This is a genomic window from Mucilaginibacter sp. GW821-FHT07G05 (genome assembly GCF_059418565.1).
In genome coordinates, this window is sequence record NZ_JBWKQC010000013.1 from 1 (window position 1) to 57,671 (window position 57,671).

Below are 57,671 nucleotides of genomic sequence, written 5' to 3' on the forward strand. Positions count from 1 at the left end.
TTCTACCCTCTTTTAACCTTTTAATGAACGTCCCGCTTTCCTTATTTGCGGGCTGCAAAGGTACGTTTCTTTTTCTCTCATACAAATCATTCATTCCTTTTTCTTCATCTTTTATCGCAACTGCCTTTGTTTCAAGATGAAAAAATTACACGGGAACTCAAACTTTTAGCGACTTAAGTTGATTAGGTACTTCTGTGACTATAAATAGCCCTTTAATGAAAAGCGTTGTATTGATCTGCAAACTAAGTAACGCTCCATCGCAAGCAGGTATAGCTATATTATATATAGTATATCTCCCATAATGCTGCTTACAATTATTAAAGCGCAGCACACTTTATTATATTATAGTATATACCACTGTTTTACTACCTATATATACTATATACTTACACTTAGCAGTTATTTGCCTATATATAATATATAAAGAGGTGTTTTAAGGTATATAGTTAAAAGATGTTAAAAGCATACTATATATGTAAGGCAAGCCGATTAAGCGTTATATATTTAACCACTAAATAAATAATTGACTGATTTATAATATTCAACTATCTTTGCAAAATGTTTAAAAAACAACTATCGTTATTCTCGGGCTTGCTTATTGTTTTAATTGTTGCTTTTACGGGTTGTAAAAGCAAATTTGAAAAGCTTAAAGCAAGTAATGATAACGCAAGGAAATATAAGGAAGCCATAAGGTACTATAACAAAAAGGATTATGGTAAGGCGCTTGAATTGTTCGAAATTCTGGTACCGCGCTACCGTGGCCAGGAACAGGCTGAGGATCTTTACTACTATTACGCTTATACCAACTATAAGATGAGGGATTATACATCTGCAAGGTATCACTTTAAAACCTTCGCGGATACTTACCCGTCAAGTACACGATCTGAAGAATGCCGTTTTATGGCTGCTTACTGTTATTACCTTGATTCGCCGATATTCTCGCTCGATCAGGAAAACACCAGCAAGGCTATTGAGGCGCTGCAATTGTTCATCAACCTTTACCCTAAGAGCGATCGTGTGGCAGAGGCCAGTAAGCTGATCCAAAACCTGCGCGATAAGCTGGAAGATAAATCATACGCTAACTCGAAGCTGTATTTAACTATAGGCGATTACCAGGCGGCCGTTATTTCTTTCAATAACACCCTGCGCGATTACCCGGATACTAAATATGCCGAAGAGATTGAATACCTTATTGTAAAGGCGCAGTACCTGTTTGCTAACAACAGTTACGAAACCAAACAAGAAGAGCGTTATACATCGGCCATTGAATATGCCGATGAGTTTATTGAAAAATTTGCGCAAAGCAAGTACATTAAAACTGTACAAGATTATAAGAAAGATAGCGAAGCCGGTATTGTACATGCTAAAAACTGGATGACACAGGCTACCTTAAACATGAAAGCAGCTAAAAAAGCGGCAGAAAAAGATTCGGTAAATAGCCAGTCTACACCGCCGTCAGTAAAAGATAAAAATCCCGAATTAGTAAATTAACATAAGATATGAGTACTAACACAAATAACAAACCCGCTGTTGCAAGCAGTACAGTAACCCGCGATTTACGTGAGCTGGATAAAGGGACTGACAATATTTACGAGTCGCTTGTAATTATGTCAAAAAGGGCAAATCAATTGTCGAACAACATAAAGGAAGAGTTACACCAAAAACTTTCTGAGTTTGCTTCATCAAACGATAACCTGGAAGAGGTATTTGAAAACCGCGAGCAAATAGAAATATCTAAATACTACGAGCGCCTGCCAAAACCATCGTTGGTTGCAGTACAGGAGTTTTTAGATGATAAGATCTATTATCGTAACCCAAGCAAAGAGCAACAATAATTTTAATTCAAAAGTTAAAATTCAAAATTCAAAAAAGGGCGTAAGCCTGCGGAGGTGCATATAATTATATGCACTTTTGTTTTTTGAATTTTTAATTTATCACCCATGCTTGAGGGCAAAAAAGTTGTTTTAGGTGTATGCGGAAGTATTGCGGCTTATAAAGCGGCAATGCTGGTTAGGTTGCTGGTTAAAGCCGGGGCCAAGGTGCAGGTAGTAATGACTGCCGATGCCGCTAATTTCATTACACCGCTTACCTTATCCACACTATCTAAAAACCCGGTTCACATTAATTACTTTAATGCGGAAAACGGTGAGTGGGACAACCATGTGGAACTTGGCCTTTGGGCCGATATTATGCTGATAGCCCCGGCATCTGCCAATACGCTGGCAAAAATGGCGAATGGCTTATGTGATAATTTGCTTTGTGCTGTTTACCTTTCGGCCAAATGCCCGGTGTATTTTGCTCCGGCTATGGATTTAGATATGTACCGCCATCCTGCCACCGTTAATAATATTAACAGGCTGCAAGGTTATGGCAATATACTGATACCTGCCCGCAAGGGCGAACTGGCCAGCGGTTTACATGGCGAAGGCCGTATGGCCGAACCCGAAGAGATCATTTCCCTGTTAGCTTCGGATATTAAAAAAAAACTTCTTTTAGCGGGTCATAAAATACTGGTTACCGCCGGGCCTACTTATGAGGCTATTGATCCGGTTCGCTTTATCGGGAATCATTCGTCAGGTAAAATGGGCTTTGCCATTGCCGATGAACTGGCAAGCATGGGCGCCATTGTTACCCTCATCAGCGGACCATCGGCACAGCAAAGTAAACAGCCATCGGTTAAACGTATCAATGTAACTTCGGCAGCAGAAATGCTGGAGGCTTGTTTGGATAACTATCCCGATTCAAAACTCTGTATCATGAGCGCAGCCGTGGCCGATTATACTCCGGTTACCATTGCTCCGCAGAAAATAAAAAAACAGGATACCCATTTAAATATCGACCTGAAAAAGACCACCGATATATTAAAAACCCTCGGCGAACACAAACAGCCACATCAGCTGCTGATAGGTTTCGCGCTTGAAACTGAGAACGAGGAGCAATACGCTACCGAAAAACTGAAGAAGAAAAATCTCGATCTTATTATCCTAAACTCGCTTAACGATACCGGTGCCGGTTTTAAAAGCGATACCAATAAGATAACCATGATAGATAAATATTTGCAAAAGACTATATTTACGTTAAAATCAAAAACGGAAGTAGCCCGCGATATTTGTGCAAAGGTTGCCGAGTTAATAAACCAATGAAAAAACTGACACTGTATTTCGCGTTCCTGCTCATGAGCTTTACTGCTGCCGCGCAGGACCTGAATGCCCGTGTACAGGTAGTTTCCCCAAAAATACAAAGTACCAACAAGCGCATTTTAGAAGTATTAGAAACCGCCATGCGCGATTTTTTGAACGGCCGTAAATGGGCTGCCGATGTAATACTGCCGCAGGAAAAGATAGATTGCACCTTTGTACTCAACGTAACCAGTTGGGATGGGGCAAGCAATTTTAGCGGCGAGCTTCAGGTACAGGCGTCGCGCCCGGTTTACAATTCTGCTTATACTACTACCCTGCTCAACATTAACGACCGCGAATTTGATTTTACTTATACCGAAGGGCAAACCATTGACTATACCGACCAAAACTTTCAAAGCAACTTAAGCGCGGTAATGGCATTTTACGCCTACATTATTGTGGGGATGGATTACGATAGCTTCTCGCGTTTCGGCGGATCGCCTTATTTCGCGGCAGCACAAAACATTGTGATCAACGCGCAAACGGCATCTTTTAAAGGCTGGAAGGCTTTCGACAGTAACCTTAACCGGTACTGGCTGGCCGAAAATTTGAATAATAAGATCTATAATCCGCTGCGTAGTTTTGTGTATGATTATCACCGCAACGGCTTGGATGTAATGGCCGATAACGTGGCCAAAGGCCGTAAAGCCATATCATCCCTATTACCCTCTCTATCCGAGGTCGACCGCAAACGCCTCGGCTCTATGTTCCCGCTGGTGTTTTACACTGCCAAAAGCAACGAACTGGTATCCATCTACAGCAAAGCAGAACCGCAAGAACGCATGTCGGCTTATAATATTCTATTGCAAGCTGATCCGGGGAATGGTAATAAGTACCAAGTGTTGCAGAAGAATTAGTAGGGAATACTATAACTAATTTGTCATCTCGAAACGCAGTGAGAGATCTTCTTCGCCCTGTATATCTGCGATTTGCCTAAGCAGAAGATTTCTCCTCGTACCTCGTTCGAAATGACAAAAATTTAAATCTCAAAAAATATTTTCCAAAACATTTGCATATACGAATTTCATCGTAGATATTTGTACGAAGAGATTCGTAATATATATGACAACCGAGATAAAAGCAACCGAGAGCGAACTGGAAATATTGCAGGTGATGTGGAAAATGGGGCAGTGTACCGTGCGCGATGTGCATGAGGAATTGGCCAAAGGCAAAGATGCCGGTTATACCACCACGCTGAAATTGATGCAGATCATGAATGATAAAGGCATGGTTGAGCGTGACACTACCGCCAAAACTCATTTATACAAAGCGCTGGTAACCCGCGAACAAGCACAAAAAACCGCTTTGGATAAAATTATCTCTACCGTGTTTAAAGGTTCGGCATCTGAACTGGTGATACAGGCCCTTGGTCAGCACAAAACATCAAAAGAAGAGATTGACGCTATTAAAAAGTATCTGGAACAATTCGATCAAGCTACAAAATAACCTATCATGGAAAACTTAATGCAAAACATCAGCCAGGTTTTAGGTATCACCATCATCCACTCGCTATGGCAGGGATTATTGATCTTCCTGGTGTTAAAGTTTGTACTGATGTGCGCGCCTTCGCTGTCATCAGCCAAAAAACACAATATCAGTTTTGCCGCCTTGTTTGCATTAACCGCATGGTTTATAGCTACCTTATTTACCGAGATAGGCAACGTAAATTGGTTTCCGGTTGAAAGTACAGCCGCTACCGGCACTGCCCTGCCCGATCTGTTGCCACACGCGGGCAATGTAGTGGAAAGCATTGATCACACTTATTATTACATGATAGAAAGCTACCTGCCATACATAGCGGTGGTTTATATTATAGGCTTTCTGTTCAATATGGTTAAGCTTACCATGGCCTGGCAAAACATCAGCCGCATTAAGCAATCGCTGATACCTGCCGATGATATAATGGAAGCGGTTAACTATTTTTCGGACAAACTGAATATTAAAAGATATGTAGCTGTTAATTACAGCCATTTGATAGATGTGCCCAGTGTTATCGGTCATTTAAAACCGATATTGTTGCTGCCGTTCTCTATCACCAACCACCTTTCAACCGATGAGGTTGAAGCCATTTTACTACACGAACTATCGCACATTAAGCGAAACGATTACCTGTTAAACTTGCTGCAGCAGTTTATTTCGGTATTGCTTTTCTTTAACCCCTTTTCGCTGCTTATTAACCGGCTTATACACCGCGAGCGCGAAAACTGCTGTGATGATTGCGTGGTGAACACCACGGGTACTCCTTTAATATATGCCCGTGCCCTTTTAAAGCTGGAAGAAACCGGCGAGAGAAACTTACAGCTGGCACTGGCTGCCACCGGTAAAAAGTATCATTTACTTAACCGAATTGAACGTATCATGAAAACGAAGAAATTAACCGTAAACGTACGCCACATAATGGCCGTAATGCTGCTTTTCGCAGCGAGCCTTGGCAGCATAGCCTGGCTAAATCCCGAAGTAAAAAGCGACAGGATAACTTTGAAAGTGGTAAATCCGCTGGCGACACATTACCTGTTTACCGACACCGTGCCTAAAAAACAAGCGAAAACCGCCAGGAAAACTGCGGTTAAAGCAACTCCTGCAAAACGCCGTACCACTACCACTACAACAACAACCATTAAAAAAGGGAACAGCTGGATAACCTACAGCGATAATGTAGAGGACCCGGAAATGGAAAAGCTATCGGCGCAGATGGAAAAATATGGTGAGGCTATTGAAAAATATTACAACAACCCCCAGTTTAAAAAGCTAACCGACGAGATGGAGAAAAAAGGTGCCGATATTGAAGCCTTTTACAATCGCCCGGAAATGAAGAAACTGCAAGCCGATATGGATAAATGCAGCGAAGAATTTGATAAAAAATGGAGCAACAGCCCCGAGATGGACAAGCTGAACAAGCAAATAGAAGCATTGAGCGGCAAGATAGATAAGTATTACAACAGCCCCGAATACAAAAAGCTGGAGGCTAATTTAGATAAAGAAAGCAAACTGCTTGATAAGGCTAAATACGGCACCGACGATTATAACAAGCATTTGGAAGCTGTACGCACGCTAAGCAAAAGCGTACGTGAATATGTTAATGCTCCCGACATTAAACAGCAAAGCGACCAGATCCGCGAACTGGGCGATCAGATGCGTGCTTATTATCAAAGCGAGGAGTATAAGAAACAACACAGCCGGTTAATAAGCCTGGGCGATAGCTTACGCAAAGCATTCAACAATCAAACTATTAAAAAGCAACAGGAAGAGATGCGTTTGCTGGGCAATAAAATGCGTGAATTTCATAACAACCCCGAAATTAAAAAGCAACAAGCTTTATTAAGGCAGGCAGGCGAAAAAATGCGCGCTTATACTAACAGCCCGGCATATAAAAAGAGGATACAGCAATGGCGCACCAATGCTAATTTTAACGTGGACGAAAGGCCCGAGCAACCTGAACGCCGGGAACAACCCGAGAAAGCAGAACAACCCGAACAGCCTGAACCGGCCGCCTCGCCTGATAGCGCTAACTAAGCCCTTAATGTTAATAACATAAGCCTAAGTTTATTAGCATTTAATATTAACCTTCGGCATTGAATTTGTAATTTAGTATCCTCAATAAAAGAGGATACTTTTTTTATGCTTCAAAAGCTCACTATAAATAATTACGCGCTGATAGATAACCTCGAAATAGGTTTCGACGCGGGGTTAAACATACTTACAGGTGAAACCGGCGCAGGTAAATCTATCATATTGGGTGCGCTGTCGCTGATATTAGGTCAGCGTGCCGAGAGCCGCTACTTTTTTAACCAGCAAAAAAAGTGTGTTATCGAAGGATCGTTCCGTATTGGCGACTTCCATTTGCGTTCGTTATTTGACGAACACGACCTGGATTATGAGGCCGAAACCGTATTGAGGCGGGAGATCGCGGCCGATGGTAAATCGCGCGCTTTTATTAACGACACGCCGGTTAACCTTACGATATTAAAACAGATAGGCGAAAAGCTGATAGATATACACTCGCAGCATGCCACACTGGAGATCAACGATCCGGAATTTCAGTTATTGGTGGTTGATTCCGTAGCCGGGCATACGGCGTTATTGGGCAGCTATCAAACCAAATACAAATTATACAAAAAAGAAATAACCCGCCTTAAACAGCTTACCGACGAAAGCGAAAAGGCCAAGGCCGACCTGGATTACTTTCAGTTTCAATACGACGAGCTGGAAAAAGCCGGGCTTGCCGCCGATGAGCAGGAACTATTGGAGCAGGAATTATACGCGCTCAACAATGCCGAAGAAATAAAAAGGAATCTGCTTGGTGCCAACTATCTTTTACAGGATGGCGAGGCCGCTGTATTGAACCAGTTGAAAGATGCAGGTCAGCAATTGGCCGCATTGGAAAAATTCAACCCGCAAATTGAGGAATTGCACCAACGCTTGAACAGTACCATTATCGAGCTGAAAGACATTGCGGCCGAGGTAGAGAATATTGAACAACGCACCCACACCAACGAGCAGCGTGCCGACGAGGTGAACACCCGTTTAAGCATCATCTACAACCTGCAAAAAAAGCACCGTGTAAATACCAATGCTGAATTATTGCAGATTCAGGATGACCTGTCGGAAAAGATACAGCAAGCCCTGTTTAGTGACGATGCCATTGAAAAACTGCAAAAAGAAATGGACGCGATTAAAACAGACCTGGAGCAGTTATCTGCCGAACTTTCGGCCAATCGCACCAAAGCAATACCGTCCATACAAGAGCAGGTGGTAAGTTCACTTGCCGAAATGGGTATGAATAATTCGGTATTAAAGGTAGAACTCACCCCTACAACAGAATTCACCAAAAACGGGACCGATGCGGTTCGCTTTTTATTCTCCGCCAATAAGGGACATTCACTGGGCGAAATGAGCAAAGTGGCTTCGGGTGGTGAGCTTTCGAGGGTGATGCTGAGCATCAAATCGCTCATTGCGGCATATACCGCGCTGCCAACCATCATTTTTGATGAAATAGATACCGGTGTATCGGGCGAGGTAGCGAATAAGGTTGGCCAGATTATGGAACGCCTCGCAAAAAACCTGCAGGTGATCACCATAACCCACCTGCCGCAAATTGCCAGCAAAGGCCAAAGCCATTACTTTGTTTATAAGGATAACCAGGCCGATGTTACCTATACCCGCATCAAACAGCTCGACCAGCAGGAACGCATCCTCGAAATTGCAAAAATGCTCAGCGGCGACAAACCCGGCGAAAGCGCGTTGCAAAACGCGAGGGAATTGTTGACACTCTGAAGTAGGATGCTTTTACCTTCATAATAACAAGATCTTTAAATCCTTAAATTATCCCCCTGCTAATCAATTCATTCTTCAATTCCTCAGCTGATGTAAAGCGAATACTACTGATCCCGAGGTTTTCGGCACCTTCAACGTTGCGGGCGCTGTCGTCAATAAACAAGGATTCTTCGGGGTTTACATGGTACCTGTCCAGCAATATCTTGTAAAATTCGGGGTAAGGCTTGCGGATCTTTTCGGTGCCCGACACTACGATGCCATCAAACCAGTTCAAAAATTCATAACGGGCTTTGGTGAGTACAAATGTTTCTTCCGACCAATTGGTGAGCGCGTATATTTTATACCTGCCGCTATCTTTCAATTGCTTAAATATCGTTACCGTTTCATCTATCGCGCCGCCAAGCATTTCTTCCCAGCGGTTGTAAAACAGGCGGATGTTATCTTCATGGTCCGGGTGCTTGGCTACCAGCACTTCGGTTCCGTCTTTTAAGGAACGGCCGGCATCCTGCTCTTCGTTCCAGTCGGGCGTGCATACGGAGGCTAAAAAATCGCGGATCTCGTCGTCGTAATTAAATACCTTGCGATACAGGTGATATGGGTTCCAGTCGATAAGTACACCGCCGAGGTCGAAGATGATGGTATTGATCATACAGCTTAAATTTATGCTAAAATAGGTTAAACCACCATGTATTTATGGTTAAATTATGACCGAGTGCTCTAATCTATGCAGATATATTTTTCTAATTTGCGATATTGTTAACGTTTTAGGCAATTTTATATAACAGACCGCCATAATTCATCGAATTAGTAATCTAAAACACAATCAAATCCATAAACAATCAACCATGAGTTTTCAAGACCAGATCAGATCACTATTTATTGAAGAGGACCGGATTCCGGAAGAATTCAGGATAGAGGAGGTACACCAGCGCGAATACCTGAGCAACGGCGAAATGAAACAATGGGATGGGCCGGTGAGCGAAGTGTATTCGCCGGTTTGCATCCCCACAAGCGAGGGGCTTAAGCGTAAGCTGATAGGCACCTACCCTATCTGCACCGAAAAGGAAGCGATGGAATCGTTAGATGCAGCTTTGGCCGCTTACGATAATGGCCGCGGCGAATGGCCAACCATGAGTGTTGACAACCGCATTAAAAGCCTCGAAAAGTTCGTATATAAAATGAGCGAGCAACGTTCGCTCATCGTTAAGCTTATAATGTGGGAGATCGGTAAGTCTTATGCCGACTCTGCAAAGGAGTTCGACCGTACCATCGAGTACATCAACGCCACCATTGATGGCTTGAAAGATATCGACCGCCAGTCGTCCCGCTTTGAAATGGCCGAAGGTATTGTGGCGCAGGTACGTCGCTCACCATTGGGTGTAGTGCTTTGTATGGGGCCGTTCAATTATCCGCTTAACGAAACCTTTACTACGCTTATCCCTGCCCTTATTATGGGCAACACCATACTTTTCAAGCCGCCGAAACACGGTACGCTTTTGCACTACCCATTGTTGAAAGCCTTCCAGGAATCGTTCCCGAAAGGGGTGGTGAATACCATTTACGGTCGTGGATCCGATGTTACACCGGGGCTGATGCAAACCGGCAATATCAACGTGTTGGCCTTTATCGGTTCAAGCAAGGTAGCTAACGGATTGAAAAAGAGTCACCCTAAAGTTAATCGCTTAAGAGCTGTTTTAAGTTTGGATGCCAAGAACGCCGCCATCATTACCAAACATGCCGACCTGAAACTGGCCGTAAGTGAGTGTATATTGGGCGCGTTATCCTTCAACGGCCAACGTTGTACCGCTATCAAGATCATTTTTGTACATAAAGAAGTAGCCGATGAGTTTTTGGGCCTACTGAGCCAGGCTGTTGAAAACCTGAAGATAGGCCTGCCATGGGAAAAGGATGTGAAAATAACGCCGCTGCCCGAGCCGCACAAACCCGACTACCTGAAAGAGTGTATTGATGATGCCAAAGCCAACGGAGCAAGCGTGATCAACGAAAATGGCGGCGTTACTTCCGAGTCGTTCGTGTTCCCGGCGGTAGTATACCCGGTTAACGAAAAAATGAAGTTGTACCGCGAAGAACAGTTTGGTCCGATCATCCCGGTAATTCCGTTCGAGTCGATAGAAGAACCAATCGCTTACCAGATAGATTCGCCGCATGGTATGCAGGTGAGTATTTTCAGTAACGATGCCAAAGAAATTTCCTCGTTGATTGATCCGTTTGTGAATTTGGTGAGCCGTGTAAACATCAACGCGCAATGCCAGCGCGGGCCCGATGTATTCCCGTTTACCGGCCGTAAAGACAGTGCCGAGGGAACCCTGTCAGTACATGATGCTTTGCGCTCGTTCTCGATACGCTCATTGGTAGCTACCAAGCTCAACGAAACCAACAAGCAGCTCATCAACGAAATTGTGAACGATAACGATTCCAATTTCCTGAGCACTAAATACATTTTGTAATGCTAAACTTTTAGCAGCATATTAACGGCATCCGGATCTCCCGGATGCCGTTTTTGTTAAAAAAATATTATTAAACCATTGCCAAACCACCCGGGTGTTTGATTGCCGTACAAAAATTATATATTGCAACAAATATCTTAGGTATTGATAAACCAATTAAAATAAACTATAATTGTCTCTTTGACAGATTAAACCTAACTTAAAAAAATGAAGACACTTTCCACAAGTGATTATGCCGTATTTATTGTATACTTTTTAATAGTAGCGATATATGGTTATTGGGTATACAGGCGCAAGCATAACGCCGATGCTACCTCAAAAGACTACTTTTTAGCTGAAGGCTCCCTTACCTGGTGGGCTATTGGCGCGTCACTCATCGCTTCTAACATCTCGGCCGAGCAATTTGTTGCCATGAGTGGTAACGGTTTCACCATGGGATTAGCCATTTCGGCTTACGAGTGGATGGCAGCCGCGACACTGATTATTGTAGCTATCTTCTTTATCCCGGTTTACCTCAAAAACAAGATATTTACCATGCCGCAGTTCCTGCACCAGCGCTATAACAGTACTGTAGCAATGATTATGGCTATATTTTGGTTGCTTTTATATGTAATAGTTAACCTTACCTCTATCTTATACTTAGGCGCTATCGCCATTAACGGTATATCGGGCATCAACTTCCAGTTGTGTTTAGTCCTATTAGCCGTGTTTGCCGTTATTATTACTTTAGGTGGGATGAAAGTAATTGGCTATACCGATGTTATACAGGTGTTCTTCCTGATATTGGGTGGTTTGGTTACTACCTACATCGCGGTAACACAGGTATCTGAACATTTTGGTACTACCGGTGTTGGCAATGGGCTTTCATTAATGTACACCAAGTTTAACGATCACTTCCACATGATCCTGAAAAAGGATAACCCAAGCTATATCGACCTACCGGGTTTAACCGTATTATTGGGTGGTTTATGGATCACAAACTTAAATTATTGGGGTTGTAACCAATATATTACACAAAGGGCATTAGGCGCTAATTTGAAGACCGCACGCGGTGGTATCCTGTTTGCGGCGTTCCTGAAATTACTGATGCCTGTTATTGTGGTACTGCCTGGTATTGCGGCGTATGTATTGTATAAAGAAAACGTATTAGGCCCTAACATGACAAACAGCCTGGCCGAAAATCATGATAACGCTTACCCTGTATTGTTAAACTTACTCCCTTCGGGCTTTAAGGGTTTATCATTCGCGGCACTTACCGCGGCTGTAGTTGCATCATTGGCCGGTAAAGCGAATAGTATCGCTACTATCTTCACGCTTGATATCTACAAGAAAATTAAACCGGACGCGCCTGATTATAAATTGGTGAACGTTGGTAAAATAACTGTAGTAGTAGCCATGGTGTTGGGTATCATTATCTCTCCGTTTTTAGGGATTGATAAAAAAGGCGGCTTCACGTTTATACAAGAATATACCGGTTTCGTATCTCCGGGTATCTTCGCCATGTTTATCCTGGGCTTCTTTTGGAAAAAAGCATCTTCATCTGCAGCATTGTTTTCAACTATCGGCGGTTTTATATTCTCAGTAATATTTAAACTGATGCCTAAGTTTGTCGACCTGGCATTTTTAGCGCCATTTGGTTTCTCAAAACAAGTATTGCAGGAAGATAAGGTGACTTACTTATACGAGATTCCTTTCCTTGACCGTATGGGCTTCGTATTCATCATTTGCGTAATAGGTATGTGGATCATCAGTACACTTGACTACAAAAAAGGCAAAGTTACCAACGGCCTGGAAATCGATGTATCTATGTTCAAAACCAACAAAGCATTCACCGCAGGCGCGCTTATTGTGTGCGGTATATTAGTTGCACTTTATACCTTACTTTGGTAAGCGTTAATAAATGATACAAAACGGGCTTATGATGTTACATCGTAAGCCCGTTTTGTTTTAAAGGAGCTTATAAATTTATTGAAGTACATCGACTCACCCCGACATCGCTGCGCTTGTCGCCCCTCTCTCCGCAAGCGGAAAGAGGGATCTTGTATTTTGGGATTTCTTCTAAGCCCTCTTTACGGCAAAGCCGAAGAGAGGGAGGTCCAGCGAAGCGTAGACCGGGTGAGTTAATTATTCGCTGTGCTTTAACTATTAAGTTGACGGCCATGCTCCCAAGGAAGGAGTTAAGCATATCTTCTTCAATACCCTTTTTACACATCAGAAGATATCTTGCCATGCTCGATATAACAAAAAGCACACCTGCAACTCACAACTTTCAACCCACAACCCGCACATCCAACTTATTGTACACCATACACTTGCAATACTTTTAACAAAATACCCCATCCAATACAAACACCCGTTTGAAAAATCGTTTTATCCTATAAAACTTTCATCAAACTATAGATAAAATTTATAAGCTATAAATTATTAGTATAAATAGAAGTGTTGCAAAAGCTTATCTTTGCATCATAAATAAAAACCAAGACTACGATATGATAACCATAGGACAAAAATTCCCATCATTTTCAAAAACAGCTGTTACCAGCTTGGAAAAAGGCAAAGAGTTTGAAACTTTAACTTCAGATTATTTAACCAACGAGGATAACGTTTGGACAACTATCTTCTGGTGGCCTAAAGATTTTACTTTTGTTTGCCCTACTGAAATTGCTGAGTTCAACAAAAACTTCAGCGAGTTCCGCGACCGCGACACTCGTTTAATTGGTGCTTCTACCGATTCTGAATTTGTTCACCTGGCATGGAGAAATAACCACGATGATCTTCGTGACCTTAAATTCCCGATGCTGGCTGATACTTCAAAATCATTAGCTGAAGACCTGGGTATTTTAGAGCCTACTGAAAAAATCGCTTACCGTGCTACTTTCATTATCGACCCACAAGGTATTGTACGTTGGGTATGTGTTAACGACCTGAGTGTTGGCCGTAACGTTAAAGAAGTTTTACGTGTATTAGACGGTTTACAAACTGACGAACTTTGCCCTTGCAACTGGGAAAAAGGTCAGGAAACTCTTACAGTATAATTAACGACCTCTATAATTATCCCCGTATTGTTGAATAATGCGGGGATTTTTTGTACACTTTTATTTGAATATAACATGAGCGAAAGCAAAGAAATAATAGGCGAAATAGTACAGGCTTTAGGCCTGGGAGCTGATTACACTACAGATAGCCTTACCCTGTTAGAGAACGGCGAATCACGCTACCTGCGCGATTTGAAGCTGAACTTTACCAGTACACTTACATCAGAGCACTTAAGCACTAAAGAATGTGCCTTAACCGGCCTCAGCATAGCGGTGAACAATAACAACAAACCGCTAACCAACTATTACACCAAATATGCTGAAGAGCAGGGTGCTACTGCGGCAGAAATTGCCGAAGCGGTTGGTTGCGCATCGTTACTGGCATCAAACAATGTTTTTTACCGTTTCAGGCACTTCACCCAAAAAGAGAAGTACACCCAAATACCTGCCCGTATCCGCATGCAGCTGATGATGAAGCCGGTAACAGGTAAAGAGTTTTTTGAGCTGTTGAGCCTTGCCGTATCGGCAGTAAACGGCTGCGAAATGTGTGTGAACGCGCACGAGGATTCGCTGATTAAACTGGGTACTACCGAAGAACGCATTTTTGATGCGGTTCGCATAGCATCACTGGTTACCGCTACAGGTAAAGTGATCTATTAATTAATTTTTAAATACCCCTAATTAATACCCAAAAGGCCCTTATCGCGAGATTCGGGCCTTTTTTATTAATAATGTGTTATGTTACTAACAAAAGTTGTGTTTGTAACATAAAATATTTTAATTTTATAGCAAGATTAAACCAAACCCTTATTCATTTTTGTAAACGGACTATGCTTAAGGGCTGGTGAACTAAATTTTAATTGTTAATTTTTTTGGGGAAGCCGTTCCGTAAGTAGTTACAGGAACGGCTTTTATTATTTAGTGAGAGTCGGTAACAGCCTTCAATTTCTTAAATGGCTGTAAGTATAACAGGGGTATTGAGAATAACATTACCAAGCCTGATATCCAGTAAGCATCATCATAAGTAAGCAATAACGTTTGCTTGATGATAGTACCTTCAATAGCCTTATAAGCCATCTGCGTAGCATCAAGTACCGATGATCCTTTAGCCACAAAACCGGCTGTAAGCTCTTTTAAGCGCGTTACAAATGCTGGATCGTACTGGTTAATGTTAGTTAACAAGTTACTGCGATGTTGTCCCTGTCTGATGTGGATAATGGTAGTAAGTGCTGCAATACCGAATGAACCGCCTAACTGGCGCATCATGTTGTTTAAGCCCGAACCTTGTCCAATCTCCGGACCTTTCAAATCGGCCATTGCAAGGGTGGTAAGCGGCACGAATAACAAGGCCATACCCACACCACGAATCAGTAATGGTACCAATACATCCTTTTCGCCGGTAGCCAGTGTTGAGTTGCTCAACATCCAGGTAAATACGAAAAACAGGAACATACCAATAGTTGCCATAAACTGCGCCGGGATACCTTTATTAAGCATTCGGCCAATGAAAGGCATCATCACAATAGTACATAAACCACCGGGGAACAATAGCTCACCTGTTTGCTGCGCGTTAAAGCCTAGCAGGTTTTGGCAAAATACCGGGAACACGAATACCGAACCATATAAACCAAATCCCAATATAAACGAGGTGAACATACCCACCGCGAAACTGCGGTGCCGCATAATGCTGAAGTTCACAATAGGGTGGTCGGTACTCATTTCGCGCCAGATGAACAGGATAGTACCCAATACCGCGGATATAGTTAATACGATGATATAAGTTTTGGCAAACCAGTCTTCACTTTCACCTTTCTCCAATATGGTTTGTAAACTACCTACCGCTACCGCGAGCAAAACAATGCCCCACCAGTCGACGGGGCGACCTACCACCTTCGGCGTTTCCCGAATAAATGTATAAGCCAGGAATGCTGCAAGCGCCCCCACCGGGATGTTCACATAAAATATCCACGACCATGAGGTGTGCTCAGTAATATAACCACCAATAGTTGGACCTACTGTTGGCCCTACTACCGCGCCTAAACCGAACAGCGCTGTCGCTGTACCAATTTGCTCGCGCGGCCAGGTTTCTATCAATATAGCCTGTGATGTTGATATCAAACCACCACCTGCAATACCCTGTAGTATCCGGAAGGCGACCAGCTCATTGAGTGTGGTAGCATTACCGCACAAAAACGAGGCGATAGTAAACACGATGATGGACGTGATGAAGTAATTCTTACGGCCGAAGGTATCGCCCAACCAGCCCGACATGGGCAGGATGATTACGTTAGCCACTGCATAACCGGTTACCACCCAGGCAATATCCTCAAGCGTTGCGCCAAGGTTACCTTGTATGTGTGGTATGGCCACGTTTACAATGGTGGTATCAATAAGCTCAAGCAACGAGGCCGTGATCACCGTAAAGGTGATAATCCATTTTTTAAAGCCTGTTTCAGCCATGATTAATCTTTTATATTAACAGATACGTTAACGCTCATGCCCGGGCGTAACTTCTCTAATTGTTCTTTAGTACCGTTTATTTTAATTTTAACAGGGATACGTTGTACTACTTTAACAAAGTTACCGGTAGCATTATCCGGTGGCAGTAAAGAGAATTTAGCACCTGTAGCAGGCGAAAAATTGTATACTGTACCTTCCAGTTTCATATCAGGGTAGGCATCTACCTCAATATCTACCTTTTGGTTATTGCGGATCTTATCCAGCTGGGTTTCTTTAAAGTTAGCGGTTACGTATAAGCTGTTATCATTTACTATTGCGAACAGCGTTTGGCCCGGTTGTACCAGCTGACCTACCTGTACGTTCTTTTTAGCGGCTAAACCACTTGCAGGCGATTTAACATCGGTATAAGTTAATTGCAGTTTAGCGTAATCAACATCAGCCTGGCGTTGGGTAACACCTGTATTGGTTACCTTTAACTGGCTGCGGGTAGTACCTACCTGCTCAACAGCAGCTTTATACTGATCTTGCGCGGCACGGTAAGTAGCAACGGCTACATCCAAATCAGATTTTGCCTGGTCGAATTGTTGCTGGGTTACTGATCCGTCTTTTACCAGGTCGGCATAACGTGCGTAATCTTTCTTCACTTTCTCTAACCTTGCAGCGGCCGAGGCAACCTGTGCCCTCGCGCTTGATGAGGTAGCGGCAGTAGCGTAAATTTGCGATTGACCAACGTTGATACCCGCGTTAGCGCCTTGTTGCGCGGCTTGTGCCTGCTCCACCTTCACTTTAAAATCGCGGTCGTCAATTTTTACCAATAGCTGGTTTTTGCTAACGTGGGTGTTTTCTTCAAACAAAATGCTATCCACATAACCACCTACACGGGCAACTACCGGGCTTATGTCGGCATCAATTTGCGCGTCATCGGTATCCTCGTGTTTGCTAAAGTATATGTATTCTTTTATACCAAAAATCAATCCTCCTATAAGCACTACTCCTAATATAATAGGAATAACTTTTGATTTCTTTTTGGTTGTTTCCTGAGTTTCTGTTTCTTGTGCCATTATCGTGGTGTTGTTATTTTTTATTGTTTATTAATTTTTCCGGTTGATTTCAATAGAGTGTAGTAAGCTAAGCCTGCATCTGCCTTGGCCAGCTCCAAATTAATTTCGGCCTGGTAAAGCAAGGTTTGCGCATCGGCACGGTCAACGGCTGATGATATATTACTCTTATACTTTGATTCTAAAATTTTGTTGTTTTCAGTAGCCTGCGCTATTGATGTTTGCAATAGTTTTATCTTATCTATAGCAGCCTGGTAGTTCTGATAGTTTTGGTTCACTTCGTTCTTTATACGATCTGCCGTAATACCTCTGCTTATATCTACCTGCTCGCGTTCAATTTTAGCTTCGGTTTCCTTGTTCTTGTTGGTCCAAAGGGCACCGAAATTCCATGACGCGGTTAAGCCTACTGATATAGGGGTAATGAAGTTGCCCGATTTTGGCAGCGGATTAGCGTTCGCGTCAATATAATAAGCGCTTGCAGCAGCCGCTAATGTTGGCGACAGGTTAGCCTTTACATTTTTGATGTTGATATCGGCTACCTTAGCACGTAAGTCTGTTTGCCTTAATTCGGGGCGGTTAACCAACGCGGTATCAATATAGCCGGCCAGTATGCCTACCGGTTTATCGTCATCGTTTAACTGATCAATTTTTAACTGGGTAGTTTCAGGCAAACCTAATAGGATGTTAAGGTTGTAGTTAACAATCTTACGGTTGCTTTCCAAGTCGATACCGTTCAGTTCCACATTGGCGCGTTGCAATTGAAATTGTAATACATCATTCTTGGTAACTAAACCCTGATCGAAAAAGCGTTTGGCCTGTTTAATCTGCTGATCAATGGTCGCTAAGTTTTGCTCAACTACTTTTTTGCTCTGTAATACCTTGTACAAGTTGTAGTATGAGTTAATTACGTCGTAAACTATCTGATCCTGATCGTTCACCGCGTCAAGGCGCGATACCTGGGCCAGTAACTCGGTAGACTGACGCGCGTACTTGAACTTACCGCCCGAAAATATGGTTTGGCTTAATGATACCGTACCAAGGTAAGCATCGGCATGTGCCGGTAACCTTAAGGTTTCTTCGCCTAAAACCAATTTGTTGGCAGGTATTTGCGCGCGGTTGTAACCAAAGTTCACTTTACCGGTTGGCAGTGATTCATCTTTGGCTTGCTCGTACTGTGAAATAGCCTGGTCAATTTTTGATTGTGAAAGTTTTAAAACTTTACTGTTTTTAATACCCAGGTCAACAGCTTCGTTGAGGGTGAGCACCTTATCCTGCGCGTTTGCCGTGGTGGTAAGAAACAGCGCGATAAGCGATGCTATAATGGCATAGATGAATAGTTCTCTATGCAAAAAGTGGGGATTGGTTGTGTTATTTTGAGTTGTCATTATCGTTTAGTAAATACACTTTTAAGAGGGTTTTGAGGTAGTTTTTTATGCGTGGTTTTAATTCTTCGTCCATATATTTAATATCGCTTACATCATTACCCAATAGTTTTGATGCTAATTGCGATGAATTGCTGATATAGTTTTTGGTGCCAAATATGGTAGCTATGGCCATTTCAATATCTATATCCTTACGGAAAACACCGGTTGCTACACCTTCAACAAATATCTTCTTGAACTCCAATACATTAACCATTAATATATCGGTTAGTTTTTCGCTAAGCGGGCCTGTTTTATTGATAGATACCTCGCGGGTGATCAGTCGTTGAAAACAGTTGTTTACCACTACTTTATTAATAAAGGTATCAATACACATTTGCAGCTTATCCCATGCCGACATGTTTTCGTCGTTGCCAATGTTTTGCAGCATGTTTTGGAACGATGCTATCTTGCGTTCGAATACCGCGAGGAACAGACCTTCTTTTGAACCGAAATAATAATTAAGCATGGCCATGTTCACACCCGCCTCACCGGAGATCAGCCTGGTTGATGCTCCGTCAAAGCCCACATCCGAGAATATCCTTTCGGCTACGTCGAGTATGTGGTCTTTTTTATCTGATTTTTCCTTGTCCATTTTGTAATTGCTGAACAAAATTAATCAATCGATTAATTAAATATACGTAATTCAAATGTCATGAAACATAAGTAATTGATTATCAATATTAAAAAGTTAATCAATCGATTAATTAATAGCTTGTTGATGTCAATTTTACATAGTTTCTTCATTTTATTGTTACATATTAACAAGGACGGCATACTTTATATATTTTTGCCGCATGAAACGGGCTAAACTAATTGCTGCATTGCTACTTACATGCGGCCGTATATTCGCGCAGTCGGCACCGCCGGCAGATGAGGCAACCATTAAACAGGATTTGAAAAAGCTGAACGTATTAGGAAGTGTACTATATGTAGCCGCCCACCCTGATGACGAGAACACCCGTTTACTGGCTTACCTGGCCAACGAAAAACATTACCGTACCGGCTATCTCTCGCTCACCCGTGGCGATGGCGGCCAAAACCTGATAGGTAACGAGCAAAGCGAATTGTTAGGATTGATACGCACGCAGGAACTTTTAGCCGCCCGCCGTGTGGATGGCGCCGAACAATTTTTTACCCGTGCTAATGATTTCGGTTTTTCAAAGAACCCCGAGGAAACGCTGAAGATATGGGACAAAGAAAAGGTGCTGGGCGATGTAGTGTGGGTGATACGCAAGTTCAGGCCCGATGTAATGATATGCCGTTTTCCTACCACCGGCGAAGGTGGCCACGGTCACCATACCACTTCGGCCATTTTAGCCCAGGAAGCCTTTAGCGCTGCTGCCGACCCAAAACGTTTCCCCGAACAACTAAAATATGTACAGGTATGGCAGGCCAAACGCCTGCTGTGGAATACCTTCAACTTTGGCAGTACCAATACGACGGCACCCGATCAGTTCAGGATAGACGTAGGTGTGTATAATCCACTTTTAGGCAAAGGCTATGGCGAAATAGCGGCCGAAAGTCGCTCGAACCATAAATCGCAGGGCTTTGGCGCTGCTAAGCAACGCGGGCAATCGTTCGAGTATTTTAAAACCATATTGGGCGATGCCCCCAAAGCCGACCTGATGGACGGTGTAGATACCGGCTGGGGCAGGGTAAAGGCTCCGGCATTAAGTACAGAAGTAACCACTATACAAAAAGCCCTGGATGGCGAGCATCCCGAAAGATCAGTACCGGCACTGATAAAACTATATGACAAGGTTGAAAATATTAAAGATGCCTACTGGCAGCAACAAAAAACCAACGAATTAAAAGAAGTAATTGCCGCATGCGCAGGATTATGGTTTGAAAGCTACGCGCTCGACCCCACTTATGCCGTTGGCGATGTAATGCGGGTTAACTCACAAATTATTAACCGGGTTGATAGTAACATTAAACTGGCTAACATTGGTATACAACAAAGCATTGTTGGTTTCAGAGGCGGCGTGGCTTTGCCTAAAAACCAAATGAAAAGCTTTGAAAGTTCGCCGGTTGCCGCGCAGCTTACACAGCCTTACTGGCTTGCCGCTCCGCATGGTATTGGCATGTATACTTTACCGGCAGATACCCTGGCAGGCAACCCCGAAAACCCTGAACCGCCAAAAGTAACTTTCGACTTTTTAATAAACGGCCGCGATCTGCAATATGAACGCACTGTGCTTTATAAATATACCGATCCGGTGCGTGGCGAGGTTTATCAGCCTATTGAGATAGCGCCTATTGTTACCGCCAATATAGCCGATAAGGTATACGTGTTTAATACCCAGCAACCACAAACCCTGCAAATAAAACTGAAAAGCTTTACCAATTCCACCGGCAGCATCAGCCTGAAACCTGTAGCAGGATGGAAGATCAGCCCGGAAAAGGTTGACTTTGCAGGCAAACACAAGGGCGATGAATGGACAGCTTTGTTTACCGTTACACCATTAAGTAATAAATCGAGCGTGAGCGCTTTGGATGCCGCTGTTGAAGCCAATGGCAAAGCCTTTTCGCAAAGTATCCTTCGCATAAAATATGAGCATATCCCCAATATTACTTTGTTCCCCCCGGCGCAAACCCGTTTGGTGAACATCGACCTAAAAACCTCAGGTAAAAATATAGGTTACATCGTAGGCGCGGGCGACCAGATGCCCGATGCTTTGCGCCAGGTTGGTTACAATGTGCACCTGCTTACCGAAAGCGAGATCATGAATACCGATCTATCTGCCTATGATGCCATTGTTACCGGTGTACGTGCCTACAACGTGAACGAAAGGTTAGTTTACGAACAGCCCGCCCTGCTTAACTATGTTAAAAACGGTGGTAACCTGGTGGTGCAGTACAATAATAATAATGGTTTGGTCACCAGTCAGATTGGGCCATACCCATTTCGCCCGGTTAACCAGCGTGTTACCGAGGAGGATGCCAAAGTAACCATTACCGATGCGCAAAACCCGGTGTTGAACTATCCTAACAAAATTACCGATGCCGATTTCAGCAACTGGATACAGGAACGCGGCCTGTACTTTGTAAGTGACATCGACCCGCAATACAAAACCCCGCTGCAAATGCACGACACCAACGAAGGACCCAATAATGGCTCGCTGATAGTGGCTGATTATGGCAAAGGGCGTTTTGTGTATACCTCGCTGGCATTCTTCAGGGAGCTGCCCGCCGGTGTACCGGGCGCGTACAGGTTGTTCATCAACTTATTGAGCAAACCGAAAAGTTAGATAGTATATATTTTAATAAAGGGCGGTGATGGGTGCGGAAAAAGCATCTGTCACCGCTTTTTTGTTTATTATTATTTGTATTAAAAAAGTGTTACTTTCAGGGCTAAATAAACATAGCTCAACAAATATTAACCTTATCGCCACGCATACATGATTGTGTATAATCTGATGAAAAAGGCCTGCCTCATTGCCGGCCTGTCGCTGCCCTTATTTACCTACGCGCAAAAAGCCGATAAACCCAAAGAGAACTGGCAAAACCTCGATTTAAAAGCCGATGGTGTATTTGGTATAAGTACCGAAAAGGCCTACAATGAGCTGCTCAAAAATAAAAAGCATGTGCCCGTATTGGTAGGTGTAATTGATGGCGGTGTGGATATTAACCATGAAGATTTAAAACAAGTACTGTGGACAAACCCCGGCGAAGTAGCAGGTAATAAAACTGATGATGATAAAAATGGCTTTGCCGATGATGTGCATGGCTGGTGCTTTATCGGTTCGCCGGCGAAGGGCAATATCCAATACGATAATATGGAACTGGTGCGGCTGTTAAGGCAGCAAAAAGACAAGTACGAAAACATTGATTCTACAGCGGTAAAACCTGAAGACGCGGACGGATATAAGAACTACCGCGCCATGAAAAAGGAAGTGGAAGTACAAACCACCAAATACCAAAAGCGGTTAGCCTTTATCAATCGTTTCAGCGAATTACTATACGGTATAATGGCTCAAATGAAAAAGGATAACCCTACCGCGCAGGATTTTAAAGACTTTACAGCCAACAGCGACGCGGAAGCCTACATACGCAAAACGATGATAGACGCGTTGGGCGAAATGGACTACGCTGCCTTTAAAAAGGATGAAATTACGGGCCCGGCACAACGTGCTGCAGAGCAATTGAATTATCACTTGAATTTTAATTTTGACCCGCGCGATACCGTGGGCGACAATTATGCCAACAGCAGTGAACATTTTTATGGCAATTCGGACGTAACCGGTCCGCATAATGAGCACGGTACACATGTGGCGGGTATTATAGCCGCGGCACGTGATAATAATATAGGTATAAAGGGCGTAGCTAACGACGCGCGAATAATAGTAGTACAAGTGGTGCCAACCGGCGACGAACGTGATAAAGACGTAGCCAACGGTATACGCTATGCTGTTGAGAATGGCGCGAAGGTAATTAACATGAGCTTCGGCAAAACCTACCCGGCCGATAAAAAAGCGGTTGACGATGCCGTTAAATTTGCCATGAGCAAAGATGTATTGATTGTACACGCCGCAGGCAATGAAAATACCAACCGCGACAAAGCCATTCGTTACCCTAACCGCAACTATGCCGATAACAGCAGTAGCGCTGCCAACTGGATAGAGGTAGGCGCGTCATCTTACATTGACGATGAAACTTTGAAAGCGCCGTTTTCATGCTACGGTAAAGAAACCGTTGATGTTTTTGCGCCGGGAGTAAAGATCAACTCATGCGCGCCGGGTTCGGGCTATATCGCGTACGATGGTACCAGTATGGCATCACCTGTAGTAACTGGTTTGGCGGTGCTTATCCGCTCGTATTATCCTAAATTGAGCGCGGCACAGGTTAAAGAGATCATCATGAAATCGGTTACACCGGTTAAGCACCAGGTAAAGATGAGGGATGGCAGCAAGGAAGTTAAAGTGCCTTTTAGCGATCTGTGCAAAAGCGGCGGTATTGTTAACGCTTACAACGCCCTAAAACTTGCTGAAACCTATTAAGCATACTTTAGGCAAGGCAGGGTAGCTAAAAAATTACCATTTAACATTAGGCATCTATAGCTTAATCAATTAAATTTGCAGCAACACATAAAAAGAACATGACACAACATCATAACGAACCAAAAGAGGATAACAACTTTTACTCACTTTACTATATTGCAGGTCTTTTAGCCGGCTTATTTGTAGGTGCAATTGTTGACAGAGGCTTAATTTACATCCCAATTGGTGGTGTTTTAGGTTTATTAACCGCTGCATTGTTTATCAGCAAGCTGGTGAAAGGCCGTGAAAACGCCAAATAATAACGAATTACCTTCTTTTATAAATAACTGGAACCAGTTTTACATCCTTGTGGTTGTTTGGCTGGTTTTTCTTATTTCTGTATTTTGGCTCATTACTAAAATGTTTGAATGAGCCTTACCGATTGGATAGTTCTTGCCCTCACCATTTGTTCTATAGTTGGCTATGGCCTGTGGAAAAGCGGCAGCAATAAAAATATCGATCAGTTTTTGGTGGGCAACCGCTCGTTGCCGTGGTATAACGTAGGCCTTTCGGTAATGGCTACGCAAGCCAGTGCCATCACCTTTCTATCGGCCCCCGGCCAGGCTTATACCAGCGGGATGAGCTTCGTGCAGTTCTACTTCGGGTTGCCGCTGGCCATGATCGTGCTGTGCATTACCTTTGTACCCATATTTCACCGCCTCAAAGTTTACACCGCTTACGAGTTTTTAGAGCAGCGTTTCGATCTGAAAACCCGTGCGCTTACTTCCTTTCTGTTTTTGGTGCAACGCGGCCTTTCTACCGGTATTACCATTTACGCGCCGTCTATCATCCTGTCAACCATCCTGAAGATCGATACCGTTTACACCACCCTGTTCATCGGCAGCATTGTTATATTTTATACGGTGTATGGTGGCAGCAGGGCGGTATCGTATACGCAGATGCTGCAAATGAGTATCATTTTCGCGGGCATGTTTGTGGCAGGGGTAATTGTAGTGCACCTGTTGCCCGGCAATGTTGGCTTTACCGACGCGCTCAAATTGGGCGGCAAGCTGGGGCGCATGAATGTGATAGACTGGAAGTTTGACCCGGATAACCGCTATACTATATGGAGCGGTATCATCGGCGGTTTCTTTTTGCAACTCTCTTATTTCGGTACAGATCAAAGCCAGGTTGGGCGCTACTTAACAGGCAGCTCGGTGGGGCAAAGTCGCATGGGGCTCATCATGAACGGGCTGATCAAAATACCGATGCAGTTTTTAATATTACTGCTTGGTGTGCTGGTATTCGCGTTTTACCAGTTTAACAGGCCGCCGGTGTTTTTTAACCGGTACGAGGTTGATGTAATTAAGAAAAGCAAACTGGCACCGCAATACAACGCCCTCGAAACCCAATATGCCGATGCCTTTGCGCAACGGAAATCGCGTGCCGAACTGCTGCTTACAGCCATCGATGGTAAAGATGAGCAACAGATCAACACGGCAAAGCAAGCCCTGAAACAAGCCGACGAAAAAGCCCTCGCTATCCGCAAGGATGCCATCGGTTTAATGAAACAAAATAACGAGCGTGCCGATACCGATGATACCAATTACATCTTCCTCACCTTTGTTACCCAATACTTACCACAGGGCTTGATAGGCCTGCTGATCGCTATTGTTTTCCTGGCATCGATGGGTTCAACGGCCAGCGCCCTAAATTCACTGGCATCAACCAGCGTGGTTGATATTTACAAGCGCATCATTAACCCCAACGCGTCCGACAAAAACTACCTGAATGCTTCGCGACTGGCCATTATTATTTGGGGCGTGGCAAGCATTGGCATGGCGCTTTATGCAAGTAAGCTTGGTAACCTGCTTGAAGCCGTTAACCAGTTAGGCTCATACCTGTACGGTACCATTTTAGGTGTGTTTGTAGTGGCTTTTTATTTTAAGCGGATAAAGGGCACGCCGGTTTTTATAGCGGCTATTATTACCGAAAGCATTGTATGTGTGCTGGGCTATTACCAGGTGGTGGCCTACCTTTGGCTTAATGCCATTGGCTGTATTGTTTTAATACCGATAGCCATGCTGCTCAATCAACTCAATCCACAAAAAAGCCCGGCAGAACCGGGCCTTAATTGAGTTTTGTTCAAATACCTGTCATGCTGAGGAACGAAGCATCTGTTCGTCAATTAGCATGGCGAAGAAGATTCTTCGCTATGCTCAGAATGACAGGGTGGAGGGAAATCATCAACTGTCATGCTGAGGCACGAAGCATCTGTTTGTCAATTAGCATGGCGAAGAAGATTCTTCGCTATGCTACCCATGACATGTTTGTAAGTGATTGATTATCAAATATATTTTTTACATGTCATTTTACCCTTAGAGGCCCCGGATTTTACAACTCAGAATGACAGGATGGAGGGGAATTCACTAACTGTCATGCTGAGGAACGAAGCATCTATTCGTTAATTAGTATGTTGAAGAAGATTCTTCGCTCCGCTCAGAATGACAGGGTGGAGGGAAGTAAGTCTCTATGTCGGGAGAATCTCCTTACTTCTCTTCAGTAGCCTGATCGACCACATTCTGATTCAAACGAACATATTCGTCGTCATTACTCGCTTTCGCCAGTTTTATACCTTCGTTAGCGGCAGCTATGGCGCCTTTTTTATTGCCTTGTTTTAACAGGATGCGGGCTTTCCATAGTTTAAACCATGGGCCTTTAGGTTCGGCTTTTTCGGCTTCGGCTACCCAAACAAGCGCTTTGTTGAGGTCTTTGTCGTTTTCATAATAATACTGAATAGCGTTAAAGTATGGCTTTTTAGGGCCTTTCATCAGCTCATCAATATTAGCGGTGATCTGTGCATCATCATTGGTGGCCAGCTTAATGGCTACGGCAGTATAATCCCACAGTAAATAAAGTTCGGCAGTTTTGGTGGTTACGTTAGCGAAAGCGATGGTAAAGGTTTCGCGTTTTTCCTGCAATTTAATGGGCGCTACTTTAAACCTCACTACATCATCTTCCTGTTTGTAGGTATAAGCGCCCCATTGTTTAGCCGTTTTGTTGAGGATCACGGTCCACTCGGTAGCTCCGGGGATAGTGAACAATGAGTAAGTACCCGCCGCTACTTTATTGCCGGCTACTAAGACTTCTTCGCTAAAGGTGATGGTGGTAGCCGCGTTAGCGCCTGTGCGCCACACTTCGCCGTAAGGCTGTATACCGCCAAATATTTTACGCCCTTTAACATTTGGGCGCGAGTACGTGAGACTTATTTTACCTAAGCCAAAATCTTGTATAATGGTTTGTGTAGAACTTGCTTCGGGGATGCGCGGTTGCTGCTGCGCATAAGAGTTTAACGCGCATACACAAAGTATGGCGACCATAACATTAATTATCCTTTTTTTCATGTGGTTCAGCTGTACGAATTTATACGAAGTTATCAATTGCAATAGATTTTTAAAAGCAAGCGCCAAATTAATGTTGCGACATGAAAAGTAAATGAAGAGATGAAATAATTATTGAAGATGTAACAGGCCTAAAAATAAAAAGCCCCCCAGACTTGCTCCGGGGGACTTTCAACCTAAACCTTATCACAATTAAACCGGTAAGTTTACCAGTTCGTATTATGTATTACAATTACTGTACCAAACTAAATGTTATGGTAAATATGTCTTTAATCATAAATTACAGCGCTTTTTAGCTTAACGGTGTTTATAATATTAAACAATTTATATGTACAAATTTGCTCACTGTTGGTATTTCTATACACAAATATGAACACATTAAGCAGTTTTTGGCATGTTGCGCCTGCATAACCAACCATCAAACAGGAAAAGCCCCAGCACGGTATCAATAAATAAAATGCTTTGTACTATAGTGCCTGAGAAAACATTTTTCAGGTCGGGCGCTTTTAATTCCGGCGCTTTTATTTCAGGCATACGCCAACCGGTACTGTCACTTGTCCAGTTGATCTGCGTTAGCATATAGATTACCAATACGCTTATGCTTATTAAAAAGAAAGCCGCAATGCCCGTAATAATACGTTTATCGATGGCGGCCTTTAATGGCTTATGCGCCTGCTCGGCACGTATTTGCTCCAGTACATTATAGGTGAAGGCCATAGGCGGTTCATCCAGTTCTATAGTGGCCATTTCTACATTTAAAGCCAGCAATTCGTTATATGTATTGCGGTAAGCCTCATTCTGCTCAATCAGCAAACTAATGGCTTGCTGCTCTTCGGGAGTGCAGTTGCCATCAATGTAGTTCCAAAGTTTTTCTTCTATGCTATTCATATCAGTTCTTTAGCTTCATGTTTTAAATTACGCTCCAGCCGTTCTTTCAAACGCTGGCGCGCCCTGAATAGTTTTACCTTCACCGTATTGGCTTCCATACCTAAAGTTTGGGCTATTTCCTCTAATGATTGTTCGCCTTTGTAAAACAAGGTTATAATGGCGGCATCATCCGGTAAAAGCTGCTCAATGGCCATATTCAGGTAATATGACCGCGATTTGTTCTCAATATTATGCGCATCGTAGGCCGATGGTTTATTTTCTATTTGCACGCATGTCATTTCGTCATCTATCGATGTGGTGCCTATACGCCTTTTGCGCAAAAATGTCATGGCTGTAGTATAAACTATGCTATACAACCATGTGCTGAATTTTGCCTGTCCCTGAAAAGCTTGCAAGGAGCGATAAGCTTTTACGAAGCAGTCCTGCGCAATCTCCTCGGCATCTTCACGGTTTTTAGCAAAACGCATAGCCAGCGTAAACACAAACCGCTGATGACGTTTTACCAGGTCGGCATAAGCCGATTGGTCGCCGCCAAGGGTGTGCTCAATTAATTCGATATCTGAAAGCTTGCTCTGCATATATAATACAACCTCTCTGACGCCGCTTTTACAATACAGGTTACAGCCTTTTTAATTTTTAAGGCACATTTATTTTTATGCCTTGTTAGTTCGGCCCGCGAACTTTGTAATGAGTACGAAAAAGCTGCCTATCACCAAAAACAATATTAAAACGATTACCGAATTTATTGCTACCTGCTGATAGCCTAACTTAGCGGCATCAATAAAGCCGTACGGATAACCACCCGTTATTGCCCCCCTGATGAGGCTGTATATAAAATACACAAAAGGAAATATAAGCCATGGTAACATTTGCCGCCACGATATATGCTGCTTGGGTACAAAAACAAGCCAATACAATAGCAGCAATATCGGGCTAATGGTATGCAGCAGATCGTCGGTAAGTTTAAACAGGCCTTTTGGCTGCCACAAGTCCTTTAATATGGTGTTGTAAATTAGTCCTACAATAACTATGTATAAGGTAACAGCGGTTATTACCGAAATGCGGGAGAAATACCGTCCCCATGTTTTTTGAGGAGATGTTAATACCGATGTTAAAGCTACTGCGACCAGTATATTAGTTTCGATAGTAAAAAAGCTGATGATTTGCACCAAGGCACCGGCAAACGAATACCCCTCTACCATATATTGCCTGGTGGAGATATAAAGCTGCAAGCCAAGCCCGAACCATATAACGGCTGCTGTTAAAGCTGTATAGAGCTGTTTAAGGTTGTATTTCATTACGATGGATGCGCGGCTTTATGTTCAATGCTAAACACTTACTTAAAGGTAATATTTATTATCAGATACATTTCTGAAAAAAAATGTAAAACAGGGTGTAACCTGTTTTAAAAACGTGTGGTCATAGTTTACAAATACACCACAATGGTGCTTTAGTAAACAAAATATCAAATTATAAAAATTATATTATTATGGAACCCTCAATAGCTTTAACGCTTGTAGCATTAGGATTGTTAGCAACAGTTTTCGGGATAGTATACCTGAGTAATAAAGAAAGAATGGCCATGATTGAGCGTGGTATGGATCCGCGCGGCTTTAAGGCACATCCGGCACCTTACAAATATTTAAAATGGGGCTTATTATTAATTGGCTCGGGTTTGGGTTTATTCCTCGCCAATATTTTAGACCGTACCATATTTGATGGCGACGGCGAAAAGAATGTAGCCATTTACTTCGGCCTGATAGCCATATTTGGCGGCCTCGGTTTGGTGGTATCTTACCGTATTGAAAAGAAAGAAGTGCTTGATAAAGAAGATTATTACAAACAATAATTGTAACAATTTTGTCAAAAAGGGTTTTCGTGCAAGCGAAAGCCCTTTTTCATATAAATATATTTTACATTTCATATGTACAATTCACTAACTTTAGTGTTATCTAATAAAAAACGCAATATGAAAAACCTAATAACCGCAATTGCAGTGCTTACGTCGCTATCGGCCACTGCACAAAATGAAAAAACTGCAAAGCTTAATGATTCTACCGAAATAACATACACTGTTGCTAATGACGGTAAAACCAAAGACGGCTTGTTTGCTATTAAAAACATAAAAAATGATGCTGTACTTGTACAGGGTAATTATAAAGCAAACGAACGCGCAGGTACCTGGTACTATTTTAATGATAGCCAGCAACTTTCTATGCGTTATAACTTCGATCAAAAGAAACTTATATATATAAATAATGATGATCTGAAAAACGTGTCGGTAAATATTATTACCAACAATGAGGATATAAAACAGAATGCGTCAGCGCCGCTGCCACTATGCCCCGTTGAATATTTAGCTTCAATGGCCGCGAGTAAACTATACTTAACCAGCAACTCAAGTGCTGCTTTAAACGCCGAAATTGTGGCACACATTGATGCCCGTGGCAACGCAAAATATTCTATTACTTATAAAGACGATAACGGCGTTGTAAAAACACAGAAGGTTACGCTTAATAACGATAAATTTCCGATAACATGGTTACCAAGCGTTTATAAAGACAAAGCGGTAGAATCGGAATTTATTATAACTACAACTATAAATGCTAATACTACTAATACAAAACGTAACAGGTGGGATAGTAACTATTATGGCTCTGTAGATAATTTCAGAATTTACAACAATGGCGCTAAGTTTAGTTTACTTCAGAGATAAGTAAAATGTTAACGAAGTTCGATGAATTATAATTAAGAAAACCTAAACATGCTGTTTATGAACGTTCTAAATTAAATTCACATCAATAACCCTTGTTTAAAAACAATTGTGCTCTTGCAGAAAAAAGGTTTTCGCTTAAACGAAAACCTTTTTTGTATAAATATATTTTGATTTTTATATGCACAATTCACTAACTTTATAGTTATATAAAAATCATCATGAAAAACCTAATTGCTGCTGTTGCAGTGCTTGCATCCTTATCGGCCACTGCACAGGAAGAAAAAAATCTAAAAATTAACGATTCCACCCAATTAACTTATGCTGTTGCCAGCGATGGTAAAACTAAGGATGGTGTGTTTGCCATAAAAAATATAAAAAGCGATGGTGTTATTGTGCAGGGGAATTACAAAGCGGGAGAGCGCATTGGTACGTGGTATTATTTTAACGAAAAAAAGGAGCTATCTATCAGGTACAATTTTGATCAAAAAAAATTATTGTACATGAATAATGAAGATTTGAAAGATGTATCAATAAATATTATCAGCAAAAACGAAGAAGTAAAACAAAATGCATCAGCACCATTGCCGCTATGCCCTATTGAGTTTTTAACATCAATGGCCACAAGCAAAATATATGTATCTACCGCTTTAACCGATACTTTAGCGGCAGAGCTTGTAGCGCATATTGACACTAAAGGAAATGCTAAATATGTGATAACCTATAAAGATGAGAAAGGTAACGTTCAGAGACAGAACATATCGCTCAGCACTGATAAATTCCCGATAACATGGTTGCCAAGCTATTACAAAAACCAACCGGTAGAATCGGAGTTTATTGTATCAACATCTGTTGTTGGTTCTGTTAACGGCACTAAACGTACCAGGTGGAATAACTAATTTACAGGTACCGCTCCTTTAAAATATTAAGATGGTGCCGCTCATGTCCGGCTATCATATATACTAAAGCTTTTACCGAAACGGGGTAGCCACTGGCTATTCCGTTTTTTGTTAATTGGGTATCGGTTAATGCCTTTATCATGTACAGATTGGCGGTGCGCAATAGCTTAAATTCTTCAGCCAGGTCTTGTATCGATTGATTGTTGAAAGTGCTGTTATCCACATATACATCCTGGTCAAACCCCGGCAGCTCCTGATATTCGCGGGAGAAACAAAGCAGTCGATAAGAAAACACCCGCTCGGTATCGATCATGTGCCCGGCCACTTGTTTAAAGTTCCATTTACCTTCGGCATAGGCGTAATTTGCTTGCTCTTCGCTTAAGCCGGTAAACAGATCGTAGCTTTTTTGCTGCTGTGCATTTAATACTGCAAATACATCCTCATCGCCAATTAATTGCACATAGCCTGCATGCGGCGCGGCATATTCTGATGGTTGTGGTTTAGTCATCATTTTTCATTGCTTTCAATACAATCCTGAAGGTGGTACCCTTGCCAACTTCGGAGTCGCGTACAAATATTTGTCCGTTATGGTAGTTCTCTACCATACGCTTTGTAAGCGACAGCCCCAGGCCCCAGCCCCGTTTACGGGTGGTATAGCCGGGCTGAAACACGGTATCGAATTTTGAACGCGGGATACCCTTGCCGGTATCTGTCACGTCAATATATACTTGCTTTTTAACTTTGTTTTCTGATATTTCAACCTTGATGCTGCCTTTGTCCTGTATGGCATTAACGGCATTCTTCATCAGGTTTTCGAGCACCCAGTCAAACAGTGGAATGTTTAACCCAGCCCGGGCCTGCATATCGCCCGACATTTCAAACGAGATACGGTCGCTCACCCGCACCCGAAAATAGTCCATAAAATCTTTCACCACATCAAAAACCATATGGTCTTCCAGTATCGGGCGCGAGCCAATTTTCGAGAACCTGTCGGCCACTATTTCCAGCCGTTTTACATCGTTCTCCATTTCAGCTATCAACGGGTCGTTTTCGGCGTTGAACTTGTCTTTCATCAACTCAATCCATGCCATCAGCGATGAGATTGGTGTACCCAACTGGTGCGCGGTTTCTTTAGCCAAACCTACCCAAACCTGGTTCTGTTCTGATTTGCGCGACGAACTGAATGCCGTATAAGCCGTCAGTAAAAATATGGCGATAACGGAGAGCTGTATGTAAGGGAAAAATTTCAGCTGGGTAAGCAAAGCCGAATCTTTATAATAAACCAGCCATTGCGAATCGAATATGGTAAGCTTTATTGGTTCGTGCTGCTCTTTCATGTACGATAGCTCCGTTTTAAAGTAAGTGGTATCGTAAGTGAGCGCTTTATTACCTTCGGCGGCAAGGGCTTCAAAGGTTTTGGTAGTATCGAGGCCCTTGGTGTAACGGAACTCGCCCTTGTCGTCAACCACTATGGCAGGTACCGTAAGGCTGTCGCGCACGGCAAAAACGTAGTTCAGAAAATCGTTATCGTCCGATGAGAGTACTTGCCTCATGCTCAGCGCCCATACTTGCGCACGGGTTCGCTCAGATTTGGCGATGTTTTTTACCAGGTACTTGGTGTATAGCAATGAGCCGCTGGCAATAACTACCGCAAAGGCAAGCAGCAAATATTTCCAGCGCCGTTTCTGTTGATATGGATTCATATAATAACCTGCCCAAAGTACTAATAAAGTAGGAAAGTGCGAATTTTTTACATTTAACGTTGGGAGAGGGTATTGATTGTATGGGTTTTTATTTAACCACAAAGTACACAGAGGGAAAAACACGGAGTTACACAGAGATTGTTGTATTTAGGTGATTGGGAAGAAACTCAAAAAGCTCTGCGCAAAAACTCAGCTAACTCCGCGGTAAAACAAACCTCAAAGTAAATCTCTGTGTAACTCCGTGTTTTTCCCTCTGTGTACTTTGTGGTTAAAAACTGTCCAACTTCTTTTTAACCGCAGAGAGCCCAGACGTTTTCTATAGCCGGCTTTCTCCTTTTAGCTTTTACCTTTCAGCCTTCTCCTCATATCTGTATCATCTTTTACATCTCCCCGGGATGTATTTTTTAACTTACTTACTAAAAACTATCTTTGCGGCACAATGGCAGACAAAAAAGTTAGAGTAAGATTTGCACCCAGTCCAACGGGTGGCTTGCATTTGGGAGGTGTACGTACCGTATTGTTCAATTATCTTTTCGCTAAAAAACATAATGGCGAATTTATATTGCGTATTGAGGATACCGACCAAACCCGCTACGTAGAAGGTGCCGAGCAATATATATTGGATTGTTTGGCATGGTGCGGTTTAACACCCGATGAAAGTCCGGTTGTTGGCGGCCCTTATGCCCCATACCGCCAAAGCGAGCGCAAGCCCCTTTACCGCGAGTATGCCGAAAAACTGGTAGCGCAAGGCCATGCCTATTACGCTTTTGACACTACTGAAGAGCTGGATCAGAAACGTAAGGATGTACCCAACTTTCAGTATGGCCATGGCCACCGTTATGATATGCGGAACTCACTGAACCTGCCATTGCACGAGGTAGAACAATTACTACATGACGGCACCCCGCATGTTATCCGCATAAAAATGCCCGAGGACGATACCATTAACTTTAATGATATGGTGCGTGGCTATGTAAGCTTTGAAACCAACCAGGTTGACGATAAAGTATTACTTAAGGCCGACGGCATGCCTACTTACCATTTGGCCGTAGTGGTTGATGATTATTTGATGAAGATAACCCATGCTTTCCGTGGCGAGGAGTGGTTGCCATCGGCACCGGTACACTTGCTGCTGTGGGAGTATTTGGGTTGGAAGGATGAAATGCCTAAATGGGCGCATTTGCCTTTAATATTAAAACCCGATGGCCACGGCAAGCTAAGCAAACGCGATGGCGCACGCCTGGGTTTCCCGGTATATGCCATGAACTGGCTGGATAATAAAACCGGCGAACTTACACCGGGTTTCCGTGAGCTGGGCTTTTTGCCTGAGGCTTTCCTGAACCTGTTGGCCACTTTAGGCTGGAACGATGGTACTGATCAGGAGATTTTTACGCTGGATGAGCTGATAGCGAAGTTTTCGATAGAACGCGTAAGCAAAGCCGGGGCGAAATTCGATTTTGAAAAAGCCAAGTGGTTCAACGCCGAGTGGATAAAGCGCGAAGGAATTGAAAGCCTGAAAGATAAAGTAAAGCAGGTGTTTGAAGATAAGGGCATCGCTGTTACTAACGAAGATTACCTGCTATCGGTAATTAAACTGGTGAAAGACCGTGCTGTGTTATTAACCGACTTTTATGCCCAGGGCGCTTACTTTTTTGAGCAACCTAATGAGTACGATCTTAACGCGGTAAAACCCAAATGGACCGACGGTAAAACCGAATTCTTTAAAGCACTGGCAGATAAGTATGCCGGTTCAGCAACTTGGGAAGCTGCCGATTTAGAAACCACCTTTAAAGCGCTTACCGAAGAAAAAGGCTTTAAAATTGGCGATGTAATGCTGCCTTTCCGTATTATGCTGGTAGGGGGCAAATTTGGTCCGCATGTGTTTGATATTGCCGCGCTATTGGGCAAGGATGAAACATTGGCAAGAATTGAAAAGGCTTTGGAAGCGTTTACCGCTTAAAAAGACCCATACTATATTTAACGGCCGGACAGATCTTCTGTTCGGCCGTTTTTTGTTTATTGATATGGGTAAAACAAAAACAGCCCCGGTCTGATTCAGACCGGGGCTGTTAAAAATAGTATTATACCAGTTTTTTGTACCTGATGCGTTTTGGTGCTACATCACCTAAACGTTTTTTACGGTTTTCTTCGTAATCAGAGTAGTTACCCTCAAAGAAGTAAACTTGTGAGTTGCCTTCAAAAGCCAGTATGTGTGTACAGATACGGTCGAGGAACCAACGGTCGTGACTGATCACCACTGCGCAGCCGCCGAAGTTTTCCAGGGCCTCTTCTAATGAACGCAGCGTGTTTACGTCGATATCGTTGGTAGGCTCATCCAGCAATAATACGTTCGAGCCTTTTTTCAGCGTGATGGATAAGTGGACACGGTTACGCTCACCACCCGATAGCACACCTACCTTTTTTTGCTGATCGGCGCCGTTAAAGTTAAAGCGCGATACATAGGCACGTGAGTTAATGGGGCGGTTGCCCACCATAATGGTTTCGAGGCCGCCGGTTACGTTTTCCCAAACAGATTTGTTAGGGTCAAGGTCGTCGTGCATTTGGTCAACATAACCTAAGGCTACCGTTTCACCCACACGAAAAGTACCTGCATCAGGTTGTTCCTGCCCTGTAATGAGGCGGAAAAGTGTGGTTTTACCTGCACCATTGGGGCCAATAATACCCACAATGCCCGCGGGTGGCAGGCTAAAGCTCAGGTTATCAAATAATAATTTATCGCCATAGCTTTTTGTTACGTTGGTAGCCTCAATTACCACATTACCTAAACGCGGACCCGGCGGAATGAACAGCTCCAGTTTTTCTTCCCTGTCTTTAGTTTCTTCAGATGCCAGTTTTTCATAGTTCGATAAACGGGCCTTGCCTTTAGCCTGGCGTGCTTTCGGGGCCATGCGCACCCATTCCAGCTCGCGCTCCAAAGTTTTTTGGCGTTTGCTTTCGGTTTTTTCTTCCTGGGCAAGGCGTTTGGCTTTCTGATCCAGCCATGATGAATAGTTGCCTTTCCACGGAATACCCTCGCCGCGGTCAAGCTCCAGGATCCAGCCGGCTACGTTGTCAAGGAAGTAGCGGTCGTGCGTTACGGCAATTACGGTACCTTTATATTGTTGTAAATGCTGCTCCAGCCAGTCGATAGACTCGGCATCCAGGTGGTTGGTAGGCTCATCAAGCAGTAAAACATCGGGCTCCTGCAACAATAAGCGGCATAATGCCACACGGCGGCGCTCACCACCTGACAGTACCGCAATTTTGGTGTCAGGTTCCGGGCAACGCAGCGCGTCCATGGCACGTTCCAGCTTGGTATCAAGCTCCCATGCGTTCACGGCATCTATCTTGTCCTGTAACTCGCCCTGGCGGTTCATCAGCTTATCCATGGCATCGGCATCGCTGTAGTACTCTTCCAGTCCGAATTTCTCGTTAATGTCTTCGTACTCTTTTAATATAGCGGTTATTTCGGCCACGCCTTCTTCCACCACTTCGCGCACGGTTTTTTCAGGGTCCAGCTCGGGCTCCTGGCTTAGGTAGCCTACCGAGTAACCCGGCGAAAATATAACCTCGCCAATGTTAGTTTTATCAATACCGGCTATAATTTTTAACAGGGATGATTTACCCGAACCGTTCAAACCGATAACGCCGATTTTAGCGCCGTAGAAGAAAGACAGGTAAATATTCTTTAAAACAGTTTTTTGCGGAGGGTAGATCTTACTAACCCCAGCCATTGAAAATATGATTTTTTCGTCTGCCATAAGTATCAAAATAAAAAGATGTCAAATATGAGTGGAAATTATGCCTTTAGCAAATCAGTTTGGTATGATTTTGCGTATATCTTAATAACAGTTGTTAATGTGTCGTGTGCCGTTCTGTCATAAATAGTGACGAAATTGCCTTTGTTGCCATTTAAACAAAAAATATAGTGCGCTGTGTTAAACTTTTTAACAATTGCCGCATCAAATTATTGTATTTCAATGCTTTTGTAAAAAAGAATAAAAAAAACGGTGTTTTATTGTTATATAATTGTTCTGTTTGCTTAAAATTAATAGATTGCAATATCATAACAGTGTCTGTTTTTATATAGCGAAAATTATTGGCAATGTTGTTGATAAATGTTGCACAGTACGTTTTTAACTATTAAAAATTGAATTAATAAATTAGGGACGTTCTTAATCAGAAAGGTATTATATGGAAGCTAAATTTTCGCCACGCGTTAAAGATGTTATATCGTATAGCAGGGAAGAGGCATTGCGCCTTGGGCATGATTATATTGGTACCGAACATCTTTTATTAGGATTGATACGCGACGGTGACGGTGTTGCAATTAAGTTGCTGAAGGGATTTAGCGTTGATACCGCTAAATTGCGCCGTGCCGTTGAAGATGCTGTTAAAGGAACAACAGGAACTAACGTAAATATTGGCAGCATCCCGCTGACCAAACAAGCTGAAAAAGTATTAAAGATCACTTATCTTGAAGCTAAGATATTTAAAAGCGATGTTATAGGAACCGAGCACCTGCTGCTTTCTATACTTCGTGATGAAGATAATATTGCCTCGCAGATACTATCGCAGTTCAACGTGAACTACGAGGTGTTTAAAGCAGAGGTGGAAGCCCACAAAAATGATGTAACCGACGAGATGCCTGGTTCATCAACAGGAGGTGAGGATGATTTTAAAGAAGAAGAATCATTCAGCCAGCCTAAAAAAGTATCAGACATTAAATCAAAAACCCCGGTACTTGACAATTTTGGCCGCGATTTAACCAAAGCCGCCGAAGATGGCCGCTTGGACCCGATCGTTGGTCGTGAAAAAGAGATTGAAAGGGTATCGCAGATATTATCGCGCCGTAAAAAGAACAACCCTATTTTGATAGGTGAGCCGGGCGTAGGTAAATCTGCCATTGCCGAGGGTTTGGCATTACGCATAGTGCAGCGTAAGGTATCGCGCGTATTGTTCAACAAACGTGTAGTTACTTTAGATCTGGCCTCATTGGTTGCAGGTACTAAATACCGCGGTCAGTTTGAGGAGCGCATGAAAGCGGTAATGAACGAACTGGAAAAATCGCCCGATGTAATTTTATTTATCGACGAGATCCACACTATTGTTGGTGCAGGCGGCGCTTCAGGCTCGCTCGATGCATCAAACATGTTTAAACCGGCCTTAGCCCGCGGAGAGATCCAGTGCATTGGCGCCACTACATTAGATGAGTACCGCCAGTACATTGAAAAAGACGGCGCTTTAGACCGTCGTTTCCAAAAGGTAATGGTTGAACCGGCTACACCGGATGAAACTGTTGAAATTTTAAACAGGATTAAAGAGAAATACGAAGAACACCACGGTGTTACGTATACTCCGGAAGCAATTTTGGCCTGTGTTAACTTAACAACACGTTACATTACTGATCGCTTTTTACCGGATAAAGCTATCGACGCTTTAGACGAATCGGGCTCACGTGTTCACCTGACCAATATTCACGTGCCTCAAAACATATTGGATATTGAGCAAAAGATTGAGCAGATAAAAATTGAAAAGAACAAGGTAGTACGCAGCCAGAAGTATGAAGAAGCCGCTAAGCTTCGCGATACCGAAAAGCACCTGCTGGAAGAGCTTGAACAGGCAAAATCAGCATGGGAAGCCGAAACCAAATCAAAACGTTATACTGTAACGGAAGATAATGTTGCCGAAGTAGTATCAATGATGACCGGTATCCCGGTACAAAGAGTTGGCCAGGCCGATAGCGTTAAGCTGTTGCAAATGGGCGATACCATATCAAGCAAGATCATTGGGCAGGAAGATGCTATTAAAAAGCTGACACGTGCTATACAACGTACCCGTGCCGGTTTGAAAGATCCTAAAAAACCAATAGGTTCGTTCATATTCCTGGGCCCTACAGGTGTTGGTAAAACCGAGCTGGCCAAAGAGCTTGCCCGTTTTATGTTCGACACTGAAGACGCGCTGATACAAATTGATATGAGCGAGTACATGGAGAAATTCGCGGTATCACGTTTAGTGGGAGCGCCTCCGGGCTACGTAGGTTACGAAGAAGGCGGACAACTGACCGAGAAAGTACGTCGTAAACCTTACGCGGTAGTATTGCTTGATGAAATTGAAAAAGCTCACCCCGATGTATTCAACATACTGTTACAGGTATTGGATGAAGGCCAGCTGACCGATTCGTTAGGCCGCAAGGTTGACTTTAGGAACACCATCATCATCATGACCTCGAACATTGGCGCACGCCAGTTGAAAGACTTCGGACAAGGTGTTGGTTTCACTACAGCAGCCAAAACTACACAGGCCGACGCACACTCAAGAGGTGTGATAGAGAACGCGCTTAAACGTGCCTTCGCTCCTGAGTTTTTGAACCGTATTGATGATGTGATCGTGTTTAACTCATTGGGTAAAGACGAGATCTTCAAGATCATAGATATCGAGCTGGCTTACCTGTTCAGCAGGGTTAACGGTTTAGGTTACAAAATTGAACTTACCGAAAACGCTAAAGAGTTCATAGCCGAAAAAGGTTACGACTCTCAGTTCGGTGCCCGTCCGCTTAAACGTGCCATTCAGAAATATCTGGAAGATCCGATTGCTGAAGAGATACTGAAAGGCGAGCTTCATGAAGGTGATACCATGCAGGTAGACTACAACAAAGAGCTCGACCAGATCGTTATCCTCGACAGAAAAGGTGAAGACAAAACACCTGAAGAAGAAGAACAAAAATAAGTTAACACACTTATAAACATAAATGCCCTGCGTAATGCGGGGCATTTTTTGTTTAGGGCAATAATTAACTGTCATCCTGAGCGAAGGATCTTCTTTACCTTGCGGGTGAGCGATTAGATGCTTCGTGCCTCAGCATGACAGTGTTTAAAGGAGGTTCCCCCGTCAGCAAACAGCTTCGGGTGAAAACGGGCAGAACTGTGGAGGCCTCGAGCGCAAAGGCGGGCATAGGAACTTGTTGCATGCGGGCAGGAAATGAGCGGCGGGGCAAAAGTTCCAGCCCAAGTTCTGCACGGTTTGCAGGGAAATGGTTTGTGCGGTAAAGAAGCCTTTTGCTGGACGAGCCTTTTGTTACTTTTGGGCTCAAAAGTAATGGGGCACTGCGCCCAAGAGCAGGCTAACGTTAATAACACCACAGACCTAACCTAAGTAGAGATTGCTTCGTGCCTCGCAATGACGATAGTTGAGAATAAGACGAAGACAATGCGATGTACTTCGCAATGACGCGAGTTGGATAATTAATCCCTTACTTCCCCGGCTGATAATCTACCGGCAACAAATCTGCAACCCGCAACCTTGTCCAGTATCCCGAAAAAGTAAGGCTTTTAGAGCTGTTTAGCATCCCATTGGTATCAAATGTAGCGTAAGATTTATCGAAGCTGATAATGGTGGCTTGTTTATTAGTACTAAAACTGCCGTTAAAGAAATCGTAAATAGCACGTTCATCTTTCCGGTTATTATATATCACGAACAGCAGATCCTTGGGTTGTATATTCAGGCGGATAGCATACAAGCCTTTTCTATCGGTATTGGTAATATAATCAAGCGGCGATAGTTCTGCTTTATCAAGCCTTAAAACAGGTATACCATCCCGTTTTTTGATATAGTATTGTAAAGAATCATTCAGTTTTACAGGGCGACCGTCTATCACCTTTTGCGAGAGGTAATCTATCCGGCTCTTGATAAAAGCGGTGTCTTCGGTGCCGTCGTTTACTTCGCGCTTGATGCGGTAAACTGTAAATCCCTCATCGGGTATAATGTTACCTATTGCTGAGCGGAAAAAATGCCTCGCCGAACCTTTGTAGGCATTTAAGCGGTTACGCTGCCAACGGCTTTCGTCTTTGGGTTTGCCTTTCAATTTTTCAAACAGGAAATCGCCTTCGTAGCTTGTTTTGCCGGAGCCGTCATTGTCTGCATATTCAAAATCTTTAAGCAGGTATTTTACTTTATAACCCAGGGCTTTGTTTTCTATCTCCAAAAAATCATTGGCAGTGGCAGTAAGTACATTAGTGATTTTATCAAAATAAAAGTTCACTACTTCGGGGTTCACTATGCGCGATTGGCGGGCATTATCATATTTGCCTAAAAACTGCTCGGTGAAAATCTTAACATATTTATCGCGGTTAGGATCAATCCTGATCACGACATCCTGCAATACGGTGGTTTTAGGGATGAGTTTGATGTCGGCAATGGTTACGCTCTTATCAATTAGTATCTCTTGGTTATAAGTTTCAAAACCTATTGCCGAAACAGCCAGCGTATACTGCCCCGGCAGTGCATTGTTTAAGGTAAAGGTACCATCGGCATTGCTTTTAGTACCCACGGTAGTTTTGCTCAGGAACACGCTGGCATCTGCAAACGGCGAACCATCCGTAGCATTAACAATTTTACCGCTGATGCTGTATTGTGCAAAGCAGCATACCGGTAACAGGAATAACAGGAGCAATAGGTTTATCCGCATAATTTAGGGTTGTTTATCGGGCCAATAATCGGCAGGTAAAAGCTCGCCAATACGCGAGTCGCTCCATTCGCCCGAAAATACGATACTACCCGAACTGGCAACTATGCCGTTATCATCAAATAAAGCATAAGGCTTGCTAAATATAATAAACGTGGCAGATTTGTCTATAGTAAACGAGGTATTCACAAAATAGTAAGTGTTTTTGAGCACAGTTTTTTTGGTGTACATTACAAACATAAGGTGTGTAAGCAGGTCATCGAATCGCAAGGCATATAAGCCCGGCTGATCAGTCTTACTGAATATATCGGCGCGTTCCAATTTCGGCTGAACTAATTTTAATCTCTCATTGCCCGGTTTACCGAAGCTGGTGCTTGATATATCAGCATCAGTAATGTTCTTTAGCCTTAAGGTATCCTTATCAATCAATCTTTTAATGAGCAATTTATTAGGCAGTAACGACCAGCCTTCACGCGTAACCTTAAACACATAAAACTTTTCCTTTTTTAAATTATTGGCAATAAGCGAGCGGAAGAAATGCTTAGGCGAGCCATTATACGCCTCCTTTCGGTTTTCTTCCCATTCCTTTTCGGCTTTTGCATCGCCGGTTAATTTCTCAAATACGTGCTCGCCGGTATACGAAGTTTGTCCGTACGATTCATTGGTAGAGAAATATTTTAGCAGGTATTTGATCTTATAACCAAGGGCCTTATTCTCTAACTCTATAAAGTCATCGGCATAGGCATAAAGCACATTGGCAGCCTGGTCAAAATCAAACCTTAATACTTCCGGATTCAGTATTTTACATTGCAACGCGTTGCCCTTGCTGCCAAGAAATTGCTTGGTGAACATCGCCAGGTATTTATTACGATTCGGGTCGAGCTTTATAGTTACATCCTGTAAAACAGTAGTTTTGGTAACCAGCTTAATATTGTTAACAGCGATGTTTTTGTTTACCATTATCTCCTGCTGGTACTTTTCAAACCCTACTGCCGATACTATGAGCGTGTATTTGCCCGGCATAACATTGTTTAAGGTAAAGCTACCATCATCATTACTTTTGGTGCCCACGGTGGTATTACTTAATAGCACACTGGCATCCGGGAAGGCCGTATTATCGGTAGCGTTTACTATTTTACCGCTGATGCTGTATTGGGCCAGGCAGCCGAGAGGTAACAGGTATAAAAATATCAGGAATATCGTTCTCATAGGTTTGGTTTTGGGTTATTCATTTGGCCAGTAATCTACCGGCAGCAGGTCGGCCACGCGGGTTACGCTCCAATCGCCGGAGTAGGCGATACTGCCCGCGCTGGTGATAATGCCGTTGCTATCGAACAAGGCATAAGGCTTGGTAAATGCTACAAAGGTGGTTGGCCGGTCAATCAGGAACCGGCGACGGTTCACAAATTCGTAAGCGCTGTTCATGGTAAGTTTTTTGGTGTATATCACAAACATGATATTTTTCAGCAGATCATCAAAACGGAGCGCGTATATCCCGGGCTGATCTGTCGGGCTGTATATTTCTTTTGCTGTCAACTGCGGATCGATGATGCGCAATTTCTCCATCGGCGGGTTCTTTTTATTGTACTTCACGGTGTCTTTCTTCACCACTACCCGGTAACTGTTGGTATCATCTTTTACGCGGATGAGCGAATCGTTAACGATCAAACTTTTAACAAAGTTGGTATCCACAAATAAGGGTTTATGTTCGCGCACTACTTTATAAACCGTAAAGCCGTCTTTTTTATAACTATTGGCAATCAGCGAGCGGAAGAAATGCTTGGGCGAACCCAAATAGGCTTCCTTACGGTGTTTCTCCCAGCGGTGATCTTCGGATGAAGTGCCCTGCATCTTTTCAAACTTATACTCGCCGGTGTATGATACCAATCCGGTTTTCAATTGCAGCGAAAATACCTTTAACAAGTACTTGATGTTGTAACCCAACGCTTTGTTCTCTATTTGGATATAGTCGTCTGCCGATGCGGTGAGCACGCTGTCCTTATCTATCTTTAAACTGACTACCTCGGGGTTGAGTATTTTGGTTTCTTTGGCGTTTTCGCTCCAGCCTAAAAGTTCCTGGGTGAATAGCTTAAGCCGTTTCTCGCGGGCGGCATCAAATTTAATGGTAACATCCTGTAATACGGTGCTTTTGGGCAGCAATTTTACATCGCGCAGGCTGAAATTCCTGTCGAGCATGATCTCCTCGGTGTGGCTTTCGAAACCAACGGCCGATACCACCAGGGTGTATTTTCCGGGCTTTACATCATTAATAAAAAATGAACCGTCAACATTGCTGCGGGCACCTATAGTGGTATTGCTCAGGAACACACTGGCATCAGGAAAAGGGCTATTATCTACCGCGTTATATACCTTACCTGAGATATTATATTGGGCAAAGCAGCATACAGGAAAGAACAATATTAACGTTAATAATATCCTGAGGGACATAAATAAGGTATTGGTTAGTATAATTAATGTTAAAAGTAATTAAACCTTTCCTTATTTAGTTGTTCTTATAAATATAAAAAACATGTATTATGAAAAAAATATTAACTCTCGTTTTGTTACTAAGTGTGGGCTTGTTAGCCTCATCATGCCGTAAAGAAATCACCCAAATTGTTCAGCCAAATAAAACTGTATTGTTTAACCTTGATAAGTGGGAACGTAATTCATCTACCGGTATTTACTATGTAACCTATAGCACTCCTGAAATTGATAATTATTTTAACGATAACGGCGCGGTACTGGTTTATTTTTCAAGAGGTGATAATGGTGTTTACGAACAAATACCACAAACTTACGAAGGTGTTTCATACAGCTATACCCACAAGGCAGGTAGCATTGAAATTGATGCTGAAGACTCTGATGGTAACCCGCTTACCAGCGCCCCGCCAACAGGTTTAATTAAGGCAGTATTTGTTGATTCACAACAGTAATCAATAACGTTAATAAATGCAAAAAAAAAGCCATCCGTACACCGGATGGCTTTTTGCATTTATGTGGAATATGATTATTCTTTTTCCATTTGTTCGATAACCGCCTGGGTAACCCCGGTTGATGAAAAACCACCATCGTGGAAGAGGTTTTGCATAGTAACCATTTTGGTAAGGTCAGAGAACAGGGAAACGATATAGTCTGCACAGGCATCAGCAGTGGCATTACCCAGCGGACTCATTTTTTCGGCATAATCAATAAAGCCATTGAAGCCCTTAATGCCCGAACCTGCGGTAGTGCGGGTTGGCGATTGGGAGATGGTATTGATACGCACGTTCTTTTTAACACCGTAGTGGTAGCCAAAATTACGGGCAATGCTTTCCAGCATAGCTTTACCATCGGCCATATCATTATAATCAGGGAATATGCGTTGAGCAGCAATGTAGGTTAAAGCCACAACTGATCCCCATTCGTTAATAGCATCATGCTTTAAAGCGATCTTTAATACGCGGTGTAAGCTGATGGCTGATATATCTAAACCTTTGTGGGTAAAATCGTAGTTATTTTCGGTATAGTGAATGCCTTTACGTACGTTGATACTCATGCCGATAGAGTGCAGCACAAAATCAACACCACCGCCAAAATGCTCTTTTGATTTGATGAACAGGTTTTCAATATCCTCTTCGCTGGTAACATCAGCCGGAATAACCGGTGCACCAATTTCTTCGGCCAGTTTATTGATGGCACCCATACGTAATGCGATCGGCGCATTGGTTAATACAATTTCGGCACCTTCTGCTTTGCAGTGCTGGGCAGTTTTCCAGGCGATCGAATTTTCATCCAACGCGCCAAATATGATCCCTTTTTTGCCTTTTAATAAATTATAAGCCATTTTGTTAGTTTTTAAAAGTGCGGTAAAGTTAGAATTATTTTTTTATTAGTTATCGGGTTCGGGTAATGAGGTTTTTTGTGAGTTTCGGGGCTTCAGGTTCGGGGTTCCGGGTTTGGTTGAGCAAGGATAAAGATCCTTTTTATATACTGTTATGTTGAGTTTTAAAAATACGGGAAACTGTGCTTCTCTGCTTCTACATATTCCGCCGGTACTGCCCACCAACCTCGTATAGCGCATTTGATATTTGCCCGAGCGAGCAGTATTTACACACTTCCATTAGCTTTGCAAAGATATTATCGCCATTGATGGCTGCTGTTTGTAAATCGCTTAATAACTCCGCAGCTCGATGCTGGTTGCGTTGTTGAAATGCTTGCAGGTTAGTTATCTGCTGTTGCTTTTCGTCTTCGGTAGCGCGTATCACCTCGCCGGGTGTAATGGTTGGCGAACCTTTTTTATCGAGGAAAGTATTTACGCCGACAATAGGGTAATCGCCATTGTGTTTGAGGGTTTCGTAGTACAACGACTCCTCTTGTATTTTGCTGCGCTGATACATGGTTTCCATGGCGCCCAGTACACCGCCCCGTTCGTTGATGTTTTTAAATTCAATCATTACTGCTTCTTCTACCAAGTCGGTCAGCTCTTCAATAATGAAAGCGCCCTGCAAGGGATTCTCATTTTTGGCCAAACCAAGTTCGCGGTTAATAATGAGTTGGATAGCCATCGCCCTGCGTACCGATTCTTCCGTTGGCGTGGTAATAGCCTCGTCGTACGCGTTGGTATGCAGCGAATTGCAGTTATCGTATATAGCGTACAGAGCTTGAAGCGTGGTGCGGATATCGTTAAAATCTATCTCTTGGGCGTGTAATGATCGTCCGCTGGTTTGAATATGGTATTTCAGCTTTTGCGAACGCTCGTTCCCCTTATACTTATTTTTAATGGCTTTCGCCCATATACGCCGGGCCACTCTGCCTATCACCGAATATTCAGGATCGATACCATTGCTAAAAAAGAACGACAGGTTAGGCGCGAAATCATCAATATGCATGCCCCTGCTCAGGTAATACTCCACATAAGTAAACCCGTTGGAGAGTGTAAAAGCCAGCTGCGTAACCGGGTTTGCACCAGCCTCGGCAATATGATACCCCGAAATAGATACCGAATAAAAGTTGCGCACCTTGCTATCAATAAAGTAAGCCTGTATATCGCCCATCATCCGCAAAGCGAACTCGGTAGAAAATATGCAGGTGTTTTGCGCCTGATCTTCCTTCAAAATATCAGCCTGAACGGTGCCGCGTACGGTAGCCAGGGTATAGGTCTTTATCTTTTCGTAAACATCGGCAGGCAAAACCATATCGCCTGTTAAACCAAGCAGCATCAGGCCGAGGCCGTTGTTACCGGGCGGAAGGGTGGTTGGTTTAGCCTCACCTAAATCCTCTCCAAGGGAGAGGACTTTATCTTGCACGTTCTTTATCCCCTCTCCCCTGGAGAGGGCCGGGGCGAGGCCCCCATAACCAGGCCTTGCCAACCCTCTATCATCATATAATTCCTTAAACTTAGCTTCCACCAAATGCTCAAGCTGGTGTTCTGCAATATATTTTTCGCATTGCTGATCGATAGCAGCGTTCATGAAAAAGCCGAGCAGCATTGGCGCAGGGCCGTTGATCGTCATGGATACGGAGGTGGATGGATGACACAGGTCAAACCCCGAGTACAATTTTTTGGCATCATCCAGCGTGGCTATGCTTACCCCCGCATTGCCAATTTTGCCGTAGATGTCGGGGCGGATATGCGGATCTTCGCCGTAGAGCGTAACCGAATCAAAAGCGGTAGACAACCGGTGCGCAGGTTGCCCGAGCGACACATAATGAAAACGCTTATTAGTACGTTCCGGCCCGCCCTCACCGGCAAACATGCGGGTTGGGTCTTCCCCTTCCCGCTTTAGCGGAAACACCCCGGCGGTGTAAGGAAACTCGCCCGGTACATTTTCGGTAAGTAGCCAGCGCAAAATATCACCCCAGGGTTCATACCGGGGCAAAGCTATTTTAGGGATCTGTAATTGCGACAACGAAGTATAAAACAACGGCTGCTTGATCTCTTTATCACGCACTTTATAAATAAAGTTTTCCGCCTTGTATTTAGCCATAGTGTCGGGCCATCCGCTTAACAAACGTTTACAATCCGGATGAAGACGGGTTTCTAAATTTTTATAAAGCGATTGCAATGCCTCACCTAAATCCTCTCCAAGGGAGAGGACTTTGTCTTGTTGGGTGCTTACCCCCTCTCCCCTGGAGAGGGCCGGGGTGAGGCCCCGTGTAATATTCAACCCATACATTTGCTGTGCTATAGTACATTGCTCATCCACCCAATCGGCATAAGCTGTTCTACTCTCGGCTATCTCGGCAAGGTAACGTGTGCGTTCGGGCGGAATGATGTATGCCTTCCCTGTATTTGAAGCGGCGTAGGGCGTTTTATCACCATCCTTCCCAAAAAGGTCAGCGCCTGTTTTTATTTTGATAGCATTTATAATAGCGGTGAACAAGCTATTCATACCCACATCGTTAAATTGCGAAGCCATGGTGCCATACACCGGCAGGTCTTCGTCTTTAGCGGTAAATAGCTGGTGATTGCGTTTATATTGTTTGCGCACATCGCGTATGGCATCGAGCGCGCCACGTTTATCAAATTTATTGAGGGCTACAATGTCGGCAAAATCAAGCATGTCTATTTTTTCCAGCTGGGTAGCCGCGCCAAATTCGGGCGTCATTACATAGAGCGATACATCACAATGATCGGTAATCATGGTGTCTGACTGCCCTATGCCCGATGTTTCTACGATAATGAGATTGAAGCCCGCCGCCCGGCAAATATCTATCGATTCCTGCACGTGACCCGACAAAGCCAAATTAGCCTGCCTCGTAGCCAGCGACCGCATATATACCCGCGGATTATTAATAGCATTCATCCGGATACGGTCGCCCAGTAAAGCCCCGCCTGTTTTGCGTTTAGATGGGTCGACAGAAATAATGGCCAGAGTTTTATCAGTATGCCGCAAAAAACGGCGTACAAATTCATCAATCAGCGACGACTTGCCTGCTCCGCCTGTCCCGGTAATACCTAACACCGGCGTGTGATTAATGCTCTTGCCTTTTGAAAGTGTTTGGGCGTCACTCTTTCCACTCTCTGCCAGCGTGATTAAGGCGGCAATCGAGCCAGCGTCTTTTTTGGGCAGATGTTTTAGCTCGCCATTTAGACTGATGCGCGTAGCGAAATCGCATTGCTCCAACATGTTATTGATCATGCCCTGCAAACCCATGGTGCGTCCATCATCGGGCGAGTAAATTTTACTGATGCCGTAGGCCTGCAAGTCTGCAATTTCGTGCGGAAGAATAACCCCGCCACCACCACCGAATAATTTGATATGCCCTGCACCGCGTTGTTGCAGCAGATCGTACATGTACTTAAAATATTCGATATGGCCGCCCTGGTACGATGTAATGGCGATACCCTGTACATCCTCTTGTATAGCGCAGTTCACCACCTCATCAACCGAGCGGTTATGTCCCAGGTGAATTACTTCCGCCCCCGATGCCTGCAAGATGCGCCGCATAATGTTGATGGTGGCATCGTGCCCGTCGAACAACGCAGCAGCAGTTACAAAACGAATTTTGTTTTTGGAAATATATGGAGCAATGCTTTCCATACAGCGAATAATTGGTTACTCAAATTTAACCAAAATATTCCGGTATTATCAGGTTCGAGGTTTCAGGTTCCGGGGGCGAGTGGTATTGCTAATTGTACTCAATCACACACGCTTTAGAAACTCGAACCAGGAGCCTTAATTAATATTAATGGATCGGTCCCGGTTTGGCGGTATCTGATACCGTGGTATCGGCCGGGTTAACCTTTACCGGGGTATCCGTCGCCGCGGGTGTATTTGTTGTAGAAGTAGTTGGTGTGTCGATCTTTGGGCTGTCGGTGGCAACCGATGTATCTCCGGCGTTACTGTCGGGAGCGCCGCCGCATGCCGCCAGTGCTAACGTAGCGCATAAACAGGCTGTTAAAAGTTTGTGTTTCATGGCGATGTGTTTTTGATTCAAACACACGTGTTGCCTTAATGGTTTGGATTATTTGTGTGTGCTACCCATCTTACAGTAATTCAATAGATGGATCCCAGAATACGGTTTTGAAGTTCTGTACCTTGTTGTCTTCTACAACTATACCCTCGCTGGCCAGCATCTGTTCCATAAGGTCGAACGTTGGGAAATGGAATTTGCCCGTAAGCAAACCCTGGCTGTTCACTACCCGGTGTGCCGGTACAGGGGGCTGTGCACCGCCTGCTGCCCCCATGGCGTAACCTACCACGCGTGCCGATCTTTTTGAACCCAGGAAATGGCCTATGGCACCATAAGAGGTAACCCGCCCGGCAGGAATTTGCCGAACCACTTCATATACCCGTTCAAAAAAATTATCGTCGGCCATGGGTTTTATTCAAATGAAAATTTGATGTAGTTGATGTTTTTATTATGCTGAAGATACTTCTTTTCGTAATAAGTTTTAATAGATAATACTTCATCTGCAAACTCCGAATGGTAAAGGTCTTCCGTTTTGATATGCGCTTTTAAGCCTTGTTCTTCAACTTGTTCGGCGGTGTAGGCATAAAAACCATCGTTATCGGTTTTAAGATTGATGCAGCCGCCCGGTTTAAGTATTTGCTTGTACATGTTTAAAAAACGCGGTGAGGTAAGGCGTTTCTTTTCGCGGCTTATCTGCGGTTGCGGGTCGGGGAAGGTGATCCATATTTCGTCAATTTCGCCCTTGTTAAAGTACTCGATAATGGTTTCTATCTGTATACGTAAAAAGGCTACGTTATCAACGCCTTCTTCCAACGCGGTTTTAGCGCCGCGCCATATACGGTTACCTTTATAATCAACCCCAATAAAGTTTTTTTCGGGAAACAATTGGGCAAGGTTAACAGAATATTCGCCTTTACCACAGGCCAGTTCAAGCACAACAGGGTTACTGTTCTTAAAGAAATTTGCAGCCCACTGGCCTTTTAATACTTTGCCGGCTTCCAGCTCAAACACATTGCTAAAGGTAGCTATCTCGGCAAAACGCCTCAGTTTATCTTTTCCCACTTAAATATAATAAAGTGCAAAAATAACTTTTATGTTAAGCCCGGCGAAAAATGGCGTAAAATTTTATGCTTAGTAGGTTTCGCTTAGCGGCGGTATCCTTGGGTCGGGCTCGGGTTCTTGTTTCTTTTTACCGAGATGGATATTACCCACCAACGATTTCAGCTTGCCCCAAACACCGGTTACGGTATCTTCATTAACATAGGCCGATGCTTTTTGCGACAGCACCCCCACCAATGCTTTTACCAGGAAGTTTGATTTACGGAAGAAGGTTTTATTAAGCAATACAGGCAATACAAAACGCGATATCAAGCCTACAAAATCCTGCTTAAAAAAGCCCGCGCTCTTAATGCCGTCGGCAGTTGCGGATTTTGGGAACAGGGTTAACGCGGTGGCAAACAGCGCCGAAGGACTGCTGAAGCGTTGTTTTAATAATGCCGCCTGCTGCGTTTCAGCAAGTTCAAGCCTTGATATCTCGCTGCGAAGGTCGTCGATACTTTTGATGGTGATACTTGTCATTGCCGGTTATTTAAAGAATTTTTTGATGAAGCCGTTCATAATTGGTCGCTCAAAACTGCGTTTGGCAGCCAGAATGATAATTACCAACAAAAGATAAAAACCTGCAACAGTACCAAAACCCTTCCAGTAAGAATGGAAAACATCAGCCAGGAACAGGGCAAGGGTGAAGCTTGCAAATAAGAAAGTCACTATTGCAATAACAACCACTATTAAATCAATAATAATACTTGATGCTATTGACGATCCTTTTTCAATAGCCTTGTATTTGGCCAGCTTAATACGCGTTTCAACGTACTCCTTAAGCTGATCAATAATGGGTTGTGTTGTATCTTTATTAGCTTCCATGTAATTTATTTACAAGCGCCGGATAACATTACCCGGCGCTTAGTTAAATTTATGTTTTAATTATGCGTGCTCAAGATCGTCCTGGTATTCTTGCTCAGCGCCTTTTATTTTAGTTTTAATGTTGTCAACAACCCTGTCTTTAAAACCAACCAGGTTATCAATTTCTGCTGCGGCGGTATCTTTGATAGAATCACCTAAGTTTTTTAATGATTCGCTCAGTTTATCGCGCGTTTCTGATCCTTTTTCAGGAGCAAACAACAACCCTAATGCCGCGCCTGCTGCTAATCCTGCCAGCAAAGCAACTACTGTTTTTGTGTTATCATTCATATCATATAAATTTTTAAGTTGAACATTTGTTTTAAAAATCGTTTAAATATCTTGCCAAACCTACGTTTTCGGCCAATTTAGCATGAATTTCTTTTTGTAATAACCCAATTTTAACATTTATAGTTTATTGGGCGGTCAAAAAAATCGCTAATTATCGGGGCCGGTGCGTATGCGGTCGAGCCGGTCGGCAGCCATGCGGTTGGTTTGATATATTTCCAGCAGCAATAAAAAGTACGATAGCAGCAGCGGCCCGAATACCAGCCCCAAAATACCGAACAGCGGCAGGCCGATAAATACGCCAATAACCGATATGATGGGATGCGTATTGGCTATCCGTTTGTTGATGATCATCCGCAATACATTATCAATATTGCCGATGAATAACACCCCGTAAGCTATGAGGATAACGCCTTTCAAACTATGCCCGTCAGACATCAGGATAATACCTGCCGGGATAGTAAGCGTAGGCGCGCCTACCACCGGTAAAAAGGAAATGAACGTACCTATCACTCCCCAAAATACAGGATCGGGTATACCGAAGATCCAGAAGCCGTTGGCCAGTAACGCGCCCTGAACTATCGAGATAATTCCCTGGCCTAATACGTTGGAGTAGGTAGAGTGCCGTAATTCGACAGCGAACTTCAGGGCATGCTGCTCACGGAAGGGCGCATACCTCAGTAAACCTGCTTCGAATTGACGCATCTGTACAAACATAAAGTACAGTAAAAAGTACATCACCAGCAGGGTGATAATAATATTGGCTGCGCTGCCCAGTATAGATGGGAACAGATCGGTAGTATAGGTGCTTAGCTTTTGCAGCGTGTTTTCGGCAAAGTGGGGCTGGTTGAGGTTTGAGCCGGCAAAGGCATCTATCTTTTTTAACCATTGCTCAATAGGGAAGGTATTGCTATTGAGACTGGCAATTTTACCGATCACCATAAAGCTTAGCAGCAGGAACGGGATGATAATTACCGTTAGCGACAGGAAGATAAGCAGCAAGGCTACAAAGGTGCCGTTCCAGCCCTTCTTTTCCACAAGGTACAGGTACAACGGCCTGAAAATGGTGAACAATACAATAGCGCCCAGTATGGCGCTGAACAGGCCGCTTAACGCGTAAACCAAAAAACAGCCCAGCAGCACAATGCTTACTAATACAATGTTATTGCGTTGCTTATAATTAAAAATCGACATGCAGGATAATTGAACGGAGGAACTATCAATTAAACAAAAAAACACTAAAAAGTTTTTTAGTGTTTAAGTATAATTCCTGTTAAAATTGGTCGTGTTTGTTATTCGCTTTTCAGCAGCTCTTCTATCTTTTTGCAACTGGCCATAATGGTGGTTACATAAAAGGTAAAATCGGGCGATGGATCGGGCACCTCATAATTTAACTGATCGAGACAAAGGTGAATATTGGATAGCTGATTGTTGATATCATGCCTTAACATCCTTAGCGAATCATTGTATTTTTCAGCAGCCTCATCCATCATTTATATACTTACTTGCCCAAATTTATGGCTTTCATTTTATTATACAAGGTTTTGCGGTCTATCTTTAAAATTTCGGCAGCCTTGGTTTTGTTAAAGTTCACCTCGCGCAGTACACGTAATATGGTTTCATATTCGGCCTCTAACGCGGCATTTTTTAAATCGTGTTTAGGGTGCTCTTTTACTTCCGGCGCTTCCGTTTGCTGGTGCTGCCCATGGTTAAAACTATGCGGATTAGGGCTGTAAGCCTCAAACGCCGGCATTTTATAGTTCGATATTTCGAGCGGTAATGCTTTCAACGGCACTTCATCACCTTCGGCAAGCAGGGCGGCACGGCGCACAATATTCTTTAACTCGCGGATGTTACCCGGCCAGCGGTAATTTAAAAAGCACTCCACCACTTCGGGCGAGAATGTGCTTACCGCGCGGCTCAACTCTTCGTTGGCTATCTTTAAAAAGTGCTCGGCCAGCAGCATAATATCGTTACCACGATCGCGCAGCGGCGGCATGTAAATACCAAACTCGTTAAAGCGGTGGTACAAATCCTCACGGAAACGCCCTTTTAAAATACTGTCCTGCAAATTCTCATTGGTCGCCACAATAATGCGCACATCCAAGTCGATCTCCTTGGTGCTGCCTATGCGTTTTACCTTACGTTCCTGCACGGTACGCAGCAGGGCTGCCTGTATATCGTATGATAGGTTACCTACCTCATCTAAAAACAGGGTACCGCCATTAGCCATTTCAAAGTGACCAATTTTGGTATACAGCGCGCCGGTAAATGAACCCTTTTCATGCCCGAAGAATTCGCTCGCGGCAAGCTCTTTGGTTAACGAACCACAATCCATTGCAATAAAGGGTTTGTTATGGCGCGGACTGCTCAGGTGGATGCTTTTGGCAACCGCCTCTTTACCCGTACCGCTTTCGCCCAATATAATAACGCTGTAGTTGGTTGGCGCTACCAGTTCTATCTGCCTAACCAGTTCTTTTGAGGGGCGGCTGGTGCCTACCACAAATTCGCCGGCTAAAACCTGCTTTTTATTTGTTTTTGATTTTTCGGGGATGGCGGCTACATCTTCATCCTCCTGCTGCAAGGCGTACTGGGTTTCAATAGCCTTGTTAATGGTGTTCAATATCTCATCAGGATACAGCGGCTTGGTGATATAATCATACGCCCCCATCTTAATAAGCTCAACAGCCATTTTAATATCCGAATAGCCGGTAATGATAATTACCCCGGTTTTAGGGTAAAGGGTTTTGATGTTCTTTAATATTTCTCGCCCATCAGTATCCTCCAAACGGTAATCGCACAAAACAAGATTAAACTCGTTGTTTTTCAAAAAATCCATCCCACTGGCACCATTCGACGCCGTTTCAACATCAAAGCCATTACGTGTCAAAAATTTCGACAACAGTAACGCAACATTAACTTCATCATCAATGATGAGTATTTTCTTCATATCGGAAAATTAGTATTACAACAGGTAAATATACGTACCCGCCCTTTATTATTATATTCTGAAAATATTAACTAAAGGTTTCAAAAAGCTAATATATGTAAAAACATACATTACTTTCCTTTAAAATCGGCTTTGCGCTTCTCTAAAAACGCGTTTACTCCTTCTTTCAAATCGCTTGTACCAAAACATTTCGAAAACTCATCTATCTCGGTTTCGAAGCCTTGTGCGCCCGGCAAAGTGGCCGCGTTAACTGCCTTAATTGCCGATGCAATGGCCAGCGGAGCGCGTAATAAAATCTTATTCAGCAGCTCTTCTGCCTTTGGCAGCAGTTCGGCGGGGCTTACCACATGGTTTATTAAACCATATTGATAACCTTCGGCCGCGCTGATCATATCTGCCGTCATGATCATTTCGAGCGCTTTGCCCCGGCCAACCAGGCGTGTTAAACGCTGTGTACCGCCGTAGCCCGGTATAAGCCCCAAGGTTACTTCGGGCAAACCCAGCTTAGCATTATCGCTCGCTATGCGGATATGACAGGCCATAGCCAGCTCAAGGCCGCCACCAAGTGCAAACCCGTTTACGGCTGCTATCACCGGTTTGTTACCATTTTCAATAATATCAAATACTTTTGTTTGCGCGTCGAGCGCCATATTGCGCCCCCCGGCTATATCCAAAGCGGCAAATTCGGCAATGTCAGCACCTGCTACAAAAGCCTTTGGGCCTGCGCCGGTGATTATTATACCGCCAATGCCCTCATCATTAAAGCCGGTGGTAATTGCTACGTGTAACTCGGCTAAGGTGGCCTTGTTCAATGCGTTCAGTTTGCTTTCGCGGTTAATAGTGATGTACTGTATACGACCTTTTTGTTCTGATAATATATTTTCGAAACCCATTTTTGTTCAATTAAAAATTACGGTGCTCATGCACCCATGCGGTTATATATTGCACAATATCCTGCGTGCTGGTACCCGGCGGAAACAGTTCGCCTACCCCCATTTGCTTTAATACCGCCGCGTCATCTGCCGGAATGATCCCTCCCCCGGTAATGAGCACATCATCCATATTTTTCTCTTTTACCAGTTTAAGGATCTTCGGGAAAACCGTCATGTGCGCGCCGGAGAGTATGGAAATACCAATGGCATCAACATCCTCCTGCAAGGCGGTATTTACCACCATTTCGGGCGTTTGGCGCAGACCGGTATAAATCACTTCCATGCCGGCATCGCGCAAAGTTGTAGCAATAATGCGTGCGCCGCGGTCGTGCCCGTCGAGCCCTACTTTTGCAACTAAAACGCGGATTGGGCGGTTAAATGGGTTTATGCTCATGGGCTGCTACACCGTTTGGTATTTTGTAAATGTAATAGAAAATTTGATTCGCAACTGAACGTTGCATCGCATTTTTTCTAATAACGACATTCCTGTTTTGTTTACAATCTACCCGCATTAGCATGCCCGGCAACTTAAGGATAAAAAGTTAAAAACAGATCCTTAGGCAAAGCAAACCACATAGTTAACTCACCCGGTCTACGCTTCGCTGGACCACCCTCTCTGCTGCGCAAAGATGGATGAATAAAATAAGAATAAAACTATAACCCCTCTTTGCGCAGCAGAGCAGGGGTGACGAGCGCAGCGATGTCGGGGTGAGTCAATATTGAGCAATTCTTAAATTGACGGCTACAACCCGCATTAGGGATTGCAGTGAAAAGCCCGCAGCGTGTGAGTGGGTCCCCGGAGCGGAGGGAAACGCGAGGGCTTGTAACGGAAAGCCCGGGCCGCAGGCAATGCCCTAATTATTAAAACTTAAGCTTAAATACTTGCAACACTACTAATAAATTAAAAGCCTACCCCTTCTGCCCTTTTTAATTTAGGCAGAACAATCACTAACGTAACGCAAGCAAAACAGTCACCTTACATAAATTCTCGTTTTTTTCGCAATTAAGTTAACTTTGCTATTGTAAATAATACTCATGAGCGAAGAAAGATCATTAAACTTTATAGAAGAAATTGTTGAAGAAGATATACGTGCCGGTAAGAACGGCGGCCGGGTACTTACCCGTTTCCCGCCCGAGCCTAACGGTTACCTGCATATAGGCCACGCCAAATCTATTTGCCTTAACTTTGGTTTGGCACTTAAATACGGCGGCAAAACCAATCTGCGGTTTGATGATACCAACCCTGTTAAAGAGGATGTTGAATATGTTGACAGCATAAAGGCCGACGTAAAATGGCTGGGCTTTGAATGGGCCGAAGAGCTTTACGCGTCGGATTATTTTGATAAGCTATACGACTTTGCCGTGGCCCTCATCAGCAAAGGCCTGGCTTATGTTGACGATAGCACCGCCGAAGAAATTGCCGCCAAAAAAGGTACGCCTACCGAACCCGGTACGCCTACCCAATACCGCAGCCGCAGTGTAGAAGAAAACCTGCAACTGTTTGCCGATATGAAAGCCGGTAAATACCCGGATGGCGCTAAAGTATTACGCGCCAAAGGCGACCTGGCATCGCCAAACATGCACCTGCGCGACCCTCTGATGTACCGCATTAAACATGCACACCATCACCGTACCGGCGATGCCTGGTGCATTTACCCAATGTATGATTTCGCCCATGGCCAATCAGATGCCATTGAG

50 protein-coding genes (1 of these 50 running past the window's edge) are annotated in these 57,671 nt (G+C 43.6%); 22 read left to right on the top strand and 28 right to left on the bottom strand.

Annotated features, from left to right (window positions below):
- The first annotated feature begins 558 nt into the window (after positions 1–558).
- From AC07NA_RS23920 to recN, 7 genes are all read left to right on the top strand, one after another.
- Positions 559–1,491 (top strand): outer membrane protein assembly factor BamD, encoded by a 933-nt coding sequence (locus AC07NA_RS23920; protein ID WP_494900360.1) that lies wholly within the window; start codon positions 559–561, stop codon positions 1,489–1,491.
- An 8-nt stretch (positions 1,492–1,499) separates the two neighbouring features.
- On the top strand, positions 1,500–1,835 hold the full coding sequence (locus AC07NA_RS23925) for a DNA-directed RNA polymerase subunit omega (protein WP_345214415.1): 336 nt from the start codon (positions 1,500–1,502) through the stop codon (positions 1,833–1,835).
- Between the two features lie 105 nt (positions 1,836–1,940).
- A complete protein-coding gene (coaBC, locus tag AC07NA_RS23930) occupies positions 1,941–3,143 on the top strand; it encodes a bifunctional phosphopantothenoylcysteine decarboxylase/phosphopantothenate--cysteine ligase CoaBC (protein ID WP_494900362.1) in 1,203 nt (400 codons plus the stop codon).
- Positions 3,140–4,036: a type IX secretion system protein PorD gene (gene porD, locus AC07NA_RS23935; RefSeq protein WP_494900364.1), complete on the top strand. Its 897-nt coding sequence runs from the start codon at positions 3,140–3,142 to the stop codon at positions 4,034–4,036. Before coaBC ends, porD begins: the two co-directional genes overlap by 4 nt.
- 205 nt (positions 4,037–4,241) lie before the next feature.
- On the top strand, positions 4,242–4,625 hold the full coding sequence (locus tag AC07NA_RS23940) for a BlaI/MecI/CopY family transcriptional regulator (RefSeq protein WP_345214412.1): 384 nt from the start codon (positions 4,242–4,244) through the stop codon (positions 4,623–4,625).
- Positions 4,626–4,631: 6 nt separating this feature from the next.
- Positions 4,632–6,692 (top strand): M56 family metallopeptidase, encoded by a 2,061-nt coding sequence (locus AC07NA_RS23945; RefSeq protein WP_494900367.1) that lies wholly within the window; start codon positions 4,632–4,634, stop codon positions 6,690–6,692.
- 105 nt (positions 6,693–6,797) lie between these two features.
- Positions 6,798–8,453: a DNA repair protein RecN gene (gene recN, locus AC07NA_RS23950; protein WP_494900369.1), complete on the top strand. Its 1,656-nt coding sequence runs from the start codon at positions 6,798–6,800 to the stop codon at positions 8,451–8,453.
- A 43-nt stretch (positions 8,454–8,496) separates the two neighbouring features.
- On the opposite strand, the gene AC07NA_RS23955 is transcribed toward recN, so the two are convergent.
- Complete coding sequence (locus AC07NA_RS23955; protein ID WP_494900371.1) at positions 8,497–9,102, bottom strand: HAD family hydrolase; 606 nt, start codon at positions 9,100–9,102, stop codon at positions 8,497–8,499.
- A 196-nt stretch (positions 9,103–9,298) separates the two neighbouring features.
- On the opposite strand from AC07NA_RS23955, the gene AC07NA_RS23960 reads away from it, so the two are divergent.
- The 4 genes from AC07NA_RS23960 to AC07NA_RS23975 all read left to right on the top strand — a co-directional run bounded on the left by AC07NA_RS23960 (position 9,299) and on the right by AC07NA_RS23975 (position 14,616).
- Positions 9,299–10,921 (top strand): NADP-dependent glyceraldehyde-3-phosphate dehydrogenase, encoded by a 1,623-nt coding sequence (locus AC07NA_RS23960; RefSeq protein WP_345213393.1) that lies wholly within the window; start codon positions 9,299–9,301, stop codon positions 10,919–10,921.
- A gap of 207 nt (positions 10,922–11,128) precedes the next feature.
- On the top strand, positions 11,129–12,811 hold the full coding sequence (locus AC07NA_RS23965; protein WP_345213394.1) for a sodium/sugar symporter: 1,683 nt from the start codon (positions 11,129–11,131) through the stop codon (positions 12,809–12,811).
- 599 nt (positions 12,812–13,410) lie between these two features.
- A complete protein-coding gene (locus tag AC07NA_RS23970; protein ID WP_345213404.1) occupies positions 13,411–13,956 on the top strand; it encodes a peroxiredoxin in 546 nt (181 codons plus the stop codon).
- A gap of 75 nt (positions 13,957–14,031) precedes the next feature.
- Positions 14,032–14,616 carry a carboxymuconolactone decarboxylase family protein gene (locus tag AC07NA_RS23975; protein WP_345213403.1) on the top strand — a complete coding sequence of 195 codons (585 nt, stop codon included), beginning with the start codon at positions 14,032–14,034 and terminating at the stop codon, positions 14,614–14,616.
- A gap of 258 nt (positions 14,617–14,874) precedes the next feature.
- On the opposite strand, the gene AC07NA_RS23980 is transcribed toward AC07NA_RS23975, so the two are convergent.
- Genes AC07NA_RS23980 through AC07NA_RS23995 form a run of 4 tightly spaced genes read right to left on the bottom strand, consistent with a single transcriptional unit; the run spans position 14,875 to position 19,490 of the window.
- On the bottom strand, positions 14,875–16,416 hold the full coding sequence (locus AC07NA_RS23980) for a DHA2 family efflux MFS transporter permease subunit (protein ID WP_345213402.1): 1,542 nt from the start codon (positions 16,414–16,416) through the stop codon (positions 14,875–14,877).
- 2 nt (positions 16,417–16,418) lie between these two features.
- Positions 16,419–17,477: an HlyD family secretion protein gene (locus AC07NA_RS23985; protein WP_494900376.1), complete on the bottom strand. Its 1,059-nt coding sequence runs from the start codon at positions 17,475–17,477 to the stop codon at positions 16,419–16,421.
- A gap of 20 nt (positions 17,478–17,497) precedes the next feature.
- Positions 17,498–18,859 carry a TolC family protein gene (locus AC07NA_RS23990; RefSeq protein ID WP_345213400.1) on the bottom strand — a complete coding sequence of 454 codons (1,362 nt, stop codon included), beginning with the start codon at positions 18,857–18,859 and terminating at the stop codon, positions 17,498–17,500.
- Complete coding sequence (locus AC07NA_RS23995) at positions 18,843–19,490, bottom strand: TetR/AcrR family transcriptional regulator (protein WP_345213399.1); 648 nt, start codon at positions 19,488–19,490, stop codon at positions 18,843–18,845. The genes AC07NA_RS23990 and AC07NA_RS23995 overlap by 17 nt, the downstream gene beginning before the upstream one ends.
- A 202-nt stretch (positions 19,491–19,692) precedes the next feature.
- Here AC07NA_RS23995 and AC07NA_RS24000 point away from each other — a divergent pair, with 202 nt between their 5' ends.
- The 4 genes from AC07NA_RS24000 (at position 19,693) to AC07NA_RS24015 (ending at position 26,015) form a co-directional block, all read left to right on the top strand.
- Positions 19,693–22,149, top strand: a complete 2,457-nt coding sequence (locus tag AC07NA_RS24000; protein WP_494900379.1) for a PIG-L family deacetylase — start codon at positions 19,693–19,695, stop codon at positions 22,147–22,149.
- Between the two features lie 150 nt (positions 22,150–22,299).
- Entirely contained in the window at positions 22,300–23,898 is a 1,599-nt protein-coding gene (locus AC07NA_RS24005) for a S8 family serine peptidase (RefSeq protein WP_494900381.1), read from the top strand.
- Positions 23,899–23,996: 98 nt separating this feature from the next.
- Entirely contained in the window at positions 23,997–24,197 is a 201-nt protein-coding gene (locus AC07NA_RS24010) for a hypothetical protein (protein ID WP_494900383.1), read from the top strand.
- Positions 24,198–24,305: 108 nt separating this feature from the next.
- Complete coding sequence (locus AC07NA_RS24015) at positions 24,306–26,015, top strand: sodium:solute symporter family protein (protein WP_494900384.1); 1,710 nt, start codon at positions 24,306–24,308, stop codon at positions 26,013–26,015.
- 411 nt (positions 26,016–26,426) lie between these two features.
- Here the strand turns inward: AC07NA_RS24015 and AC07NA_RS24020 are convergent, their stop codons facing one another.
- From AC07NA_RS24020 to AC07NA_RS24035, 4 genes are all read right to left on the bottom strand, one after another.
- On the bottom strand, positions 26,427–27,281 hold the full coding sequence (locus tag AC07NA_RS24020; RefSeq protein WP_494900385.1) for a DUF2911 domain-containing protein: 855 nt from the start codon (positions 27,279–27,281) through the stop codon (positions 26,427–26,429).
- 375 nt (positions 27,282–27,656) lie between these two features.
- Positions 27,657–28,166: an anti-sigma factor gene (locus AC07NA_RS24025; protein ID WP_494900386.1), complete on the bottom strand. Its 510-nt coding sequence runs from the start codon at positions 28,164–28,166 to the stop codon at positions 27,657–27,659.
- The gene (locus tag AC07NA_RS24030; protein ID WP_494900388.1) at positions 28,163–28,744 is read right to left on the bottom strand and encodes an RNA polymerase sigma factor; all 582 of its coding nucleotides are present in this window, start codon (positions 28,742–28,744) and stop codon (positions 28,163–28,165) included. The genes AC07NA_RS24025 and AC07NA_RS24030 overlap by 4 nt, the downstream gene beginning before the upstream one ends.
- 75 nt (positions 28,745–28,819) lie before the next feature.
- Entirely contained in the window at positions 28,820–29,464 is a 645-nt protein-coding gene (locus tag AC07NA_RS24035; protein ID WP_494900389.1) for a Pr6Pr family membrane protein, read from the bottom strand.
- Positions 29,465–29,655: 191 nt separating this feature from the next.
- Here AC07NA_RS24035 and AC07NA_RS24040 point away from each other — a divergent pair, with 191 nt between their 5' ends.
- The 3 genes from AC07NA_RS24040 to AC07NA_RS24050 all read left to right on the top strand — a co-directional run bounded on the left by AC07NA_RS24040 (position 29,656) and on the right by AC07NA_RS24050 (position 31,778).
- Positions 29,656–30,015 carry a DUF6249 domain-containing protein gene (locus AC07NA_RS24040; RefSeq protein ID WP_494900390.1) on the top strand — a complete coding sequence of 120 codons (360 nt, stop codon included), beginning with the start codon at positions 29,656–29,658 and terminating at the stop codon, positions 30,013–30,015.
- Between the two features lie 120 nt (positions 30,016–30,135).
- Positions 30,136–30,882, top strand: coding sequence for a hypothetical protein (locus AC07NA_RS24045; RefSeq protein ID WP_494900391.1), 747 nt, complete (start codon positions 30,136–30,138; stop codon positions 30,880–30,882).
- Positions 30,883–31,100: 218 nt separating this feature from the next.
- Positions 31,101–31,778, top strand: a complete 678-nt coding sequence (locus AC07NA_RS24050; protein WP_494900392.1) for a hypothetical protein — start codon at positions 31,101–31,103, stop codon at positions 31,776–31,778.
- 1 nt (position 31,779) lies between these two features.
- Here the strand turns inward: AC07NA_RS24050 and AC07NA_RS24055 are convergent, their stop codons facing one another.
- Together AC07NA_RS24055 and AC07NA_RS24060 are read right to left on the bottom strand one after the other, a co-directional pair.
- A complete protein-coding gene (locus AC07NA_RS24055; RefSeq protein ID WP_494900394.1) occupies positions 31,780–32,289 on the bottom strand; it encodes a DinB family protein in 510 nt (169 codons plus the stop codon).
- Positions 32,279–33,481, bottom strand: coding sequence for a sensor histidine kinase (locus tag AC07NA_RS24060; protein ID WP_494900396.1), 1,203 nt, complete (start codon positions 33,479–33,481; stop codon positions 32,279–32,281). The genes AC07NA_RS24055 and AC07NA_RS24060 overlap by 11 nt, the downstream gene beginning before the upstream one ends.
- Before the next feature lie 439 nt (positions 33,482–33,920).
- Between AC07NA_RS24060 and gltX the strand changes: the two genes are divergently transcribed.
- Positions 33,921–35,441 (top strand): glutamate--tRNA ligase, encoded by a 1,521-nt coding sequence (gltX, locus tag AC07NA_RS24065; RefSeq protein WP_494900398.1) that lies wholly within the window; start codon positions 33,921–33,923, stop codon positions 35,439–35,441.
- 121 nt (positions 35,442–35,562) lie between these two features.
- On the opposite strand, the gene ettA is transcribed toward gltX, so the two are convergent.
- Complete coding sequence (ettA, locus tag AC07NA_RS24070) at positions 35,563–37,242, bottom strand: energy-dependent translational throttle protein EttA (RefSeq protein ID WP_345213317.1); 1,680 nt, start codon at positions 37,240–37,242, stop codon at positions 35,563–35,565.
- A 433-nt stretch (positions 37,243–37,675) separates the two neighbouring features.
- Between ettA and AC07NA_RS24075 the strand changes: the two genes are divergently transcribed.
- Complete coding sequence (locus AC07NA_RS24075) at positions 37,676–40,210, top strand: ATP-dependent Clp protease ATP-binding subunit (RefSeq protein ID WP_494900400.1); 2,535 nt, start codon at positions 37,676–37,678, stop codon at positions 40,208–40,210.
- A gap of 523 nt (positions 40,211–40,733) precedes the next feature.
- On the opposite strand, the gene AC07NA_RS24080 is transcribed toward AC07NA_RS24075, so the two are convergent.
- The 3 genes from AC07NA_RS24080 to AC07NA_RS24090 are packed head-to-tail and all read right to left on the bottom strand — an operon-like array spanning position 40,734 to position 44,393.
- Entirely contained in the window at positions 40,734–41,948 is a 1,215-nt protein-coding gene (locus AC07NA_RS24080; protein ID WP_494900402.1) for a carboxypeptidase-like regulatory domain-containing protein, read from the bottom strand.
- A 3-nt stretch (positions 41,949–41,951) separates the two neighbouring features.
- A complete protein-coding gene (locus AC07NA_RS24085; RefSeq protein ID WP_494900404.1) occupies positions 41,952–43,154 on the bottom strand; it encodes a carboxypeptidase-like regulatory domain-containing protein in 1,203 nt (400 codons plus the stop codon).
- A gap of 15 nt (positions 43,155–43,169) precedes the next feature.
- Complete coding sequence (locus tag AC07NA_RS24090) at positions 43,170–44,393, bottom strand: carboxypeptidase-like regulatory domain-containing protein (protein ID WP_494900406.1); 1,224 nt, start codon at positions 44,391–44,393, stop codon at positions 43,170–43,172.
- Positions 44,394–44,482: 89 nt separating this feature from the next.
- Here AC07NA_RS24090 and AC07NA_RS24095 point away from each other — a divergent pair, with 89 nt between their 5' ends.
- Positions 44,483–44,881, top strand: a complete 399-nt coding sequence (locus AC07NA_RS24095; RefSeq protein ID WP_494900407.1) for a hypothetical protein — start codon at positions 44,483–44,485, stop codon at positions 44,879–44,881.
- A 74-nt stretch (positions 44,882–44,955) separates the two neighbouring features.
- On the opposite strand, the gene AC07NA_RS24100 is transcribed toward AC07NA_RS24095, so the two are convergent.
- The 13 genes from AC07NA_RS24100 to AC07NA_RS24160 all read right to left on the bottom strand — a co-directional run bounded on the left by AC07NA_RS24100 (position 44,956) and on the right by AC07NA_RS24160 (position 56,367).
- The gene (locus tag AC07NA_RS24100; RefSeq protein WP_494900409.1) at positions 44,956–45,771 is read right to left on the bottom strand and encodes an enoyl-ACP reductase FabI; all 816 of its coding nucleotides are present in this window, start codon (positions 45,769–45,771) and stop codon (positions 44,956–44,958) included.
- 193 nt (positions 45,772–45,964) lie between these two features.
- On the bottom strand, positions 45,965–49,471 hold the full coding sequence (locus AC07NA_RS24105; protein ID WP_494900411.1) for a methylmalonyl-CoA mutase family protein: 3,507 nt from the start codon (positions 49,469–49,471) through the stop codon (positions 45,965–45,967).
- 145 nt (positions 49,472–49,616) lie between these two features.
- Positions 49,617–49,847 (bottom strand): hypothetical protein, encoded by a 231-nt coding sequence (locus AC07NA_RS24110; RefSeq protein WP_494900413.1) that lies wholly within the window; start codon positions 49,845–49,847, stop codon positions 49,617–49,619.
- A gap of 70 nt (positions 49,848–49,917) precedes the next feature.
- On the bottom strand, positions 49,918–50,250 hold the full coding sequence (locus AC07NA_RS24115; RefSeq protein WP_494900415.1) for an MGMT family protein: 333 nt from the start codon (positions 50,248–50,250) through the stop codon (positions 49,918–49,920).
- A gap of 5 nt (positions 50,251–50,255) precedes the next feature.
- Positions 50,256–50,906, bottom strand: coding sequence for a tRNA (guanosine(46)-N7)-methyltransferase TrmB (gene trmB, locus AC07NA_RS24120; RefSeq protein WP_494900417.1), 651 nt, complete (start codon positions 50,904–50,906; stop codon positions 50,256–50,258).
- A 69-nt stretch (positions 50,907–50,975) separates the two neighbouring features.
- Positions 50,976–51,422, bottom strand: a complete 447-nt coding sequence (locus AC07NA_RS24125; RefSeq protein ID WP_345213380.1) for a hypothetical protein — start codon at positions 51,420–51,422, stop codon at positions 50,976–50,978.
- Positions 51,423–51,428: 6 nt separating this feature from the next.
- Positions 51,429–51,767 (bottom strand): phage holin family protein, encoded by a 339-nt coding sequence (locus tag AC07NA_RS24130; RefSeq protein WP_494900419.1) that lies wholly within the window; start codon positions 51,765–51,767, stop codon positions 51,429–51,431.
- A gap of 60 nt (positions 51,768–51,827) precedes the next feature.
- Entirely contained in the window at positions 51,828–52,094 is a 267-nt protein-coding gene (locus tag AC07NA_RS24135) for a YtxH domain-containing protein (RefSeq protein WP_345213378.1), read from the bottom strand.
- A 147-nt stretch (positions 52,095–52,241) separates the two neighbouring features.
- Positions 52,242–53,285 (bottom strand): AI-2E family transporter, encoded by a 1,044-nt coding sequence (locus AC07NA_RS24140; RefSeq protein ID WP_494900421.1) that lies wholly within the window; start codon positions 53,283–53,285, stop codon positions 52,242–52,244.
- A gap of 98 nt (positions 53,286–53,383) precedes the next feature.
- Positions 53,384–53,584 (bottom strand): hypothetical protein, encoded by a 201-nt coding sequence (locus AC07NA_RS24145; protein ID WP_345213376.1) that lies wholly within the window; start codon positions 53,582–53,584, stop codon positions 53,384–53,386.
- Between the two features lie 8 nt (positions 53,585–53,592).
- Positions 53,593–55,041 carry a sigma-54-dependent transcriptional regulator gene (locus AC07NA_RS24150; protein WP_494900423.1) on the bottom strand — a complete coding sequence of 483 codons (1,449 nt, stop codon included), beginning with the start codon at positions 55,039–55,041 and terminating at the stop codon, positions 53,593–53,595.
- A gap of 110 nt (positions 55,042–55,151) precedes the next feature.
- Positions 55,152–55,934, bottom strand: a complete 783-nt coding sequence (locus AC07NA_RS24155; protein WP_494900425.1) for an enoyl-CoA hydratase/isomerase family protein — start codon at positions 55,932–55,934, stop codon at positions 55,152–55,154.
- A 10-nt stretch (positions 55,935–55,944) separates the two neighbouring features.
- The gene (locus tag AC07NA_RS24160; protein WP_494900427.1) at positions 55,945–56,367 is read right to left on the bottom strand and encodes a cobalamin B12-binding domain-containing protein; all 423 of its coding nucleotides are present in this window, start codon (positions 56,365–56,367) and stop codon (positions 55,945–55,947) included.
- A gap of 641 nt (positions 56,368–57,008) precedes the next feature.
- On the opposite strand from AC07NA_RS24160, the gene AC07NA_RS24165 reads away from it, so the two are divergent.
- Positions 57,009–57,671 carry the 5' end (the start) of a glutamine--tRNA ligase/YqeY domain fusion protein gene (locus tag AC07NA_RS24165; RefSeq protein WP_494900429.1) on the top strand. The gene runs 993 nt beyond the window's last position, so the window shows 663 of its 1,656 coding nt (coding positions 1–663); the start codon lies at positions 57,009–57,011; the stop codon falls past the right edge of the window.

Coding starts and splice junctions, on each gene's coding strand:
- AC07NA_RS23920 (WP_494900360.1), top strand. CDS start 559: ATGTTTAAAAAACAACTATCGTTATTCTCGGGCTTGCTTATTGTTTTA.
- AC07NA_RS23925 (WP_345214415.1), top strand. CDS start 1,500: ATGAGTACTAACACAAATAACAAACCCGCTGTTGCAAGCAGTACAGTA.
- coaBC (WP_494900362.1), top strand. CDS start 1,941: ATGCTTGAGGGCAAAAAAGTTGTTTTAGGTGTATGCGGAAGTATTGCG.
- porD (WP_494900364.1), top strand. CDS start 3,140: ATGAAAAAACTGACACTGTATTTCGCGTTCCTGCTCATGAGCTTTACT.
- AC07NA_RS23940 (WP_345214412.1), top strand. CDS start 4,242: ATGACAACCGAGATAAAAGCAACCGAGAGCGAACTGGAAATATTGCAG.
- AC07NA_RS23945 (WP_494900367.1), top strand. CDS start 4,632: ATGGAAAACTTAATGCAAAACATCAGCCAGGTTTTAGGTATCACCATC.
- recN (WP_494900369.1), top strand. CDS start 6,798: ATGCTTCAAAAGCTCACTATAAATAATTACGCGCTGATAGATAACCTC.
- AC07NA_RS23955 (WP_494900371.1), bottom strand. CDS start 9,102: ATGATCAATACCATCATCTTCGACCTCGGCGGTGTACTTATCGACTGG.
- AC07NA_RS23960 (WP_345213393.1), top strand. CDS start 9,299: ATGAGTTTTCAAGACCAGATCAGATCACTATTTATTGAAGAGGACCGG.
- AC07NA_RS23965 (WP_345213394.1), top strand. CDS start 11,129: ATGAAGACACTTTCCACAAGTGATTATGCCGTATTTATTGTATACTTT.
- AC07NA_RS23970 (WP_345213404.1), top strand. CDS start 13,411: ATGATAACCATAGGACAAAAATTCCCATCATTTTCAAAAACAGCTGTT.
- AC07NA_RS23975 (WP_345213403.1), top strand. CDS start 14,032: ATGAGCGAAAGCAAAGAAATAATAGGCGAAATAGTACAGGCTTTAGGC.
- AC07NA_RS23980 (WP_345213402.1), bottom strand. CDS start 16,416: ATGGCTGAAACAGGCTTTAAAAAATGGATTATCACCTTTACGGTGATC.
- AC07NA_RS23985 (WP_494900376.1), bottom strand. CDS start 17,477: ATGGCACAAGAAACAGAAACTCAGGAAACAACCAAAAAGAAATCAAAA.
- AC07NA_RS23990 (WP_345213400.1), bottom strand. CDS start 18,859: ATGACAACTCAAAATAACACAACCAATCCCCACTTTTTGCATAGAGAA.
- AC07NA_RS23995 (WP_345213399.1), bottom strand. CDS start 19,490: ATGGACAAGGAAAAATCAGATAAAAAAGACCACATACTCGACGTAGCC.
- AC07NA_RS24000 (WP_494900379.1), top strand. CDS start 19,693: ATGAAACGGGCTAAACTAATTGCTGCATTGCTACTTACATGCGGCCGT.
- AC07NA_RS24005 (WP_494900381.1), top strand. CDS start 22,300: ATGATTGTGTATAATCTGATGAAAAAGGCCTGCCTCATTGCCGGCCTG.
- AC07NA_RS24010 (WP_494900383.1), top strand. CDS start 23,997: ATGACACAACATCATAACGAACCAAAAGAGGATAACAACTTTTACTCA.
- AC07NA_RS24015 (WP_494900384.1), top strand. CDS start 24,306: ATGAGCCTTACCGATTGGATAGTTCTTGCCCTCACCATTTGTTCTATA.
- AC07NA_RS24020 (WP_494900385.1), bottom strand. CDS start 27,281: ATGAAAAAAAGGATAATTAATGTTATGGTCGCCATACTTTGTGTATGC.
- AC07NA_RS24025 (WP_494900386.1), bottom strand. CDS start 28,166: ATGAATAGCATAGAAGAAAAACTTTGGAACTACATTGATGGCAACTGC.
- AC07NA_RS24030 (WP_494900388.1), bottom strand. CDS start 28,744: ATGCAGAGCAAGCTTTCAGATATCGAATTAATTGAGCACACCCTTGGC.
- AC07NA_RS24035 (WP_494900389.1), bottom strand. CDS start 29,464: ATGAAATACAACCTTAAACAGCTCTATACAGCTTTAACAGCAGCCGTT.
- AC07NA_RS24040 (WP_494900390.1), top strand. CDS start 29,656: ATGGAACCCTCAATAGCTTTAACGCTTGTAGCATTAGGATTGTTAGCA.
- AC07NA_RS24045 (WP_494900391.1), top strand. CDS start 30,136: ATGAAAAACCTAATAACCGCAATTGCAGTGCTTACGTCGCTATCGGCC.
- AC07NA_RS24050 (WP_494900392.1), top strand. CDS start 31,101: ATGAAAAACCTAATTGCTGCTGTTGCAGTGCTTGCATCCTTATCGGCC.
- AC07NA_RS24055 (WP_494900394.1), bottom strand. CDS start 32,289: ATGATGACTAAACCACAACCATCAGAATATGCCGCGCCGCATGCAGGC.
- AC07NA_RS24060 (WP_494900396.1), bottom strand. CDS start 33,481: ATGAATCCATATCAACAGAAACGGCGCTGGAAATATTTGCTGCTTGCC.
- gltX (WP_494900398.1), top strand. CDS start 33,921: ATGGCAGACAAAAAAGTTAGAGTAAGATTTGCACCCAGTCCAACGGGT.
- ettA (WP_345213317.1), bottom strand. CDS start 37,242: ATGGCAGACGAAAAAATCATATTTTCAATGGCTGGGGTTAGTAAGATC.
- AC07NA_RS24075 (WP_494900400.1), top strand. CDS start 37,676: ATGGAAGCTAAATTTTCGCCACGCGTTAAAGATGTTATATCGTATAGC.
- AC07NA_RS24080 (WP_494900402.1), bottom strand. CDS start 41,948: ATGCGGATAAACCTATTGCTCCTGTTATTCCTGTTACCGGTATGCTGC.
- AC07NA_RS24085 (WP_494900404.1), bottom strand. CDS start 43,154: ATGAGAACGATATTCCTGATATTTTTATACCTGTTACCTCTCGGCTGC.
- AC07NA_RS24090 (WP_494900406.1), bottom strand. CDS start 44,393: ATGTCCCTCAGGATATTATTAACGTTAATATTGTTCTTTCCTGTATGC.
- AC07NA_RS24095 (WP_494900407.1), top strand. CDS start 44,483: ATGAAAAAAATATTAACTCTCGTTTTGTTACTAAGTGTGGGCTTGTTA.
- AC07NA_RS24100 (WP_494900409.1), bottom strand. CDS start 45,771: ATGGCTTATAATTTATTAAAAGGCAAAAAAGGGATCATATTTGGCGCG.
- AC07NA_RS24105 (WP_494900411.1), bottom strand. CDS start 49,471: ATGGAAAGCATTGCTCCATATATTTCCAAAAACAAAATTCGTTTTGTA.
- AC07NA_RS24110 (WP_494900413.1), bottom strand. CDS start 49,847: ATGAAACACAAACTTTTAACAGCCTGTTTATGCGCTACGTTAGCACTG.
- AC07NA_RS24115 (WP_494900415.1), bottom strand. CDS start 50,250: ATGGCCGACGATAATTTTTTTGAACGGGTATATGAAGTGGTTCGGCAA.
- AC07NA_RS24125 (WP_345213380.1), bottom strand. CDS start 51,422: ATGACAAGTATCACCATCAAAAGTATCGACGACCTTCGCAGCGAGATA.
- AC07NA_RS24130 (WP_494900419.1), bottom strand. CDS start 51,767: ATGGAAGCTAATAAAGATACAACACAACCCATTATTGATCAGCTTAAG.
- AC07NA_RS24135 (WP_345213378.1), bottom strand. CDS start 52,094: ATGAATGATAACACAAAAACAGTAGTTGCTTTGCTGGCAGGATTAGCA.
- AC07NA_RS24140 (WP_494900421.1), bottom strand. CDS start 53,285: ATGTCGATTTTTAATTATAAGCAACGCAATAACATTGTATTAGTAAGC.
- AC07NA_RS24145 (WP_345213376.1), bottom strand. CDS start 53,584: ATGATGGATGAGGCTGCTGAAAAATACAATGATTCGCTAAGGATGTTA.
- AC07NA_RS24150 (WP_494900423.1), bottom strand. CDS start 55,041: ATGAAGAAAATACTCATCATTGATGATGAAGTTAATGTTGCGTTACTG.
- AC07NA_RS24155 (WP_494900425.1), bottom strand. CDS start 55,934: ATGGGTTTCGAAAATATATTATCAGAACAAAAAGGTCGTATACAGTAC.
- AC07NA_RS24160 (WP_494900427.1), bottom strand. CDS start 56,367: ATGAGCATAAACCCATTTAACCGCCCAATCCGCGTTTTAGTTGCAAAA.